Annotated in this window: 46 protein-coding genes (1 of these 46 only partly in view); 17 read left to right on the top strand and 29 right to left on the bottom strand. The window is 65.9% G+C overall.

The genetic code is table 11. The features are described 5' to 3' along the window. Positions 1–142: 142 nt before the first annotated feature. On the bottom strand, positions 143–463 hold the full coding sequence (locus P2G62_RS04350) for a hypothetical protein (protein ID WP_275733643.1): 321 nt from the start codon (positions 461–463) through the stop codon (positions 143–145). A gap of 394 nt (positions 464–857) precedes the next feature. Here P2G62_RS04350 and P2G62_RS04345 point away from each other — a divergent pair, with 394 nt between their 5' ends. Together P2G62_RS04345 and P2G62_RS04340 are read left to right on the top strand one after the other, a co-directional pair. Next, entirely contained in the window at positions 858–1,964 is a 1,107-nt protein-coding gene (locus P2G62_RS04345) for an efflux RND transporter periplasmic adaptor subunit (RefSeq protein WP_275733642.1), read from the top strand. A gap of 10 nt (positions 1,965–1,974) precedes the next feature. Then, positions 1,975–5,043 (top strand): efflux RND transporter permease subunit, encoded by a 3,069-nt coding sequence (locus tag P2G62_RS04340; RefSeq protein WP_275733641.1) that lies wholly within the window; start codon positions 1,975–1,977, stop codon positions 5,041–5,043. Between the two features lie 180 nt (positions 5,044–5,223). Here P2G62_RS04340 and P2G62_RS04335 read toward each other — a convergent pair whose 3' ends face one another. Next, a complete protein-coding gene (locus tag P2G62_RS04335; RefSeq protein WP_275733640.1) occupies positions 5,224–6,819 on the bottom strand; it encodes a GMC family oxidoreductase N-terminal domain-containing protein in 1,596 nt (531 codons plus the stop codon). A gap of 209 nt (positions 6,820–7,028) precedes the next feature. Here P2G62_RS04335 and P2G62_RS04330 point away from each other — a divergent pair, with 209 nt between their 5' ends. The 4 genes from P2G62_RS04330 to P2G62_RS04315 all read left to right on the top strand — a co-directional run bounded on the left by P2G62_RS04330 (position 7,029) and on the right by P2G62_RS04315 (position 9,799). Beyond that, complete coding sequence (locus tag P2G62_RS04330) at positions 7,029–8,003, top strand: threonine dehydratase (RefSeq protein ID WP_275733639.1); 975 nt, start codon at positions 7,029–7,031, stop codon at positions 8,001–8,003. Positions 8,004–8,103: 100 nt separating this feature from the next. Beyond that, complete coding sequence (locus tag P2G62_RS04325) at positions 8,104–8,559, top strand: NUDIX hydrolase (RefSeq protein WP_275733638.1); 456 nt, start codon at positions 8,104–8,106, stop codon at positions 8,557–8,559. A 76-nt stretch (positions 8,560–8,635) separates the two neighbouring features. Further along, positions 8,636–9,085, top strand: a complete 450-nt coding sequence (locus P2G62_RS04320) for a DUF1178 family protein (RefSeq protein ID WP_275733637.1) — start codon at positions 8,636–8,638, stop codon at positions 9,083–9,085. A 69-nt stretch (positions 9,086–9,154) separates the two neighbouring features. Beyond that, positions 9,155–9,799 (top strand): SDR family NAD(P)-dependent oxidoreductase, encoded by a 645-nt coding sequence (locus P2G62_RS04315; protein ID WP_275733636.1) that lies wholly within the window; start codon positions 9,155–9,157, stop codon positions 9,797–9,799. A gap of 87 nt (positions 9,800–9,886) precedes the next feature. Here the strand turns inward: P2G62_RS04315 and P2G62_RS04310 are convergent, their stop codons facing one another. Then, the gene (locus P2G62_RS04310) at positions 9,887–11,410 is read right to left on the bottom strand and encodes a pyruvate kinase (RefSeq protein WP_275733635.1); all 1,524 of its coding nucleotides are present in this window, start codon (positions 11,408–11,410) and stop codon (positions 9,887–9,889) included. A gap of 191 nt (positions 11,411–11,601) precedes the next feature. Between P2G62_RS04310 and P2G62_RS04305 the strand changes: the two genes are divergently transcribed. Then, positions 11,602–12,864 carry an aspartate kinase gene (locus P2G62_RS04305; protein WP_275733634.1) on the top strand — a complete coding sequence of 421 codons (1,263 nt, stop codon included), beginning with the start codon at positions 11,602–11,604 and terminating at the stop codon, positions 12,862–12,864. A 42-nt stretch (positions 12,865–12,906) separates the two neighbouring features. Then, positions 12,907–15,147: a phosphoenolpyruvate--protein phosphotransferase gene (gene ptsP / locus P2G62_RS04300; RefSeq protein WP_275733633.1), complete on the top strand. Its 2,241-nt coding sequence runs from the start codon at positions 12,907–12,909 to the stop codon at positions 15,145–15,147. Here ptsP and P2G62_RS04295 read toward each other — a convergent pair whose 3' ends face one another. Further along, complete coding sequence (locus P2G62_RS04295; protein WP_275733632.1) at positions 15,148–16,173, bottom strand: putative sulfate exporter family transporter; 1,026 nt, start codon at positions 16,171–16,173, stop codon at positions 15,148–15,150. 90 nt (positions 16,174–16,263) lie between these two features. On the opposite strand from P2G62_RS04295, the gene P2G62_RS04290 reads away from it, so the two are divergent. Further along, a complete protein-coding gene (locus P2G62_RS04290) occupies positions 16,264–17,157 on the top strand; it encodes a LysR family transcriptional regulator (protein ID WP_275733631.1) in 894 nt (297 codons plus the stop codon). Here the strand turns inward: P2G62_RS04290 and P2G62_RS04285 are convergent. The 10 genes from P2G62_RS04285 to P2G62_RS04240 all read right to left on the bottom strand — a co-directional run bounded on the left by P2G62_RS04285 (position 17,148) and on the right by P2G62_RS04240 (position 25,331). Further along, the gene (locus tag P2G62_RS04285; RefSeq protein ID WP_275733630.1) at positions 17,148–18,206 is read right to left on the bottom strand and encodes a glycine betaine/L-proline ABC transporter ATP-binding protein; all 1,059 of its coding nucleotides are present in this window, start codon (positions 18,204–18,206) and stop codon (positions 17,148–17,150) included. The genes P2G62_RS04290 and P2G62_RS04285 overlap by 10 nt on opposite strands. After that, complete coding sequence (locus P2G62_RS04280; RefSeq protein ID WP_275733629.1) at positions 18,199–19,086, bottom strand: proline/glycine betaine ABC transporter permease; 888 nt, start codon at positions 19,084–19,086, stop codon at positions 18,199–18,201. The genes P2G62_RS04285 and P2G62_RS04280 overlap by 8 nt, the downstream gene beginning before the upstream one ends. A gap of 69 nt (positions 19,087–19,155) precedes the next feature. Continuing rightward, positions 19,156–20,166, bottom strand: coding sequence for an ABC transporter substrate-binding protein (locus P2G62_RS04275; protein WP_275733628.1), 1,011 nt, complete (start codon positions 20,164–20,166; stop codon positions 19,156–19,158). 232 nt (positions 20,167–20,398) lie between these two features. After that, positions 20,399–21,397 carry a hypothetical protein gene (locus P2G62_RS04270; RefSeq protein ID WP_275733627.1) on the bottom strand — a complete coding sequence of 333 codons (999 nt, stop codon included), beginning with the start codon at positions 21,395–21,397 and terminating at the stop codon, positions 20,399–20,401. Next, positions 21,394–22,074 carry an ABC transporter ATP-binding protein gene (locus tag P2G62_RS04265; protein WP_275733626.1) on the bottom strand — a complete coding sequence of 227 codons (681 nt, stop codon included), beginning with the start codon at positions 22,072–22,074 and terminating at the stop codon, positions 21,394–21,396. The genes P2G62_RS04270 and P2G62_RS04265 overlap by 4 nt, the downstream gene beginning before the upstream one ends. Positions 22,075–22,086: 12 nt before the next feature. Continuing rightward, positions 22,087–23,229: an ABC transporter permease gene (locus P2G62_RS04260; RefSeq protein WP_275733625.1), complete on the bottom strand. Its 1,143-nt coding sequence runs from the start codon at positions 23,227–23,229 to the stop codon at positions 22,087–22,089. Beyond that, entirely contained in the window at positions 23,226–23,570 is a 345-nt protein-coding gene (locus P2G62_RS04255) for a hypothetical protein (protein ID WP_275733624.1), read from the bottom strand. Before P2G62_RS04255 ends, P2G62_RS04260 begins: the two co-directional genes overlap by 4 nt. Then, positions 23,567–24,121 (bottom strand): nitrous oxide reductase accessory protein NosL, encoded by a 555-nt coding sequence (locus tag P2G62_RS04250; RefSeq protein WP_275733623.1) that lies wholly within the window; start codon positions 24,119–24,121, stop codon positions 23,567–23,569. The genes P2G62_RS04255 and P2G62_RS04250 overlap by 4 nt, the downstream gene beginning before the upstream one ends. A gap of 65 nt (positions 24,122–24,186) precedes the next feature. Further along, positions 24,187–24,786 carry a nitrous oxide reductase accessory protein NosL gene (locus P2G62_RS04245; protein WP_275733622.1) on the bottom strand — a complete coding sequence of 200 codons (600 nt, stop codon included), beginning with the start codon at positions 24,784–24,786 and terminating at the stop codon, positions 24,187–24,189. A gap of 116 nt (positions 24,787–24,902) precedes the next feature. Continuing rightward, positions 24,903–25,331: a hypothetical protein gene (locus P2G62_RS04240; protein ID WP_275733621.1), complete on the bottom strand. Its 429-nt coding sequence runs from the start codon at positions 25,329–25,331 to the stop codon at positions 24,903–24,905. A 257-nt stretch (positions 25,332–25,588) separates the two neighbouring features. Here P2G62_RS04240 and P2G62_RS04235 point away from each other — a divergent pair, with 257 nt between their 5' ends. After that, positions 25,589–26,536, top strand: coding sequence for a 1-phosphofructokinase family hexose kinase (locus P2G62_RS04235; protein ID WP_275733620.1), 948 nt, complete (start codon positions 25,589–25,591; stop codon positions 26,534–26,536). A 27-nt stretch (positions 26,537–26,563) separates the two neighbouring features. Here the strand turns inward: P2G62_RS04235 and P2G62_RS04230 are convergent, their stop codons facing one another. Then, positions 26,564–28,222, bottom strand: coding sequence for an NAD+ synthase (locus P2G62_RS04230; protein WP_275733619.1), 1,659 nt, complete (start codon positions 28,220–28,222; stop codon positions 26,564–26,566). Between the two features lie 276 nt (positions 28,223–28,498). Here P2G62_RS04230 and P2G62_RS04225 point away from each other — a divergent pair, with 276 nt between their 5' ends. Continuing rightward, positions 28,499–29,926, top strand: a complete 1,428-nt coding sequence (locus tag P2G62_RS04225) for a 2-isopropylmalate synthase (protein WP_275733658.1) — start codon at positions 28,499–28,501, stop codon at positions 29,924–29,926. A gap of 28 nt (positions 29,927–29,954) precedes the next feature. On the opposite strand, the gene P2G62_RS04220 is transcribed toward P2G62_RS04225, so the two are convergent. After that, entirely contained in the window at positions 29,955–30,716 is a 762-nt protein-coding gene (locus P2G62_RS04220; protein WP_275733618.1) for an EcsC family protein, read from the bottom strand. Positions 30,717–30,769: 53 nt separating this feature from the next. Next, positions 30,770–31,267 (bottom strand): N-acetyltransferase, encoded by a 498-nt coding sequence (locus P2G62_RS04215; RefSeq protein WP_275733617.1) that lies wholly within the window; start codon positions 31,265–31,267, stop codon positions 30,770–30,772. A 78-nt stretch (positions 31,268–31,345) separates the two neighbouring features. Here P2G62_RS04215 and P2G62_RS04210 point away from each other — a divergent pair, with 78 nt between their 5' ends. Further along, positions 31,346–31,945: a flavin reductase family protein gene (locus P2G62_RS04210; RefSeq protein ID WP_275733616.1), complete on the top strand. Its 600-nt coding sequence runs from the start codon at positions 31,346–31,348 to the stop codon at positions 31,943–31,945. A 131-nt stretch (positions 31,946–32,076) separates the two neighbouring features. Here the strand turns inward: P2G62_RS04210 and P2G62_RS04205 are convergent, their stop codons facing one another. Beyond that, positions 32,077–32,931 carry a DMT family transporter gene (locus P2G62_RS04205; RefSeq protein WP_275733615.1) on the bottom strand — a complete coding sequence of 285 codons (855 nt, stop codon included), beginning with the start codon at positions 32,929–32,931 and terminating at the stop codon, positions 32,077–32,079. A gap of 119 nt (positions 32,932–33,050) precedes the next feature. On the opposite strand from P2G62_RS04205, the gene P2G62_RS04200 reads away from it, so the two are divergent. Next, entirely contained in the window at positions 33,051–33,923 is an 873-nt protein-coding gene (locus P2G62_RS04200) for an S-methyl-5'-thioadenosine phosphorylase (RefSeq protein WP_275733614.1), read from the top strand. Continuing rightward, entirely contained in the window at positions 33,920–34,459 is a 540-nt protein-coding gene (locus P2G62_RS04195; RefSeq protein WP_275733657.1) for an adenine phosphoribosyltransferase, read from the top strand. Before P2G62_RS04200 ends, P2G62_RS04195 begins: the two co-directional genes overlap by 4 nt. 124 nt (positions 34,460–34,583) lie before the next feature. Here P2G62_RS04195 and P2G62_RS04190 read toward each other — a convergent pair whose 3' ends face one another. From P2G62_RS04190 to coxB, 10 genes are all read right to left on the bottom strand, one after another. After that, entirely contained in the window at positions 34,584–35,981 is a 1,398-nt protein-coding gene (locus P2G62_RS04190) for an FAD-binding oxidoreductase (RefSeq protein ID WP_275733613.1), read from the bottom strand. A 72-nt stretch (positions 35,982–36,053) separates the two neighbouring features. Further along, positions 36,054–36,638, bottom strand: a complete 585-nt coding sequence (locus P2G62_RS04185) for a GNAT family protein (protein WP_275733612.1) — start codon at positions 36,636–36,638, stop codon at positions 36,054–36,056. After that, a complete protein-coding gene (locus tag P2G62_RS04180; RefSeq protein ID WP_275733611.1) occupies positions 36,638–37,897 on the bottom strand; it encodes a pitrilysin family protein in 1,260 nt (419 codons plus the stop codon). The genes P2G62_RS04185 and P2G62_RS04180 overlap by 1 nt, the downstream gene beginning before the upstream one ends. Continuing rightward, positions 37,894–39,285 carry a threonine synthase gene (thrC, locus tag P2G62_RS04175; RefSeq protein WP_275733610.1) on the bottom strand — a complete coding sequence of 464 codons (1,392 nt, stop codon included), beginning with the start codon at positions 39,283–39,285 and terminating at the stop codon, positions 37,894–37,896. The genes P2G62_RS04180 and thrC overlap by 4 nt, the downstream gene beginning before the upstream one ends. A gap of 9 nt (positions 39,286–39,294) precedes the next feature. Continuing rightward, positions 39,295–39,972 (bottom strand): SURF1 family protein, encoded by a 678-nt coding sequence (locus P2G62_RS04170; protein ID WP_275733609.1) that lies wholly within the window; start codon positions 39,970–39,972, stop codon positions 39,295–39,297. Between the two features lie 71 nt (positions 39,973–40,043). Next, positions 40,044–40,847 carry a cytochrome c oxidase subunit 3 gene (locus P2G62_RS04165; protein ID WP_275733608.1) on the bottom strand — a complete coding sequence of 268 codons (804 nt, stop codon included), beginning with the start codon at positions 40,845–40,847 and terminating at the stop codon, positions 40,044–40,046. A 19-nt stretch (positions 40,848–40,866) separates the two neighbouring features. Then, positions 40,867–41,448, bottom strand: a complete 582-nt coding sequence (locus P2G62_RS04160) for a cytochrome c oxidase assembly protein (RefSeq protein ID WP_275733607.1) — start codon at positions 41,446–41,448, stop codon at positions 40,867–40,869. Continuing rightward, entirely contained in the window at positions 41,445–41,690 is a 246-nt protein-coding gene (locus P2G62_RS04155; RefSeq protein ID WP_275733606.1) for a hypothetical protein, read from the bottom strand. The genes P2G62_RS04160 and P2G62_RS04155 overlap by 4 nt, the downstream gene beginning before the upstream one ends. Then, positions 41,690–42,622, bottom strand: a complete 933-nt coding sequence (gene cyoE / locus P2G62_RS04150) for a heme o synthase (RefSeq protein WP_275733605.1) — start codon at positions 42,620–42,622, stop codon at positions 41,690–41,692. The genes P2G62_RS04155 and cyoE overlap by 1 nt, the downstream gene beginning before the upstream one ends. A gap of 22 nt (positions 42,623–42,644) precedes the next feature. Then, positions 42,645–43,430 carry a cytochrome c oxidase subunit II gene (gene coxB, locus P2G62_RS04145; protein WP_275733656.1) on the bottom strand — a complete coding sequence of 262 codons (786 nt, stop codon included), beginning with the start codon at positions 43,428–43,430 and terminating at the stop codon, positions 42,645–42,647. 252 nt (positions 43,431–43,682) lie between these two features. Between coxB and tldD the strand changes: the two genes are divergently transcribed. After that, positions 43,683–45,104, top strand: coding sequence for a metalloprotease TldD (gene tldD, locus P2G62_RS04140; protein WP_275733604.1), 1,422 nt, complete (start codon positions 43,683–43,685; stop codon positions 45,102–45,104). Between the two features lie 166 nt (positions 45,105–45,270). Then, a complete protein-coding gene (gene dprA / locus P2G62_RS04135; protein WP_275733603.1) occupies positions 45,271–46,413 on the top strand; it encodes a DNA-processing protein DprA in 1,143 nt (380 codons plus the stop codon). A gap of 3 nt (positions 46,414–46,416) precedes the next feature. Here dprA and P2G62_RS04130 read toward each other — a convergent pair whose 3' ends face one another. Next, positions 46,417–46,866 carry a hypothetical protein gene (locus tag P2G62_RS04130; RefSeq protein WP_275733602.1) on the bottom strand — a complete coding sequence of 150 codons (450 nt, stop codon included), beginning with the start codon at positions 46,864–46,866 and terminating at the stop codon, positions 46,417–46,419. 145 nt (positions 46,867–47,011) lie between these two features. Here P2G62_RS04130 and topA point away from each other — a divergent pair, with 145 nt between their 5' ends. Beyond that, positions 47,012–49,393: the 5' portion of a type I DNA topoisomerase gene (gene topA / locus P2G62_RS04125; RefSeq protein ID WP_275733601.1), read on the top strand. 237 nt of this gene lie beyond the right edge of the window; the window shows 2,382 of its 2,619 coding nt (coding positions 1–2,382); its start codon is at positions 47,012–47,014; its stop codon lies off the right edge, out of view.

The raw sequence follows: 49,393 nt of genomic DNA, 5'->3' as shown, positions 1-49,393 counted from the left end.
TGCAAGCCCGCACCCTCTGGGTGATCCATGAAACGCGCCCCTCGCAGCCTTCAACACCATGTTTTATATAGGAAATATAATGGTCAGGACAGCGAAATCAGCGCCTTACTTGGGAAATGTGGGTAAGAATGTGCTAACGTGATTACCACAACAACGGATGCTTGGCCGGGCCCATCTTCGACAGACGTTCGACATTGTTTGCCGTGTGGCGCCCGATTTCGCGCATGCCTGCGTGCATCACCTTGTCGGCGCTATGGCCCGACAACACCGCATGGGCCGCAGCCTGAATGGCCTGGGCAACGGCTTGCGGTTTTTCCGACACCATGCGCGTCATTTCCTCGGGCGAGGTATCCCACAGCCCCGCCATGCCAGCGACCCGCAGCGCGATCACTGCCTGCGCCTCCATCCCGATACGCGTTGCTTCAAGCGACAAAAGCCACGGGGCGAGGGGATTCATGAACATCGAAGACCTTTCCGGCCGTGTCTTCCAGAGCCCGGGCACGGTGCCCGGACCAGACATCCAGCTTATACTGCAATATGTTAATGGGCGCTTATGCGCGCAATCCTCGCCAGGCGAAACCCCCGCCAATGCATAGCTCCCTTGCGTCCACATGCGCGAAATGCGCAAGGACACGCATATCTTTGCCGCTCTATGCACATGCGCACAGATCGGAACGCCGGAATTGCTTGTTATCACCGTTTCGTGCCCCACATCCTCACAGCGAGGTGATTGACTTCCCGCCCGCCCTTTGAACTATTCGGTTCAGGAGGGGGCCAGTGGGCGCGATGCGTCACGCTGGCTTTGCCATTTGAACAAACCGCCGCCCAAAACGTCGCGTGACAGACCCGGAGATACCATGATCAAGCGCTTCATCATTGCCATTCTGCTGCTGGGCCTCATCGGCGGCGGCATTGTCGGCTTCAATCTGTTCCGCGCGAAGATGATCGGCCAGTTCTTCGCCACGATGAAGCCCGCCCCGGTGCCGGTTTCGGTGTCCGAAGTCACGCCGCAGCTCTGGGCGCCCGGGCTCGAGGCGATCGGCACCGCCGCCGCCGCGCAGGGCGTGGATCTGGCCACCGAGGCGGCCGGGATCGTCCGTGAAATCCGCTTCAAGGCGAACGACCGGATCGAGAAAGGCCAGCTTCTGGTGCAGATCGACGACCGCACCGAGCGCGCCGATCTGGCCGCGGCCGAAGCCGCCCTCGATCTGGCCGAAACCTCGCTGACGCGTGCGCGCGAGCTGCGCGAACGCGGCGTGTCGGCCACCACCACGCTCGATCAGGCCGAGGCGACCGCGGTCGAGGCCCGCTCGACCGTGGCCAAACTCAAGGCCGTGCTGGAAACCAAGCAACTGACCGCGCCCTTCGGCGGCACGATCGGCATTCCGCAGATCGAACTGGGCCAGTTCGTCACCGCAGGCACCCCCTATGCCACGCTGCAGGACCGCAGCCAGATGCGCGTCGACTTTACCCTGTCCGAACAACAGGCCGGTGTGGTGGCCCCCGGTCAGAAGGTGACCGTGACGTCGGAAGTGGGCGATCTGTCGCTGGCGGGCGAAGTCACCGGCATCGAACCCAAGATCGACGCCAATTCGCGTCTGGTAACGATCCGTGCCAGCGTGCCCAATGCCGAGGATCGGTTGACCCCCGGCCAGTTCCTGCGCGTGCGCGTGTCGCTGCCCGAAGAAGAGGGCATCATCGCACTTCCGCAGACGGTGGTCAGTTCCAACCTCTACGGCGACTCGGTCTTCGTGGTCCGCGAAGAGACCCCGGAAGGCGGCGAGCCCACGCTGATCGCCAAGCAGGTCTTCGTCAAACTCGGGCGCCGCTCGGATACTCTGGTCGAGATCACCGAGGGGCTGAAAGCGGGCGACAAGGTGGTGAACGCGGGCCAGAACCGGCTGAGTTCGGGCGCCACGGTCACCATCGACAACAGCCTCGCGCCCGTCGCGGCGACGAACTGAGGGACGGACGATGCATTTCACCGAACTCTTCATCCGCCGCCCGGTGCTGTCCACCGTGCTGGGCGCCTTCATGCTGCTTTTGGGCATTCAGGCCTTCTTCAACCTGCCGGTGCGGCAATATCCCAAGGTGGATGAAACGGTGGTCACGATCACCACCACCTATCCGGGGGCCGCGCCCGAACTGATCCAGGGCTTCATCACCGCGCCGATCTCGGCCGCGGTGGCCACCACGGAAAACATCGACTACGTCACCTCGTCCTCGCGGCCCTCGGCCTCGGTCGTGTCGGTGAACATGAAACTGGGCGCCGATCCCGATGTGGCGCTGACCGAGGTGCTGGCCAAGGTGCAGCAGGTGCGCGGCGATCTGCCCGATGACGCCAACGATCCGATCATCGTCAAGGGCACGGGACAAACCTTCGCGCTGATGTATCTGGCGGCGATCAACCCGAACATGACGCCCGAACAGCTGACCGAATACCTGGAACGCGTGATCCGGCCGCGGATGTCGACCATCCCGGGTGTCGCCCAGATCGAGGTGATCGGCGCATCGAACTATGCGATGCGGGTCTGGCTCGATCCGAACAAACTGGCCGCGCGGGGCGTGACCGCTTCCGAAGTGCTGGCGGCGATCCGCGCCTCGAACTTCCTGTCGGCGCCGGGCAAGACCGAAAATGAGTTCTTCGCCCAGTCGATCACCCTGAAATCGACGCTGCAAACCCCCGAAGCCTTCGGCGCCCTGCCGCTGCGGGCCTCGGGCGATGCGGTGGTGCGGCTGCGCGATGTGGCCGATGTCGCGCTGGCTTCGGACGAATCCGGCGAGATCGTGACCTTCAACGGTCAGCCCGGCACTTTCATCGCGGTCTACCCGACCCCGGCGGCCAACCCGCTTGATACCGCCGCGGCCGTGGTCGAGGAACTGCCCGCGATCAACGCCGCCCTGCCCGAAGGCATGGGGATCGAACTGGTCTATGACTCGACCGACACGATTTCCGCCTCGATCGACGAGGTGTTCAAGACCATCGCCGAAGCGGTGGCGATCGTGGTCGTGGTGATCTTGCTGTTCCTCGGCTCGATCCGATCGGTGCTGATGCCGATCGTCACGATCCCGCTGTCGCTGATCGGGGTGATGGCGGTGCTGCTGGCACTTGGCTATTCGATCAACCTGCTGACGCTGCTGGCGATGGTTCTGGCCATCGGTCTGGTGGTCGATGACGCCATCGTTGTTGTGGAAAACATCCACCGCCACATGGAAGACGGGATGAAGCCGATCCCGGCCGCGGTGCAGGGCATGCGCGAAATCACCGGCCCGGTGATCGCGATGACCATCACCCTGGCCGCAGTGCTCTCGCCACTGGCCTTCACCGGCGGTCTAACCGGGGCGCTGTTCTCGGAATTCGCCTTCACGCTGGCCGGGGCCGTGATCCTGTCGGGGATCATCGCGCTGACGATCACGCCGATGATGTCGGGGCGTATTCTGAAGGAAGGCCATGCCTCGGGCTTCCAGGCCTGGGTCGACCGCACCTTCGATCGCTTTGCCGGCTGGTATGAACGCCGCGTGGCTTCGTCGCTCGACTATCGCCCGGTGACCACGCTGATGGTTCTGGTTCTGGCGGGCGTTACCGGGTTCATGTTCCTCAACACCTCGACCGAGCTGGCCCCGGATGAAGACCAGGGCGCCCTGTTCGCCATTCTGAACGGCCCGCGCTATGCGACCTCGGACTATACCCAGATGTATATCGACGATCTGGGCCGCGCGACCGCGGACATCCCCGAAGTGCGCACCGATTTCTCGATCGCGGGCTTTGGCGGATCGGACAGCCAGGGGATCTATATCTGGGCGCTGAAAGACTGGGCCGATCGCTCGCGGTCGCAGGCGGAAATCCAGACCGAGATTCAGGGCGCGCTGGACAAATCGACCGGGTTGAAAGGCTTCGCCTTCGCGCCGCCGACCCTGCCGGGCACCGGTGGCGGGCTGCCGATTGCCGTGGTGATCCAGTCGATCCACAGCCCCGAACGCGTGGCCGAAGTCTCGGAAGAAATCCGCCTCAAGGCACAGCAATCGGGCAAGTTCATCGTCGTGCAGAACTCGCTCGCCTTCGACGCGCCCGAAGTGCGCGTGACGATCGACCGCGACCGCGCTGCGACGCTGAATGTGCCGGTGTCGGACATCGGGTCGACGCTGGGGCTGCTGGTGGGCGGCGGGGCCGTCGCGCAATTCGACCGCGACAGCAACAGCTACGACATCATCACCCAGGTGCCGCAGGATTTCCGGGCGAACCCCGAACAGCTGGGCAGCTATTTCGTGCGCGCCGCGACCGGCGACATGGTGCCGCTGTCCTCGGTGGTGAAGATCGACACCGGCGTTGCCGCCGCCTCGGTCGAACAGTTCAACCAGCTGAACTCTGCCACCATCTCGGCACTGCCGCTGCCCGGTCAGTCGACCGGCGACGGCCTCGCCGAAATCGTGCGGATCGCCAATGAAACCATGCCCGAAGGCTTCTTCATCGACTATTCGGGTCAGTCGCGGCTTGAGGTGAAGCAGGGCAACACGATCCTGATCGCCTTCGGCGCGGCGGTTCTGGTGATCTATCTGGTGCTGGCCGCCCAGTTCGAAAGCCTGCGCGACCCGTTCATCATCCTGATGTCGGTGCCGCTGACGATCTTCGGCGCGGTGCTGCCGCTCAACCTTGGGCTCGGCACGCTGAACATCTACAGCCAGGTCGGGCTGATCACGCTGGTCGGGCTGATTACCAAGCACGGCATCCTGATGGTGGAATTCGCCAATCAGCAGCGCCAGGACCACGGGCTGACCCGGCGCGAGGCGATCGTGGCCGCGGCAAAGACCCGGCTGCGCCCGATCCTGATGACCACCGCCGCGATGGCGCTGGCCGTGGTGCCGCTGGTGCTGGCCGAAGGGGCGGGCGCCGCCGCGCGCGAGGCGATGGGGATCGTGATGTTCTCGGGGCTGATGATCGGCACGCTGTTCACGCTGTTCGTGGTGCCGATGTTCTACACCTTCATCTCGCCCTCGGACAAAGCCTGGCGCGAGGCGAACGAACGCCGCATCGCCGCGGGCTGACACCTGCAAACGGCACGGATCAGACCGGGGGGCCCTGCGCCCCCCGTTTTGCATTCTGGCCGATGGTGAGCCTCCGGCGGGGATATTTGGGCCAGAAAGAAATCAGCGGCTTCTTTCTGGTTCAAATATCCCGGGGGAGGCTGCGGCACGCAGCCGGGGGCAGCGCCCCCTGCCCGGCCGTCAGCCGCGAGCGTCTTCCAGAATCATCGCGGCGGCCTTTTCCGCGATCAGCATCGTCGGGGCGTTGGTATTGCCGCTGGTGATCGTGGGCATCACCGAAGCATCCGCGATCCGCAGCCCGGCAAGCCCGCGCAACCGCAGCCGCGGATCGACGACCGAGCCCGGATCGGCCCCCATCCGGCAGGTGCCGACGGGATGGAAGATCGTGGTGCCGATCTCGCCCGCGGCACGCACCAGATCGGCCTCGGACTCGTAGCTTGGCCCCGGTTTGAATTCTTCGGGGCGGAAGCGCGCAAAGGCGGGCTGCGCGGCGATCTGCCGGGTCAGCCGGATCGACTGTGCCGCGACGCGCCGGTCGCCTTCGGTCGACAGGTAATTCGGCGCGATCACCGGATGGGCGCGGCAATCGGGGCCGTTCAGATGCACCGATCCGCGGCTTTCCGGGCGCAGGTTGCACACGCTCGCCGTCATCGCCGGGAACGGGTGCACCGCGTCACCGAACTTGTCGAGGCTGACCGGCTGGATGTGATATTCCAGATCCGCAGTTTCCTTTTCCGGGAAGGAGCGCGTGAAAATTCCCGCCTGGCTGGGCGACATCGACATCGGCCCGCTGCGGAAGGCCGCATATTCAAGGCCGATCTTGGCCTTGCCCCACAGCGAATTGGCCATCGTATTCAGCGTCCTGACGCCCTGCACCTTGTAGATCAGACGCAGTTGCAGATGGTCTTGCAGGTTCTCGCCCACGCCGGGCGTCTCCAGGACCTGCGCAATGCCATTGGCGGCCAGAACGGCGCCCTGGCCGATGCCCGACAGTTCCAGAATATGGGGGCTGCCCACCGCGCCCGCGGCCAGCACGACCTCGCCTGCCGCCGCCTCGAAGGGGGCGTTGTCTTGCAGATAGCGCAGGCCGGTGACCCGCCCCTCGGCGATCAGCAGGCGTTCGACCTGCGCCCCGGTGACGACCCGCAGATTGGGGCGCTTTAGAACGGGCTTCAGAAACGCGGTGGCCGCCGACCAGCGCCAGCCATTCTTTTGCGTCACATGGAAATACCCGCCGCCTTCGTTGTCGCCGCGGTTGAAATCGTCACTGCGCGGAATGCCCGCCTGTTCGGCGGCGTCCAGAAACGCATCCAGCACGTCCCAGCGGACCCGCGCCTGTTCGACCCGCAATTCGCCGCCCGCCCCGTGCAGATCGTCCGCACCGCGGAAGAAATCCTCCTGACGGCGGAACAGCGGCAGCACATCGTCCCAGCCCCAGCCGGTGCAGCCCGCCTGGCGCCACATGTCGTAATCGCGCGCCTGCCCGCGCATGTAGATCATGCCGTTGATCGCGCTGCAGCCGCCCAGGATACGGCCGCGCGGATAGGTCAGCGAGCGCCCGTTCAGCCCCGCATCCGGCGCAGTCTTGAACCCCCAGTCCGTGCGCGGATTGCCGATGCAGTAAAGATAGCCCACCGGAATATGCACCCAGTGGTAATTGTCGCGCCCCCCCGCCTCGAGCAACAGCACCCGGTTTTTCGGATCGGCCGACAGCCGGTTGGCCAGCACACAGCCCGCGCTGCCCGCGCCGACCACGATATAATCGTAACGATCCATTCCGTCCCCCCGTGCATCCGGCACTGCGGGCTCCCCCCCGCAGCTTTGGCGTTCTAAAGGTGTAACCCGCCACACTGCCCACGCGACACAGGCAATCTTGCAAAGCCCTTTTTGCGAAACCGGGCGAATGCAGGTGCAGAAAAGCCCTGCGCCCTTGCATCCCGCGGGGGGCAAGGCTTTGATGGCCCCGCCCAAAACGGAGATCCCCGATGCAGTTCACCCTTGCCGAACTGGAAGCCGCCGCCGATCTGGTCCACCGCGCCCACCCGGCCACGCCGCAATATGCCTGGCCGCAGCTGTCGGCGGCCCTGGGCGCCGAGGTCTGGGTCAAACATGAAAACCACGGGCCAACCGGGGCGTTCAAGGCGCGCGGCGGGATCACCTTCATCGACTGGCTGACCCGCACCCATCCCGACTGCCCCGGCATCATCACCGCCACGCGCGGCAATCACGGCCAGTCGCAGGCGCGGGCCGCCACCGCCGCCGGGCTGCGCGCGGTGGTCTATGTGCCGCAGGGCAATTCGCCCGAGAAGAATGCCGCGATGCGCGCCTTCGGGGCCGAGCTGCGCGAGCATGGCACCGATTTCGACACGGCCCGCGAAGAGGCGATGCGCATGGCCGAGACCGAGGGGCTGATGCCGGTGCCGCCGTTCCATCGTGAACTGGTGCGCGGGGTGGCAAGCTACGGGCTTGAATTCTTCCGCGCGGCGCCGCCGCTGGATGTGGTCTATGTGCCGATCGGCTGCGGCTCGGGGATCTGCGGGACGATTGCCGCGCGCGATGCCCTGGGGCTCGACACGCAGATCGTGGGTGTCGTGGCGACCGGCGCCCCCACTGCAAAACTGTCGTTCGAGGCGGGGCGCCCGGTGCCCAGCGATGCGGCCACCACCTTTGCCGACGGTCTGGCGGTGCGGGTGCCGGTGCCCGAGGCGTTGGCGATCTATTCCAGGGGCGCGGCGCGGATCGCCGCGGTCAGCGATGACGAGATCGCGCAGGCCGCGCGGCTTTACTTCACGGCCACCCATAACGTGGCCGAAGGCGCCGGGGCCGCCGCACTTGCCGCCGCCCTGCAAGACGCCGCCCGCATCAAGGGGCGCCGCGTGGGCGTGATCCTGTCGGGGGGCAATCTGGATGCGGGGGCTTTTGCGCAGATCCTGCGCGGGGATACGCCAAATCCGGGATAAACGTCACAAAACTGTCATGCCCGCCGCGTAGACCGCTGCGTCATCGCCCCCTATCCTCGAAGGCCCGCCTGCCGTCCCAGACCCCAATCGAAAGCCCCGCATGAAGATGGAGACCAAGCTTGCCCTGCTGAAAGCGGCCGAGGGGGTAACCCCGGCACAATTCGCGGCCCTGTGCACCCGTCACAAGGCAGGGCGGATCGAGGTCTTGCTGATCACCTCGCGCGACACCCGACGCTGGGTGCTGCCCAAGGGCTGGCCGATGCCCGGGCGCAGCGGTGCCGAAACCGCCGTGATGGAGGCCTGGGAAGAGGCAGGCGTGGTCGGCGCAATCACCGGGCCTGCCGTTGGCAGCTATATCTACAACAAGGTTCTGGCCCCCGGACGCGCCCTGCCCTGCCGGGTCGAGGTGCATCCGATGAAGGTCGAACGTCTGGCCCAGCACTTCCCCGAAAAGGGCCAGCGGCAGCGCAAGTGGATGACCGCGAAAAAGGCCGCCAAGGCCGTGGCCGAGCCCGAACTTGCGGCATTGCTGCGCGGGCTCAGAAACCACTCCTGATCCCGGAACGCGTGCTGCACGCTTGCATTCGCTGCCGCTTGGCTTATCTGATGCTGCAGTCCCATGGGTGCCCGCGATGATCCGCTACACGTTGAAATGCGATCGTGACCACAGCTTCGAAAGCTGGTTCCACTCGGCCGAAAGCTTTGACAAGCTGCGCGCCGCCGGGATGATTTCCTGCACCCATTGCGGATCGACTGTGGTCGACAAGGCGCTGATGACACCCTCGGTGCAACCGGCGCGCGCGACTGAAAACGCCCCGGGCCAGGCGGACGAAGCGGGGCATCCGCTGTCGGCCCCGCAAAACGAGGCCGAGGCGGCACTGGCCACGATGCGCCGGTATATCGAAGAGAACTCGGATTACGTCGGCGCGGATTTCGCCACCGAAGCGCGCGCGATGCATGAGGGCAACGCCCCCGAACGCGCGATCCACGGCGAGGCGCGGCTGGACGAGGCGCGCGCCCTGCTGGAAGATGGCATCCCGGTCGCTCCCCTGCCGTTCAAGCCCTCGCGGAAGATCAATTAACGCTTGCCTCCGGGGCCTGCAGCGGCATGTTAGCCGCACGACATGCAGTGACGACGGACGGAGGCCCCCATGACCATTCTCATCACCGGCGCGAACCGCGGGATCGGCGCGGCCCTTCTGGCCCAGTATCGCGCAACGGGCACGGTGGCCTTCGGCACGGCACGCCGCCCTGCGGGCGATCTGCTGCCCCTCGATGTGACCGATACCGACAGCCAGCACGCGCTGGCACGGCGGCTGAACGGGCTGCCGATCAGCCTGCTGGTGTGCAATGCCGGGATCTATCCCGACAAGGGCCAGACACTGGAGGCGGGCTATGGCCCCGCGCTGTGGGCCCAGGGGTTTGCCACCAATGTCACCGGGGTCTTCCTGACGATCCAGACCCTGCTGCCGAATCTGCGTGCCGCCCATGGCAAGATCGCGATCATCGCCTCGGCGATGGGGTCGGACGCACGGGCGCCGGGCGGCAGCTATATCTACCGCGCCAGCAAGGCCGCCGCGCTGAACCTTGGCCGCAACCTGGCCGCAGACCTGCGCGGCGAAGGAATTGCCGTCGGCATCTACCACCCCGGCTGGGTAAAAACCGAAATGGGCGGTCCGGCAGCCGAGATCAGCACCGCGCAATCGGTCGCGGGGCTGGCGCAACGCTTCGCCGCCCTCGACGTGACCACCACCGGCTGTTTCGAAAGCTACGACGGCACCGCGATCCCGTTCTGATCGGCAAGCCCGCTTCCGCCGACCCGCCCTTTCATCTTGGCCCAAATATCCCGGGGGAGCGTAGCGGGGGCAGCGCCCCCTCCTCGCTCAGAAGTCGTGCCACAGCCCCAAGGCACCCAGACGGGGCGATTTCTTGTTGGTGTGCCGGTCCATCCGCACCAGAACATCGCGCAGGAAGCTGACGCCCTCGACCAGATGCGGCCCCTTGTTCAGCATCACGCATTCGGCGCGCTGGCTCATCGCGGCATCGGTCATCTCGGCGCGGCTGGCCTGGCCTTCCTTGACCAGTCCTTCCAGAACCTGCGTGGCCCAGACCACCGGCACCTCGGCCGCCTCGCACAACCACAGGATTTCCTCCTGAATCTCGCTCAGCCGCTCGAACCCGATCTCGACCGCCAGATCGCCGCGCGCGATCATCACGCCCACGGGTATCCGCCCGCCCGCCTCGACGATCAGCGCGGGCAGGTTGCGCAGTCCCAGCGGCGTTTCGATCTTGAGCATCAGCGCGGGCCAGTCGCGCCCGCCGCTGCCCTCGGATTTCGGGGCGCGCGCCTCCATCTCGGCAAACAGGCGGCGCAGATCGGCGCCGGTCTGCACGAAGGAATAGCCGATGATGTCGGCATGGCGCATCGCGAAATCGAGGCAGGCCAGATCGTCCTCGGTCAGGGCGGGCACGCGCAGGTCGGTGCCGGGCAGGTTGACGCCCTTTTCCGGACGGACCCGTGCGCCCTTGCCGGGGGTCGAGGTGACCTCGGCCACCACCCGGCCCGGCTCCAGCTCGACCACTTTGGCGCGCAGCTTGCCGTCGTTGATCCAGATCGCGCAGCCTTCGGTCATCGCCGCCATCAGCGCCGGATGGCTGAGCGTGGCGCGCACCCGGTCGTGTTTGCGGTATTTCTTCGACGCGGGCAGCGCGTCGACAATCTCGAACAGGTCGCCGACCTGCAGCCGCTCATCCGCGCCCAGCACCTCTTCGACGCGCAGTTTCGGGCCGGGCAGGTCGATCTGGACCGGCACGCGGCGCCCCATCTCGGCGCCGATCCGGCGCGCATGGCCGATCATCGTAGCCCAGTCCTCGGGCGTGTCATGGGCGCAATTGATCCGCAGGCAATCGGCGCCCGCCGCCAGCAGCGCGGCGATCAGTTCCGGGCCCTGCGCCGCCTCGGAGGGCAGCGTGACCATGGTGCGGGTCTGCGGATTGCCACGCCGCGCGCCAAACAGCGCATCGCGCCGCGCGGCCAGCCGGGCCGGCCCCGCCGCGAAGACCTCGACCGGCGGATAGCCCGCCTCGCCCTCGCCCCCGATCAGCGCCAGCGAGGCCAGCACCGCATCGAGCGAGGCGCGCACATGCGCCTCGGCCCGGCCCAGCGAACTGAGCCCGAGCGAGGCCAGCGGCGCCTGAAACGGCACCAGATCGCCCCGCCGCAAGGCCAGATAATCGGCCAGATTGCGCGCCGATGCCATGAATTCCGGGCGCTGGATCAGGCTGTCCCAATGTTCCAGCGTCGCCTCTGCCCGGCGCGCCATATCGCCCCGCAGCACCTCGAGCGCGCGATACAACCCCCGCGCCTGTGCCCGCCGTTCGCGGGCCTCAACCTCGGCCAGACTCATGCTCTCCTCCTTCGCGCAACCACAGGGCGACCGCTATCGCCCCAGCGCAACAGTTCCGTGACAGTCAGGCGACACCGCGATTACGTTGCGGTGAGCGCGCACCGCAGCGAGCCCTTGCATGCGCGCCCCCCATCCGCTAGCAGGGGCGGGATTTATCCGGGCATTGTGTCCGGGCACATTGGGGGGGTATGATGCCGCTTCTCGTCATGAAATTCGGTGGCACTTCGGTCGCCGATCTTGCGCGGATCAAGAACGCCGCCGAGAAGGTCCGCCGCGAGGTGGAACGGGGTTACGATGTGATCGTGATCGTCTCGGCCATGTCGGGCAAGACCAACGAGCTGGTGGGCTGGGTCGAGCAGACCTCGCCGCTGTTCGACGCGCGCGAATATGATGCCGTGGTCAGCTCGGGCGAGAATGTGACGGCCGGTCTGATGGCCCTGACGCTGCAGGAAATGGGCGTGCCCGCGCGCAGCTGGCAGGGCTGGCAAGTGCCGATCAACACCACCTCGGCGCATTCGGCGGCGCGGTTCGTGTCGATCCCGCGCGACAATCTGGATGCGAAATTCGCCGAAGGCATGAAGGTCGCGGTCGTCGCGGGCTTCCAGGGCCTGTCGCCCGAAGGCCGGATCACCACGCTGGGCCGGGGCGGTTCGGACACCACGGCGGTGGCATTCGCCGCCGCCTTCGGGGCAGAACGCTGCGACATCTACACCGATGTGGACGGGGTCTATACCACCGACCCGCGGATCAGTTCGAAAGCGCGCAAGCTGAACAAAATCGCCTTCGAGGAAATGCTCGAACTGGCCTCTCTTGGTGCGAAAGTCCTGCAGACCCGTTCGGTCGAGCTGGCGATGCGTTACAATGTGCGCCTGCGGGTGCTGTCGTCCTTTGAGGACACCGACGAAACCTCTGGAACCCTTGTCTGCGGTGAGGATGAAATCATGGAATCGAAAGTCGTCTCTGGCGTTGCCTATTCGCGCGATGAAGCCAAGATCACCCTGTTCACCATCGAGGACCGCCCCGGCGTCGCCCAGGCGATCTTTGGCCCGCTGTCCGAGGCCGGCGTGAACGTCGACATGATCGTGCAGAACATCTCGGAAAAAGATTATGACGACAGCCACCCCGGCGCCGTCACCGACATGACCTTCTCCTGCCCGATCAATCAGGTCGCCCGCGCCAAGAAGGCGCTGGAAGATGCCAAGGCCGCCGGCCAGATCAAATATGACGAGCTGATCATCGACACCGAGGTGGCCAAGGTTTCCGTGGTCGGGATCGGCATGCGTTCACACGCTGGGGTTGCGGCGACCATGTTCCAGGCGCTTGCTGCCGAAAACATCAACATCAAGGTGATCTCGACCTCCGAGATCAAGATTTCGGTGCTGATCGACAGGAAATATATGGAACTGGCCGTGCAGGCCCTCCATGATGCGTTTGAACTGGAAAAAGCGGCCTGAGCGAATTCAGGCCCTTGCGGGACACGGGGGCTGACAGGGGCAATGCCGGAACGCAGTGACAGCGACAGTCGCAGTTTGCTGCGGCGTCTGCGCGATCAGCTTGCCACCCCCGGCGGCGGCCAGGATCGGCTGGATCGGATTACCCATCTGATTGCCGATTCGATGCGCACGCAGGTGTGCTCGATCTACCTGTTCCGTGATCCCGAAACCCTAGAACTTTGCGCGACCGAGGGTCTGAACCCCGAAGCCGTCCACCAGACCCGGATGCGGCTGGGCGAAGGCCTGGTCGGGCGTGTGGCGCGCACGGGCGTGCCGGTGAATACCGGCGATGCGCCTTCGGCCCCGGGCTTCCGCTACATGCCCGAGACCGGCGAAGAGATTTATTCATCCTTCCTTGGCGTGCCGATCCAGCGTGTCGGCGAAAAGCTGGGCGTGCTGGTCGTGCAGTCGCGTCAGGCCCGCGAATTCTCGGAAGACGAGGTCTATGGCCTTGAGGTCGTGGCAATGGTGCTGGCCGAGATGACCGAACTCGGCGCCTTCACCGCCGAGGGCAACGGCATCGGCTCGACCCATCGTTTCCCGGTGATGTTCCGCGGCACCTGCGGACAGGAAGGCGCCGCCGAGGGCCGTGTCTGGCTGCACGAGCCGCGCGTGGTGGTAAGCAATCCGGTCGGGGACGACCCCGAAGCCGAACTGGCACGGCTGGATACCGCCATCGAGGCGCTGCGCGCGCAGATCGACGAGATGCTCGAAGGGTCCGCCGGGATGGACAAGGACCACCGGCAGGTTCTGGAAACCTACAAGATGCTGGCGCATTCGCGCGGCTGGATGCGCCGGATGAGCGAAGACATCGGTCTGGGCCTGTCGGCCGAAGCCGCCGTCGAGAAGGAACAATCCACCGCCCGCGCGCGGCTGGAACAATCCCCCGACCCCTATCTGCGCGAGCGGCTGAACGATCTGGACGATCTGTCCAACCGCCTGCTGCGTCTGTTGACCGGCCAGGGCAGCGACACCGGCGCGGCGCTGCCGGAAAACCCGGTTCTGGTCGCGCGCAACATCGGCCCTGCGGAATTGCTGGAATACGGGCGGGCACTGAAGGGTGTGGTGCTGGAGGAAGGCTCCGTCGGCAGCCACGCCGCGATTGTCGCGCGGGCCCTGTCGATCCCGCTGGTGATCCATGCCGCACGGATCACCACCGAGGCCTTGAACGGCGACGCGATCCTGATCGACGGCGATCAGGGCATCGTCCACCTGCGCCCCGAAGACAGCGTCGCCGCCGCGTTCCGCGACAAGATCGCGATGCAGGCCGAGGCGCAGAAACGCTATGCCGATCTGCGCACCCTGCCCGCGACCGACCAGTCCGGCCAGACGATCAGCCTGGTGATGAACGCCGGCCTGATGGCGGATCTGCCCTCGCTGGTGGGGTCGGGCGCAGATGGCGTGGGCCTGTTCCGCACCGAATTGCAATTCCTGACCCGCACCCGCGTGCCGCGCCGGGGCGAACTGGCCGCGCTTTATGCCCGGGTGATGGATGCGGCGGGTGACAAGCCGGTCTATTTCCGCACGCTCGACATCGGGTCGGACAAGGTTCTGCCCTATATGAAACCGCAGGACGAGCCCAACCCCGCGATGGGCTGGCGCGCAATCCGCGTCGGGCTGGACAAGCCCGGCGTGCTGCGGATGCAGTTGCAGGCGCTGGTGCGCGCCGCCGCCGGTCGGCCGCTGTCGGTGATGTTCCCCTTCATCGCCACGCCGAACGAATTCCATGACGCGCGCGCCTCGCTGATGCATGAAATCGAACGCGAGGCGCAGATGGGTCGCCCCGTGCCCTCAAGCCTGAAGATCGGCGCGATGCTGGAAACCCCGTCGCTGGGCTTTGCGCCGGACAGTTTCTATCAGGCCTGCGATTTCATCTCGATCGGCGGCAATGACCTGAAACAGTTCTTCTTCGCCGCCGACCGCGAAAACGAACGTGTGCGCCGCCGCTACGATACGCTCGATGTCAGCTTCCTGACCTTCCTTGAAAAGCTGATCGTGCGCTGCGAAGCCAATGACGTGGCGCTGAGCTTCTGTGGCGAGGATGCGGGCCGCCCGGTCGAGGCGCTGACCTTCGCCGCGCTCGGCATCCGCACGCTCAGCATGCGTCCGGCCTCGATCGGCCCGGTCAAGCATCTGATCCGGCGCGCCAATCTGACCGAGCTGCACCGCGTCATCCACGAGGCCCGCGAGGGCGGCGCGCAATCGGTGCGCCCCGCCGTCACGCATTACCTCGCACGGCTCTGATCACACGATCTGCACCAGCCCCAGCCCCAGGGCGGAAATGAACAGCCAGGCCAGCGCGCCCAGAACCAGCGGCCGCAGCCCCCGCAGCCGCAACCGCCGCACATCGGTTTCCAGCCCCATCGCAGCCAGCGCCATGGTCAGCAGAAAGGACGTGCCCGTGGCGATGCGTGCATGCCAATCGGCCGGAAGCGCGATCGCGGAATTCAGCAAAACCACCGCAATGAAACCGAAGGCGAACCAGGGCATCGGTGCGCGCGCGCCCGTCGCATCGCCCCGCCGCGCGGCCAACGCCCCGAGCGACAGGATCAGTGGCGCCAACAGAATCACCCGGCTGAGCTTGGCAACCGTGCCTGCATGCCCCGCCGCCTCGCCCCGCGCGAAGGCCGCGGCGACGACCTGCGCCACCTCGTGAATCGTGGCCCCGGCCCACAGACCGTAGCGCGTGGCGCCAAGGTCCAGCATCCCGCCAAGTGCGGGAAACAGCAGCATCGAAAGCGAGCCGAACACCGTCACGCAGGCGATGGCATAGGCCACATCCTCGTCGCTGCCCCGCGTCACCGTGTTGCAGGCGATCTCCGCCGAGGCCCCGCAGACCGAGGTGCCCGCCGCGATCAGTTCGGCCAGGCGCCGCTCGACCCCGATCACGCGGCCCATCGCCTTGGTAAAGACGAAGGTCGCCCCCAGCGTGACCACGATCACCGCCACCCCGCGCCCGCCAACCGCCGCCAGTTGCGTCAGCGTCAGCTGAAACCCCAGCAGCACGATCGCCGCGCGCAGGATGCGTTTGAGCGTGAACTGAATTCCGGGCTGCGCGGTGAAAGGCACCCGCCCCAGATTGCGCAGTGCCATCCCGCCAACCATCGCCAGCACCAGCGGGCTCAGCCCCGCCACCCCCAGCGTGCGTTGCAGCGCCACGGCCGCCAGCGCCAGTCCGAAACTCAACGCCAGCCCCGGCAGAAGCGGGTATGCCGCCCAGGGCCGGGCCGTCGTGTCGATCATCTGGCCGCGCATCTCTGTCTCCGTCATTCTGCCTGCCGCGCCAGAATGTCGCCTCACAACCATTCAATCCAACGCATTATTCTTGTTCAATCGTTCGATTTTTGCGATTATTTATTCATGACATTGGAGCAATTGCGCATCTTTCTGGCCGTGGCCGAACGCCAGCACGTCACCCGTGCCGCGCAGGCGCTTGGGCTGACACAATCGGCGGTTTCGGCAGCGGTGGCCGCCCTGGAAGGGGCGCATGGCGTCGCGCTGTTCGACAGGATCGGGCGCGGCATCACCCTGACCGAGGCCGGCACGGCCTTTGTGCCCGCGGCGCGCGCGGTGCTGGCACAGGCCGAAACCGCCCGGCTGGTGCTGGAGGATCTGGCGCAGGAACCCCGCGGGCGGCTGCGCCTGCACGCCAGCCAGACCGTCGCGAGCTATTGGCTGCCGCCGCAACTGGTGCGGTTTCACGCCGCTTTTCCCAAGGTCGAGATCACGCTGAGCGTCGGCAACACCGCACAGGTGGCGCAGGCCGTGCAGGCGGGCGAGGCCGATCTGGGCTTTGTCGAAGGGGCCGTCGCGCAGGGTGACCTGCACCGGCAGGTGGTGGCGCGCGATCAGTTGGTGCTGATCATGGCACAGGGTCACCCCTGGGCCGGACGCACCACGATTGCGCCCGCCGATTATCCGCGCTTGCGCTGGATTCTGCGTGAGGCGGGGTCGGGCACGCGTTCGGAATTCGAGGCGCATCTGGCGGCGCAGGGCCTGATGCCGGACGATTTGCAGGTGGCGCTGGAAATGCCCTCGAACGCCGCCGTGCTGACGGCGGTTGCGGCGGGCGATTGCGTCAGCGCGCTGTCGGCGCGGGCGGTGGCCACGGCGCCCGGCGGGCTGGTCGCCCGGCCCATTGCCGGGGCCGAGCGACCCTTTGCCGTGCTCAGCCACCCCGCGCGCCATCGCACCCGTGCCGCCCGCGCGCTGCTTGCGCAGATCACGGGCGGCGGCGGTCTGGGTCAGGAATAGCGGGCGACTTCCGCAGTCTTGCGCGATTCAAGCGCACCGATCACCGCGTTCATGCTGATCGTGCCGACCGTCTTGCCGGCCTTGTCGATCACCGGGCAAACCCCGTCCGGGCTGTCATGCAGCACGCCGAGGATTTCCTCGATGGTCTGGCTGGTGCGCACCGGCGCGCCCTGCCCGCCGCCCGGCCCCGGCACCATGATCGACCGGATGCGGATCACCTTGGCACGGTTGATGTCCTTGATGAAATCCGTGATGTAGGCATCCGCCGGGTCCATGATGATCGCCTGCGGATCGCCCGCCTGCACCACCTCGCCGTCGCGCAGGATCGCGATGCTGTCGCCGATCCGCAGCGCCTCGTCCAGATCGTGCGTGATGAAGACGATGGTCTTTTGCAGCTCTGCCTGCAGGTCCAAAAGGACGGTCTGCATATCGGTGCGGATCAGCGGATCGAGGGCCGAGAACGCCTCGTCCATCAGCAGGATATCCGCATCCGTGGCCAGCGCCCGGGCCAGACCCACACGCTGCTGCATGCCGCCCGACAATTGCCCGGGGTAGTGCTGCTCAAAGCCCGCCAGACCCACGCGCTCGATCCAGCGCGCGGCACGACGCTGCGCCTCGTCATCGCTCAGGCCCTGGATATGCACGCCGTATTCGACATTCTGCTGCACCGTGCGATGCGGCAGAAGGCCGAATTTCTGGAACACCATCGACATCTTGAACCGCCGCAGATCGCGCAACGCGGTGTCATTCATCGCCATGACATCCTCGCCATCGACCAGGATTTCGCCCGCGGTGGGGTCGATCAGCCGGTTGAAATGGCGGATCAGCGTGGATTTGCCCGACCCGGACAGCCCCATGATGACCTGCAACCCATGCGCGGGTATATCGAGGTTGATGTCGCGCAGCCCCAGCACATGATTGCTGGTCTCCAGCAGCTCGGCCTTGCTGGCGCCCGCCTGCACCTGCGCCAGCGCGGCGGCCGGATCTTCGCCGAAGATCTTGTACAGGTTGCGGATACGGATTTTCGGTTCGGTCACATCGTCAGCCATGGCCCTGATCCTTGTAGCTTTGCAGGCGTTTGCCATAGGTCTGGCTGACGCGGTCGAAGATGATCGCGAGCGCGACAATCGCCAGCCCGTTCATCAGCCCAAGCGCAAGGTATTGGTTGGAAATCGCGCGCAGCACCGGCACGCCCAGCCCCTGCACCCCGATCATCGAGGCAATCACAACCATCGACAGCGCCATCATAATCGTCTGGTTCACACCGGCAAAGATGTTGGGCAGCGCCAGCGGGATCTGCACCCCCCAGAGTTTTTCACGGGTCGACGCGCCAAAGGCGGTGGCGGCTTCCAGAACCTCGGTATCGACAAGGCGGATGCCCAGATTGGTCAGCCGCACGATGGGCGGCAGCGCATAGATGCACACCGCCAGAAGGCCCGGCACCTTGCCGATGCCCAGCAGCATCACCACCGGGATCAGATAGACGAAGGACGGGATCGTCTGCATCACGTCCAGCACCGGCGTAATCAGCGTCTGCGCCCGGTTGTAGCGCGCCATCAGAATGCCGATCGGAATGCCGATGGCGATACACAGGAAGGTCGCGACCGAGATGATCGCCAGCGTCGACATGGTGTTTTCCCACATCCCGAGCCAGCCGATCGCCAGAAAGGCCGCGACCGTGCCTGCCGTGATCTTCCACGACCGCGAGCCGAGCCAGGCCAGCCCCGCCAGCACGGCGATCACGACGGGCCACGGCGCATGGATCAGCAGCCGCTCGAACCAGATCATAAAGCGCAGAAGCGGGTCGAAGAAGGCCTCGATCCCCTCGCCATAGGCGCGGGTGAAATTGCGGAAGGCGCCGTCGATAGCCTGGCGCAGCGCGCTCAGGTCACGACGGCCCAAAGAGGGAAATTCTGTCAGGAAATCCATAGCTTATCCTTTGAACAGCCACAGGCCCGCACGCATCGCGCACGGGCCTGCGAAAACCGGGTCCGGCGCTTAAAGCGCGCTTTTCACTTTGTCGGCGATCTCGGGGCTGACCCACTGCGTCCAGACATCGGCATGTTCGGCCAGGAACTCATAGGCCGCGTCCTCGCCGGTCGCCTGATTGTCGCTCATAAAGACCAGCATCGCGTTCATCACGTCGCCCGGGAACACGCGCTTCTTGAAATACTCTTGCGCGGGGCCGGCCTTTTCCATGAATTCGGCGGTCACGACGGTTTCCACCTCGGACACCGTCCACGAGGTCGGCTTCGGATCGGCGCAGTCCTGTTCGGACAGGGCAATGCAGCCATCCCAATTGTCACGCCCGCCCCATTCGGCCTCGAACGGCAGCATGACCATGTTGTATTTGCCGATGATCGCGGTGGGCGACCAGTAATAGCCGAACCACGGCTCGCCGCGTTCGACCGCATTGGCCATCGCACCGTCCAGCCCCGCGGCCGATCCCGGATCGACCAGAACCCAGCCCTTGTCTTCCATCTTGAAGGCGCGGAACAGGTTGGCATTCACCAACTGGCAGCCCCAGCCCGCCGGACAGCCGTAGAAGGCGCCCTTGGTTTCGTCTTCCTTGTAGGGGAACAGCTCGGGGTGTTCGAGGATCTTCTCGACCGTGTCCAGTTCGGGATGCGCCTCGGCAAAGGCGGGGGTGACCCACCAGCCCTCGCCCAGATCGGTGATCGGCCCGGCATTGAGCGCGACCAGCGTGCCGGCGTCTTTCGCCACTTTCAGCGGGTCACGCACCGCGTTGATCCACAGTTCGGGCGCCACGTCGGGCTGGCCCTTTTCGTTCATCGAGGCAAAGGTCGTGGTCGTGGCGCCGGGCACCAGCTCGACCTCGCAGCCATAGCCCTCTTCCAGGATGATCGCGTCGACATTGGCCATCAGCTCGGCCGAAGCCCAGTCCATCTCGGCCAGCGAGATCTGGCCGCAGCTGTCGGCCGCCATCGCAGCGCCGGTCGAAGCAATAAGTCCAGTGACGCACAGCGCGCCGATTTTACGGATAGTCATGGGAAGTCCCCCGGTTTCGTTGGTTGTTCTTGGCGCAGCCAGGTGGCCACAAGGCTCAAGTCACCACCCGATTGGGCGATTTCTCCGCCTGAACGGACCGCATCGGGCATGCCAACACGGCCCGGTAGCCCACCCGAAACGGGCACGCCTGCGGAGCACGGTCAGATTGGACCACGTTAAGTGTCGTTTTTCAACCCGAATGTCGCAAATAGGATATTCCCTTACGGCATCCTTAGCCGAACAGGATCAGCTGCGACCGGACGATCGCCCAGATCACCGCCACCCCGAACAGCGCGAATGCCCCAAGGGACAGCCAGATCTGCCGCCGGATCAGCGCAGGCAAGACGCCCGTCAGGCTCGGCACCCGGGCAAAGCCCTGCAAGACGCCCGCCGACAGCGCCAGCGCCGTGCCTGCGAACAGCGGCCCGTAAAGCGCATAGCCGTAGTAGCCGTATTCGGGTTTCAGGATGCAGAACGGGCAATGGTGGTTCGGATGTTCATAGATGTAGGACGACACGACCGAGATGATCGCCGCGATCGCCACCCCGAATAGCACCGCCCCCGCCAGCGCGAAGACCTGCGCGCCGCGCCGCCAGATCAGCGCCCCCGCCCCCGCCAACGCCACTGCCGCGCCGCTGCCGCCCAACAACCACAGCGCCGCGCCCGGGCTCAGCCCGCTCAGCTCTGCCGCGAGGTTGGGGTTCACCGGGGTGAACAGTTTCGAACAGCACGAGGTGATGACATCGGTGCGCAGGTTCAGGAAATAGGTCAGCTCCAGCCCCGCGCTCAGCACCACCAGCGGTGCAATCCCGACAAGGGCCGCATATTTCACCCGCGTCAGCGGGAAGTCGCGGCCCATCCGGTCGGCGCGGTCCAGCATCAACCAGACGGCCGCGGCGAAGAACACCGCGATCTTCGCGTAAAGCGCCGGGAAGCCGTAGGGGTTGACGTTCAGCGTGCCGACCGCGCACATCGCACCCACGAACAGGCTCGCCATCCGGTCGGCATTGAAGACGAACAGCAGCAGCGACACCAGTTCGGCCAGCATCACGAAGCGAAACAGCGTCGAGACGAGTTCGGTCAGCCGTTCCATCTGCAACTGCGCCCGACTGCCCGACGCAAGGTTCCAGCGCGCCAGCACGCGCAGCCCGAACCAGCCGCTCCAGACGGCGACGAGGCTGGCCAGCAGCGACACCAGCAGCAGGGCCAGGATCGGGGTCTGAAAGATCATGCGAAGGCCCCGCTGATCCGCCCGTCCTGCATCTCGATCACCGCGTTGACCATATCCGCCTCCCAGATGCGGGGGTCGTGGCTGGTCATGATGACCGTGCGGCCTTCGTCGCGCAGAGCGGCCACGATCTCCAGAAAACGATGCGTCAGTTCGGTGTCCAGGTTCGCCGTCGGCTCGTCCGCGATCAGGATGCGCGCATCGTTGATCAGCGCGCGGGCGATCGCGGCGCGCTGCGTTTCACCGCCCGACAGATATTCGACCTTCATATCGGCCTTGGCGCCCAGCCCCAGTTGTTCCAGCCGGTCCAGCGCGCGCCGCCTCAGCGCGGCATGGTCAGGGCCCAGCGGCACCGCGGGCAGCATCACGTTTTCCAGAACGCTCAGGCCCCGGATCAGGTTGAACCGCTGGAATACGAAGCCAAAGGTCGTGCGGCGTTGTTCGGTCAGGAACTTCTCGGGCAGGCCCGACACCATCTGCCCGTCGACAAAGACCCGCCCGGTCGAGGGCCGCGCCATGCAGCCGACGATCGACAGAAGCGTGGTCTTGCCCGACCCCGACGGCCCCTTGAACACGGTCACCGCCCGGGGCGCGATTTCAAGGTCGATGTCGCGAAGCGCCTGCACCTCGTTCGGGCGGCCTTCGTTGTAAAGCTTGCTGACGGATTGCAGAGAAATCATCAAAGGGCCCTTTCAGCGCATGATCTGGTCAGGGTCGGCAGAGGCCGCGCGCCAGATCGGCACCAATGTGGCGGCCACATAGGGCACCACGGTAATCAGGAACAACGCGGTCAGTTGCATCCCGTCGATCTGCGGTGCCAGCCGGAAATCGGGGTAGATCACCGACCACCCCTTCAGCACCGGTGCGAAAAGTGCCGCCCCCGCCCCGAACACATGCAGATAGGCCGCCACCGTGCCGATCAGGAAGGCGCCAATCGCGATCAGCGCCCCTTCCCACAGCTTCATCGCGATTACGTCCGAACTGTCCCAGCCGATCGCCTTGAGCACGCCGATCTCGCGCGCCTCTTCCGCCGACAGACCCGAGGCCTTTTCGGCGGCAAAGATCGCAAACGCCAGAATTGCCGCCCCGGCCAGCGCCACCAGCAGGCCCTCGCGCCAGGAAAACAGTTTTTGATAGGTGCGGGCAATGTCGTCGCGGGTCACGAACCGCGCGGCGGGCATGGCGCGGGTGGCTTTCTCGACAATCGTCGCGATTTCACGCGGATTGCGGATCGACACCGCAATATCGGTGTAAACCCCGGGCGGCACTTCGAAAAAACGCCGGAAATCGGACTCGGCCATCAGCACCAGATCGCTGGAGACCAGCGCGGAATCGCTGTCGAAGGTCCGCGCCACGGCGAATTTCTGCAACTCCCCCGGCCAGCGGCTCAGAAACAGCGGCGCCTGCGCAAAGGTGAAGCCGCGCGCCCGCGGGATGCCCTCGCCCACCGCCACCGTGCCCGGCTCGGGCATCATCGCCGGATCGTCAGGCACCATCACGGTATAATTGGCGCCGCTGATCCGGTCATAGAAATACCCCCACAACCGCCCCTTGGCCGCGGTCACGCCGCGAATGGCCGTCAGCTTGGCGATCTGGGTTTCCGCGATCAGATCCTGCCGCCCCAGCACCAGTTGCTGCACGATCAGTTCGGGCGCCTCGGCCAGCACCAGATCGGCCTCGCGCTGCAGGGCCGCGGAAAACAGCATCGCCGAGGCCACGACGAAGACGATGACCGAGAAGATCACCACCAGCGCCAGGTTCTTGCCACGGCGGCGGGCCAGCGCGGCAAGGGTGTAATCGGCCAGTGCGCGCTGACGGCGCAGGAAGGGGGTCATCGGCTCACCTCGTCGGCACTGAACCCCAGCGCGCTGGCAGGCAGCGCATGGGGCAGCGGCACGAAGCTGCCCGAGGGGAAATGTTCGAAAGACATCGGGTTATCCTGAAACGCGCTGTGCAGATCGGCCAGCGCGGGGTGGCGGGCATAGCGGGCCTCGGTGAACAGCGCGAGGTCGGTCAGACCCAGGCTGCGCACCAGATCGGCCGAGGCGGCGATCCGCCGTGCCTCGGCCGGGGCGCGCCAGGCGGCATGCGCGGCTTCCAGCGCCAGCATCAGCGCAAGCGCGCCGATCAGCGCGAAAACAACGCTGCTGCGCCTAAGGCCCGCCGCTGGCTTCATTCAAAATGCCCCTGATCCAGATCGGCCAAAAGCGGCAGCGCCACCTCGTCAAAGGCCAGAAGCTTGCGGCCTTTGTGATCGCGGGTGAAATCGGCGGCATCCGCGTCATTGGCCAGCGGCACCAGCTCGTGCCCCATCGGGCCCAGAACGTCCGATCCGACGCTATAAAGCGCCGCGCGCGCGTCGACCCGGGCCAGCCCGTAATATTCGGTCACACCCATGGCCGCGATCTGATCGGGGCTGCGGTCGGGGGCATATTTCGGCATGTCGCGCAGGTATTTGAAGAAATCCTTGGCACCGTCGAAATGCACCGCCGTGCCGTCGGCAAACAGGATGGTGGCGACCCATTCGGGATATTTCGCCACGAACATGCCGCAGACCGGGCAGGTATCGCGCGGGCCGGGCGGCGGCAGATCGACGGGGGGCGCGTCGGCATGGGCAGGGCGCAGCCCCGTGCCCAGCCACAGCAGTGCCGCGCCAAACGGCAGCGCGGCCAGAAGCTTTCGCCGGTCAGGGCGCGGCGCATGGGTGCAGTCGGAATGGTCGCACATCGGCTCTCTCCTATCGGTTGCGCCCGCCTCGATGCACGACCGGGGCGGGCCAAAGGCGCGTGGCCTCAGTTTCCGGCGCGCGCGCGGCGCTCGGCGCGGCGGGCGCGGATGTTGATGGTGTCTTGCGCCATGTCGGCATAGCTGCGCACCAGCGCCCCGTTGAAATCGGTCATTTCGGCGCCCGCGACCATTGCAGCCTCTGCCTTGGCCTTGTCGGCGTAGGCATATTTCGACACGGCCGCCATGGTGCCCGGCTTGGACGGGTCGATCACATAGGTCGCCTGTTCGACATCGACCAGCGGCTTGACCTCGTCCTCGGCGCCCGCGTCCCCCGCATAGATGGTCTTCGGCCCGCGATCGAGGTTCAGCGACAGGCTGATCGCCGCGCAATGCAGCGAGCAGGTGCCGTCCACAGTGTCGTCATCGTAAACGATCAGGTGGCGCGTCTGGCTGAACATCTTGCGCACCATGCCGCAATAGGGGCAGCGTGGGTATTTCTCGAACTCGTTTTCCAGCGGGTTCGGATCGACCTTCAGAAACCGGGCCAGCCCGTTCTCATCGGTCCAGTCCCAGGGCATGACCATTTTTTCCTGCGCCTGCGCAGTGCCGGCAGCGGCAAACAGCATGCCGGTCGAAGTGGTCAGAAGAAAATTACGACGTTTCATGGAGTTATCTTTCCTGAAGTGGGTCAACCGAAGCCGCGCGCGCAGCAAGGCACGGGGTCTTGGGCGACGATGTGGAAGGTTCAGGCCGGGGCTGACTGCCCATGCAGCCGGATCGTTCAGGAAAGCGGATGCGGGGGCGCGCGGATCTGGCCCAGTCCGACCAGACGCAGACTGACGGGTGCGGGCACCTCGGAGCGCCGCGCAACCGGCGCAAAAACGGCAGGCTGGAACGCCACCGCAGCACTGGCCTGCGGCATGTCGAAGCCGCAAGCGCCCGGGCTGGTGCAGATCGGACAACTGGAATGGGCACCGGTCTGTGACGCAGGCTCGGCGCCACCCACCGGCATCAGGATGATACCCTCGCCCGTGCATATCTGCAGAAATCCGCCCCGCGTTCCTTCCGGCGCATGCCCTGCCGCCGCAACCGCGCTGGCGCCGGCGTGCTCGGCATAGAGCACTACCTGCAAAAGCATCGCCACCAATGCCAGCGCCCGGGCAAAGCTCAGGGCCCGGAAGCGGTTGGAAAAGGCTCGGCGTGCGCGCATGTCTCTTGCGTGTCAGGACAGTCGATGATCGCACACTACGCTGTGATCGCGGGTCCGGGCAACCGGCCATTCGGTCGCAACCTCGCGCGCACCTGCACACGGGTCCGCCGCCTGCCTGATTATGCGTCAGTTCGCCCCCCTGCAGCGGAATTGCCTGTCTCCGCCGCGCCCGGCAGTTTGGTTGCGTGGTCCGGCCTTGGCGCCCTGTGGCGAACCTGTCATGCTGGCGTTACCGCCGCGGCGCAGAAAAGGACACCATGACCTCGATCCTGACCATCACGCTCAATCCCACCGTCGATCTGTCGATCAGCGCCGATCATGTCGCCCCCGAGCGCAAGCTGCGCTGCTCGCGCCCCGAAACCGATCCGGGCGGCGGCGGCATCAACGTCAGCCGCGCGCTTTCGGCTCTGGGCGGGCATTCGACCGCCTTCGTGGCACTTGGCGGGCCGACAGGCGACATGGTGATGCATCTGCTGGCCGAGGCGGGCATCGGCCTGGCGCCCTTCCCGGCCCCCGGCGAAACCCGCCAGAGCCTGACGGTGACCGACGACTCCACCGGCGAGCAATATCGCTTCGTCATGCCCGGCCCGGACTGGACGCCACGCGACGTGAGCAAGGCGTTGCATCGCATCGGCAAGGCCGCGCCCGAAAACGGCATCGTCGTCCTGTCCGGCAGCCAGCCGCCCGGCGTGCCCGATGACTTCCCCGCCCGGCTGGCCACCCGCATTGCCCGCACCCGTGCGCGATTCTTCCTCGATACCTCGGGCAAGGCGCTGCACAAACTGCTGGAGGCAGGCGCAAAACCCGCCGACGTGCTGCGGATGGATGATCTGGAGGCCGAGGAACTGGCAGGCCGTCCGCTGCCCACCCGCAAAGACAGTGCCGACTTCGCGCAAAGTCTGGTGCGGCGCGGTCTGGCCCATGCGGTGATCGTCGCGCGGGGGGCGGATGGCAACGTTCTGGCCACCGATCAGACCCGCTGGGTGGCACAATCCGTGCCGGACAAGGTGGTTTCCAAGGTCGGCGCCGGTGACAGTTTTGTCGCCGCCTTCGTGCTGGCGCGCGGGCGCGGCCTGCCCCTGCCCGAAGCGCTGCGCTGGGGGTCTTCGGCGGCCGCCGCAACGGTGATGACCCCGGCCACAGATCTGGGCACCGAGCGCGCCGTGAAGCACCTGCTGCGCAGCTGCACCCTGGAAGCGGTTTGAAAGGGGGCGCAGACGCCCCCTGCCCGCTCAGCTGGAATCGCGCCAGCGGTTGACCATCGGATAGCGCCGATCAAGCCAGAAGGCCCGTGTCGTCAGACGCGGCCCCGGCGCCGACTGGAAACGCTTCCATTCCGCCCTGTAGAGCAATTGCTCGACCCGCTTCACGGTGGCGCGATCGAACCCTGCGGCGACGATCTCGGCGACCGACTGATCCTCTTCCACCAGCCGCTCAAGGATCGCATCAAGCACCTCATAGGGCGGCAGGCTGTCCTGATCCTTCTGATCGGGGCGCAGTTCGGCCGAGGGCGGCTTGTCGATGATGCTGGGCGGGATCACCTCGCCCGCGGGGGCCTGCATCCAGGGGCGATGGTTGGCATTGCGCCAGCGGCAGGTTTCGAATACCCGCGTTTTATAAAGGTCTTTCAGCGGGTTATAGCCACCGGACATGTCACCGTAGATGGTGCAATACCCCACCGCCATTTCGGATTTGTTGCCCGTGGTCAGCAGCAGACCGCCGAACTTGTTAGAAATCGCCATCAGCATCACGCCGCGCAGACGCGACTGGATGTTTTCCTCGGTCACATCGGGTTTCGTGCCGCCCATCAGATGCGCCAGCGCCCCTTCGACGGCATCGCGCGCGCCTTCGATGCTGACCGTATCGAGCCGCGTTCCCAGCCGCCCGGCAATATCCGCCGCATCGTCCAGCGAACTTTGCGAGGTGTATTCCGAGGGCAGCATCACGCAATGCACGTTTTGCGGACCCAAAGCATCGGCGGCGATTACCGCCACCAGCGCCGAATCGATCCCGCCGGACAGGCCCAGAACCACCTTCGAGAACCCCGATTTCGTCAGGTAGTCATGCAGCCCCAGAACCATCGCACGATAGTCCTGTTCCCAGTCGTCAGGTTGCGCATCGCATCGCCCGGGAACCGCGCGCCAACCATCGGGGCCGCGCTCGAAATCGACATGCTCGATCTGTTCCTCGAACGCCGCCATCTGCACCGCCAGCTGACCGTGCGGATTGAGCACGAAACTGGCGCCATCGAACAGCTGGTCATCCTGCCCGCCCACCATGTTCAGATAGACCAGCGGCAGCCCGGTTTCGACAACCCGCGCCACCGTCACATTCATCCGCAGGTCGAGCTTGCGGCGCCGGTAAGGCGAACCGTTGGGCACCAGCAGGATCTCGGCGCCGGTTTCGGCCAGCGTCTCGGCCACGTCGGGGTGCCAGGCATCTTCGCAAACGGGCGTGCCGATGCGCAGCGGGCCGATCCGGTAAGGCCCTGAAATCGGGCCCGAATCGAACAGGCGCATTTCGTCGAACACATCATCATGCGGCAAGTGATGCTTCAGCAGGCGCGCCACGACCTTGCCGTCCTGCAGCACATAATAGGCGTTGTAATGCCCGGTCTCGTCCCAATAGGGCGCACCGATCCCCAACGCCGGGCCGTCGGTGATCTGCGCGGCCAGTGCCTCGACCGCGGCCATCGCCTCGCGCACGAAAGCGGGTTTGAGCACCAGATCCTGCGTCTGATAGCCGGTCAGGAACATCTCGGGCAGCGCCACCATGTCGGCCCCCGCGGCCCGGCCCTGCGCCCAGGCGGCCAGCGCCTTTTCGGCATTGGCGGCGAAGGCACCCACCGTGGCGTTCAGCTGGGCAAGGGTCAGGCGAAATCTGTCGGCCATGGCACGGTCCTTTTGTGCGGTCCCGCCCAGATTTAGCGGCTGATCGCCCCGGTTGAAAGCGCCTGCGCGCAAAAACCCGCAAGCCCGCGCCCGGCGCCCGCCGGGCGCTTGTCTCGGGGGCGTACGGGCTTTAGTCTGGCCGCGCCCGGGCCGGACCATCCCCCGGGTTCCTTCGGGACACGAGACAGGGAACATAACATGGCGCGCATTTCGGGCATGAACGGTCAACTTCGGGCGATGTCTCTGGCGGTGGTGCTGGCGGGGCTGGGGCTGGGCATGTCGGGCACGGCGGGCTTCGCGCAGGAAATCGTGACCAAGCAATACGAGGATGGCGGGCTGTACGAGGGCACCTTCAAGGACGGCAAGCAACATGGCCGCGGCACCTACAAGCTGCCTTCGGGGTATGAATACGAAGGCGACTGGGTGATGGGCCAGATCCTGGGCCAGGGCCGGGCGCGGTTTCCCAACGGCTCGGTCTACGAGGGGCAGTTCGCCAGGGGCGAGCCTAACGGCAAGGGCAAGATCGTCTTTGCCGATGGCGGCACCTACGAGGGCGACTGGGTCGCGGGCCAGATCACCGGCGAAGGCGTAGCACATTATGCCAATGGCACGACCTATACCGGCACGTTCAAGAATGCGCTCCACGACGGCAAGGGGGTGCTGACCGGCGCCGATGGCTATCGCTATGATGGCGACTGGGTCGGCGGCGTAAAACAGGGCCGCGGCAAGATCACCTATCCCGACGGCGCGGTCTACGAAGGCGACATGCTGGCCGGGTTGCGGGCCGGACAGGGCAAGCTGACCATGGCCGACGGGCTGACCTATGAAGGCGGCTGGCAGGAAGGCCAGATGAACGGCACCGGCCGGCTGCAGCAGGCCAACGGTGACATCTACGAAGGCGAGATGGTCGCGGGCAAGCGGCAGGGTCAGGGCAAGGTGACCTATGCCAACGGCGACACCTATGAAGGCGGCTTCATCCTCGACCAACGCCACGGCAAGGGCATCTTCCGCGGCACCGATGGTTACGTCTATGACGGGGACTGGTCAGGCGGGCGGATCGAGGGGATGGGCACGGTGACCTATCCTGACGGCTCGGTCTATACCGGGCAATTCGTGAACGATCTGCCCGAGGGCCGCGGCAAGATCACCTATCCCGACGGGTCGAGCTATGAGGGCGATTGGGTCGCGGGCGTGATCGAGGGCACCGGCATCGCAAAATACGCCAACGGTCTGGTTTACGAAGGGCAGTTTCTGGCGGCGCGCAACCATGGCAAGGGCCGGATGACCTACCCGGACGGCTATATCTATGACGGGGACTGGGCCGATGGCCAGCGCCACGGACAAGGCCGCGCGACCTATGCCGATGGCACCGTCTATGAAGGCACCTTCGAGGCCGGTCAGCGCGCGGGACAGGGCCACATCACCATGCCCGACGGCTTCACCTATCAGGGTGGCTGGCGCAACGGCGAGATCGACGGCCAGGGCGTGGCCACCTACGCCAATGGCGATGTCTACGAGGGCATGTTCGTGCAGGGCAAGCGGCAGGGCAAGGGCGTCATGCGCTACAAGACCGGCGAGGTCGCCTCGGGCACCTGGTCGGAAAACACCCTGACCGAAGAGGCCCCGGCAGAGGAAACCACCGACGCGCCAGCGGAAACTGTCGCCCCGGCGGGCACGGCCCCCGCCCCGGACGCGACCCAATAAGCCGACCCCGGGCCCCGCTGCGCGGGGCTCAGGCTTTCTTGACGATCCGCGCGACCAGTTCCTCGCGCAGCAGGCCTTCGTCTTGGCCACTGTCACGGGCCAGGCGTTTGAGCCCGAAATGCACACGGGCAATATCCTGGTAATAGCTGGTGAACGTGTAATTCACCGCGGCCCCTGCCACCGCGCCCAGCACGGGTGCCGCCTGCGCGGCCAGCTTCTGGCCCAGAACGGCGGCGAAACGCGGCGCGACCCGGGCGATCAACCCGTTCAGCGCCGGGCCGGTGATCGTGACCTTGGCGGTCAGAAAGCCCATGTCCGTACCATCGTCCTGCGCCAGCGGTCCGGCGCTGGCAAAAACCCGCAGACATTCGACACGCACCTCTTCCGAGCCCGGATCGAAGCCATGCTCGGCCGCAATCCCCTGGATTGCACGCAACAGCATGGTGACGGTGAAGGGCAGTTCGGTCAGCGCCCCGGGCAAACCGCCCAAGCCCCCCGCCGCGCCCATCGCCGTGGTCAGCGCGGTATTGACCCAATCGGCACGGTCCGAAACCACCCCGCGCGACCGCCCCGCCGCGCTCAGCGCGGTTTCCAGCGCGCGCGCCGTGGCACCTTCCAGCCCGTCGCGGACCCCGGATGGCAGCTTGCCCAGCAAACCCTCGGCCGACCCGCCGATGAACCCCAGCACCTGCATCCCGACACCCGAGGCCGCCCGGTGGCGTTTCGCCAGAGCGTCGAGTTCGGACAGAACCGCCGGGTCGCTGACCGGCAACAGAATTTCAGGCGTCATCGCGGGCCTCCCTTTTGTCCATCATATGGGACGGGACAGCACGTCGCACCAGATCAGCGCGCGGGTTTTTCCGGCATCTTCTCGACCGGGCCACGCACGCCGTCCCAGGCGCCGGGCTGCAATTCCAGCCCCAGAACGCGGTCGGGGTTGGTGGGCGGCGGCATGATGACATCGTCCAGCTTCTCAAAACCGAAGCGGGTGTAGTAGGGGGCATCGCCCACCAGAAGCACCCGCTCCCAGCCCAGACGCCGCGCCTCGGCCAGGCTTTCGTGCATCAGGATACCGCCCAGCCCCTCGCCCTGCCGGGTCGGGTGCACCGCGACGGGGCCCAGCAACAGCACCCGCTTGCCGCCCACCATGACCGGCCAATAGCGGATCACCGCAGCCAGAACACCATCCTCGCGCAGCGTCAGGCACAACGGATGCACCTTTTCAACGCCTTCGCGCAACCGATAGGAAGACAGCGCCGTGCGACCGGGGGCAAAGCACAGGTCATAAAGCGCCTCGACCTCCCACCAGTCGGCCTCGGACTCTTCCTCAAGCTGATACATCGGCGCCCATCCCCCGCGAATCCCTCGCAAAACGCGCCTAACACGCGTTAATGTCAGGTTCAAATCAAAGGAGCCGCGATGTTCTACCGCCCCGAAGACGGCCACGGCCTGCCGCACAATCCGTTCAATGCCATCGTGGCCCCCCGCCCGATCGCCTGGGTCTCGACCCGCGGCAGCCTGGGCGACAATCTGGCCCCCTATTCGTTCTTCAACGCGGTCGCCTATACCCCGCCGCAACTGGTCTTCGCCTCGACCTCGGCCAAGCCGGACCGGGGCGATACCAAGGACACGCTGGCGCAGATCCGCGAAACCGGGGTGTTTTGCGTGAACCTGACAAGCGAGGCGCTGATCGGGGCAATGAGCGCCACCTCGGCGCCTCTGGCCGCGGGCGAGGACGAATTCACCGCCGCCGGGATCGGGAAAGCGCAATGCGAGACCATCGACTGCCCGCGCGTGGCCGCGGCCCCGGCCAGCCTCGAATGCCGCCTGGTGCAGGTGATCCCGCTTCTGGGCGCGCATAATTTCCTGATCCATGGCGAGGTCACGGGCGTGCATATCCGCCCCGATTGCCTGAAGGACGGGCGCTATGCCCCGCCCGACCGGCTGACCCGACTGGGCTACAAGGACTATGCCACGCAACGCGACACGTTTGAGCTGGATCGTCCGCCCGGTGGATGAGGCCGGGGGCCCTGCCCCCGGACCCCCGGGATATTTCGACCAGAAAGAAAGCAAGACCCCGCCCTGCACATCTCTCTGGGGCCAATATCCCGGGGGTGAGCGGCGCAGCCGCGAGGGGGCAGCGCCCCCTATTATGTGCGTGCCCCGCGCAGCAGCGTATAGATGCCACTGGCGATGATCAGCCCGGCGCCCGCCAGCGTCGCCAGATCGGGGCGCTCGCCAAAGACCAGGACGCCCATGATCAGCGCAAAGATCAGACGGGTGTAGCGGAAGGGCGTGACCACCGAGACCTCGCCGATCCGCATGGCGGCCGTCAGGGCCCAATAGGCGCCGACGCCGAACAGGACCGCGCCGCCGATCAGCAGCAGCGTTCGGCTTTCCGGCAGGGCGGGCGTGCCGCTGAAGGCCAGAATGATCGCCCCCGTCGGGATCAGCGCGGCAAAGCCGTAGATACCCAACTGGAAATTCGACAGCACCTTGGGGGCCGCGCGGGTCGTCAGATCCCGCCCGGCAAAGCCCAGAAGTCCCAGCACCGTCCACAGCGCCGCGGGCACAAACCCCTCCATCCCCGGGCGCAGGATCACCAGAACCCCCACGAAGCCCAGTCCGATCGCGGCCCAGCGGCGCGGCCCGACCCGTTCGCGGAAGAACAGCGCCGCCCCCGCGACCACCACCAGCGGCGTCGCCTGCAAGATCGCAGAGGCGTTCGACAGGGGCGTCAGCGCGATGCCCAGCGTGTAGCCCAGCCGCCCCACCACCTCGAACCCGGCCTTCATCAGCAACAGCGGGCTGATCACAGCCGGGTGCCAGATCCGCTGCCCCGCGGCACGCGTCAGCACCATGAAACAGATCATGCCGCCCAGCCCGAACAGCATCAGCACCTCGCCCACGGCCAGGCGCGTCGTCGCACTTTTGATGAACATATCCTCGACGGCGAAGGCCGCCATGGCCAGCGTCATCAAGACCGATCCGCGAATGTTTTCCAATCTCTGCCCGCCTGTCCCGTTTTGCGGCGACTATGGGTGAAAACTGCGGCAATGAATATGCCCTTTTCACCACGCTGCGCGAGGCCTAGTCTTGCGGCGGTGCAGCGCAGGAGGACCCCATGGAGAAGATGATCGGCGTAATCGGCGGCTCGGGCGTCTACGAGATCGCCGGGCTGGAAAACGCCGCCTGGATCAGCGTCGACACGCCCTGGGGGGCGCCCTCGGATCAGGTTTTCACCGGCACGCTGAACGGGGTGAAGATGGCCTTCCTGCCGCGGCACGGGCGCGGCCATGTGCATACCCCGACCACCGTGCCCTACCGCGCCAATATCCATGCGATGAAGGCGATGGGCGTGACCGATCTGGTTGCTGTCTCGGCCGTGGGCAGCCTGAAGGAAGCATATGCCCCGGGCGATTTTCTGATTGTGGATCAATATATCGACCGCACCTTCGCGCGCGAAAAATCGTTTTTCGAACCGGGCCTCGTTGGCCATGTCTCGGTCGCGCATCCGGCTTGTGCACGACTGTCCGCCGCCTGTGCGCAGGCCGCGCGCGGCACCGGCGTTCAGGTCCACGAGGGTGGCACCTATGTCGCGATGGAGGGGCCGCAATTCTCGACCCTGGCCGAAAGCCGCCTCTATCGCAGTTGGGGCGCCGATGTGATCGGCATGACCGGCATGCCCGAGGCCAAACTCGCCCGCGAGGCCGAGATTTGCTACGCCTGCGTCGCGATGATCACCGATTACGATTGCTGGCACCCCGAACATGACGCGGTTGACGTGGCGCAGGTGGTTGCCACCGCGATGAAAAACGCCGACAAGGCGCGCGCATTGGTGGCGGCCCTGCCCGGGCTTCTGGCGGCGCCGCAAAGCGAATGTCCCTGCGGCTGCACCCGCGCGCTCGACAGTGCGATCATGACCGCGCCGGGGAAACGTGACGCCGGTGTGATGGCAAAACTCTCGGTCGTCGCCGGCCGCGTTCTGAAAGGCTGATCCCCATGAAAACCGTCAAGGATTACATCCGCACCATCGCCGATTTCCCGCATGAAGGGATCATGTTCCGCGATGTCACCTCGCTGTTTGCCGATGCGCGCGGGTTTCGCATGGCGATCGACCAGCTGCTGCACCCCTGGGCGGGCCAGCAAATCGACAAGGTGATCGGGCTGGAGGCGCGCGGCTTCATTCTGGGCGGCGCGATCGCGCATCAGTTGTCTAAAGGCTTCGTGCCGATCCGCAAGAAGGGCAAACTGCCCGGGCAGACGATCAGCCAGGCCTACAAGCTGGAATACGGCGAGGCGATCATGGAGATCCACGAAGACGCGCTGCAACCGGGCGAGAGGGTGCTGGTGGTCGACGACCTGCTGGCAACGGGCGGCACCTGCGAAGCCTCGATCAAGCTGATCGAACGGCTGGGCGCCGAGATCGTCGGCTGTTCCTTCATCGTCGATCTGCCCGAACTGGGCGGGCGCAAGCTGCTGGAAGGCCTGGGCATGCAGGTCAATGTCCTGTGCGAATTCGACGGGGCTTGAGAGGGGCGCTAACCTTTCCTCAACCGGAATCACGCTATCCCAAGCGGACCTGATGGTTCGGCTGCTTGCAAACATGTGAACCAAAAGTGTGGCGCCCTGCCTCCCCCGGCGGGGCGCCTTTCGATTAGCGCAACACCGCCCCCGGGTTCATGATGCCCAACGGATCAAGCGCCGCCTTGATCGCCCGCATCGCGGCCAGCTTGCCGGGGTCGCCATACCGCTCCAGATCCGGCACTTTCAGCCGCCCGATACCATGCTCGGCCGAAACCGAACCGCCGAAGCCATCGACGATCGCATGCACCAGGTCCTTCACCTGGCCACGCAGATTGGCATATTCCGCCCGGCTGCGCCCCGGCGCGGGAAAGACGTTGTAATGCAGATTGCCGTCGCCCACGTGGCCAAAGCAGTTGATCCGAAAATCGCCCAGCGTGCGCACCGCCGCCCCGGCCTGTGCGATGAACTGTGGCAGATCGGGCAGCGGCACCGAGATGTCATGGCTGGAGATAGAGCCGATCCGCTTGTTCGCCTCGGGCAGGGACTCGCGCAGCGTCCACATCTGCGCACGCTGGGCGCCCGATTGCGCGATCACGCCATCCTCGACCAACGCGCCCGCCGCCTCGAACAGCCCGGCCAGAGCCTCTTCGGGGTCGATCCCCTCGGGCAGGCCGACTTCCACCAGCACCATCCAGTCCGGGCGCACAGCAAAGGGCTGATGCACCGGCGGGCCGACCTCGTCCAGAAACTCCAGCCCCTGCCGCGCGATCAGCTCGAACGCGCTGACACAGCCCGGCATCCGCGCCTCGGCCAGTGCCAGCAGCTCCAGCGCGGCGGCCGGGGACGGCACCACGAACATCGCCGTGCCAAGGCTTGCAGGCTGCGGAAACAGCCGCAGGCTGGCAGCGGTAATCACCCCCAGCGTGCCCTCGGCCCCGATCAGCAGATCCTTGATGTCATAGCCGGTGTTGTCCTTGCGCAATCGCCGCAGCCCTGCGATCACCGTGCCATCGGCCAGCACCGCCTCGATGCCCAGACACAGCTCGCGCGCATTGCCATAGCGCAGCACGTTGACGCCACCCGCATTGGTCGCAAGGCACCCGCCGATCCGCGCCGTGCCCTGACTGGCCAGGGTCAGCGGAAACAGCCGCCCCTGCGCGGCGGCGGCGGCCTGCGCCTCGGCCAGTGTCGCCCCCGCCTCGATCACCAGCACATGATCGTCGAGCGCGCGCACCGCGGCCATCTTTTCCAGGCTCAGGATCACCGGCGCCGGGCCTTCGGTCTGCACCTGCCCGCCTACAAGCCCGGTCCCGCCGCCATAAGGCACGACCCCCACCCGCGCGGCATGGCAGGCGCGCAACACCCCCGCCACCTGCGCGGTATCGGCGGGCTTCGCCACCACGCCGCCCCGCCCTTCCCACAGCCCCCGCGGCTCTTCCAGATAGCGCGGCTCGGGTGCGCCCAGCGACAGCCCGGGCACCGCCTGCGCCAGATGCGCAACAAAGGCCTGATCTGCGGGGTTCAGCATTTTTGCCTCTTCTTTCTGGCCGAAATATCCCGGGGGTCCGGGGGCTGGCCCCCGGCGCGGGCCATATGCGTTTCAGCCGATATCGGTCCGCCCGCGCCGATCCGGGCGCAGGTTGGAATACAGCACATGATTGCGCCAGCGCCCGTTGATCTGCAAATAGCTCTGCGCGACGCCTTCGTATTTGAAGCCCGATTTTTCCAACGCCCCGCGCGACGCCACGTTTTCGGGCAGGCAGGCGGCCTCGATCCGGCTCAGGTCCAGCACGCTGAAGGCGTAATCCACCACCGCGCCGATCGCCTCGCGCATATATCCCTGCCGGGCGTAGCGTTGCCCCACCCAATAGCCCAGCGTCCCCGCCTGCGCCGGGCCGCGCCGGATACTGTCAAGCGTGATCGCCCCCAGCACTCGCGCATCCTGTTTGCGGATCAGGAAGAATGGCAACGCAGTGCCCGCGCCCTCGGCCCGGGCCGCCCAATAGACCCGGTCGGCAAAGGCCTTGCGGCCCAGATGGTCGGGCGCCCAGGCGGGCTCCCACGGGGTCAGGAAATCGCGGCTTTCCTCGCGCAGCAAGGCCCAGTCGCGGTAATCGGAATGCATCGGCAGGCGCAGCACCATCCGCGCCGTCTCTACCGAGGGCTTCCGACGCCGCCCGAGCATCAGCTGGCAAGCCTGTCGCGCAGGGCCTCCAGCGCGGGCGCATCGCCGACCGGGCCGTAAAGCGCCAGCGCCGAGCGCCCCGAGGCCGCCAGCCGTCCGGCATAGTCGCGCACCGCCTCGCAGCTGACCGCGTCGATCTTTTGCGACACCTCTTCCAGCCCCGGCACCCGGCCCCAGATCGACAGGTTGCGCGCCATCCGCTCGGCCCGGCTCGAGGCGCTTTCCAGCCCCATCAGCATGCCCGCCTTCATCTGAGCGCGCGCGCGCGCCACCTCGGCCTCGGACATGTCGTCGGCGGCCCGTTTCAGCTCGTCCACGGTCAGGCCGCACAGCGCGCCGATTTCTTCCTCGGAGGTGCCGGCATAAATCGTCACCATGCCGGTGTCGTCATAGGCGCCCGCCTGCGCAAAGATCGAATAGCACAGGCCGCGTTCCTCGCGGATCTTCTGGAACAGCCGGCTCGACATGCCGCCGCCCATCGCGGTGGCATAGACCTGCGCGGTGTAAAGATCGGCGTCGCGATAGGCCGGGCCCTCGAAGGCCAGCGCGAAATGGACCTGCTCCAGATCCTTGACCTCGCGCCGTTCGGACCCTTGCCACAGCGCGCCCTGCACCGGATGCGCCCCCACCGGCGACAGCCCGCCAAAGGCGGCTTCGGCCTGTTTCACGATGGCGTCGTGATCGACCGCCCCCGCCGCCGACAGGATCATCTGATCGGGGCCGTAATGTTCGGCCACAAATCCTGCCAGATCGGCGCGGCCAAAGGCCTGCACCCGTTCGGCCGGGCCCAGAATCGTGCGCCCCATCGCCTGATCGGGATAGGCGGCCTCTTGCAGCCAGTCGAAGATGATGTCGTCGGGCGTATCGAGCGCCTGACCGATTTCCTGCAAGATCACATGCCGCTCGACCTCGATCTCGCGCGGATCGAAGATCGGGTTCAGAACGATGTCGGAAATCACCTCCAGCGCCAGCGGCACGTCGCCGCCCAGCACGCGGGCGTAATAGGCCGTCATCTCGCGCGAGGTATAGGCGTTGATATAGCCGCCCACATCCTCGATCGCCTCGGCGATCTGCAGCGCGGTGCGGGTCCGGGTGCCCTTGAACGCCATGTGTTCCAGGAAATGGGCGATCCCGTTCTGTTCGGGGCGTTCGTGGCGCCCGCCCGCAGTCACCCAAATGCCCACCGTGGCCGAGGCCAGCCCCGGCATCGCTTCGGTGATGATCCGCAGACCGTTCGGCAGCGTCGTCGTCTGGATCACTTGCGCCGTCCCTCTTCGATCAGCGCTTCCAGCGCGGCCAGATCGTTGGGCACGCGCGTCACCCGCTCGGGGCGATCGAACAGATCGGCCATCCGAGGCGGCAGGCCGGGGCGAATGCCCGTCGCAGCCGCGACCGCATCGGGGAACTTGGCCGGATGCGCGGTGGCCAGCGTCACCATCGGTACCGGCGCCGCGACATGGGCCGCGCCCACGCGCACGCCCACCGCCGAATGCGGGCACAGCAATTCACCCGAACGCGCGAGTTCGTCGCGGATCGTTTCGCTGGTCTCGTCCTCGGACACCCGCCCCGAGACATAGACCTCGCGCAGCGCCTGCAGCGCGCCTTGGCTGACGCGGAAGCCGCCTTCGGTTTTCAGCTCGTCCATCAGTTGCGCCACGGCGGCGCCGTCGCGGCCATAGGCCCAGAACAGCGCCCGTTCGAAGTTCGAGGAAATCTGAATATCCATCGACGGGCTGATCGAGGGTTTCACCCCGTCCATCCGATACTCGCCCGTAGTCAGGCAGCGGTGCAGGATGTCGTTCTGGTTGGTCGCGATCACCAGCTTGTCGATCGGCAGGCCCATTTCCCGCGCGATGAAGCCCGCGAAAATGTCGCCGAAATTGCCGGTGGGCACGGTGAAGCTGATCTTGCGACCCGGCGCGCCCAGGCTGACGGCGGCGGTGAAGTAATAGACCACCTGCGCCAGAACCCGCGCCCAGTTGATGCTGTTGACACCCGCCAACCCCACCGCATCGCGGAATTCGAAATGGTTGAACATGTCCTTCAGACGGTTCTGGCAATCGTCGAAGGTGCCATCCAGCGCCAGCGCATGCACGTTGGCCTCGGGCGGGGTGGTCATCTGACGGCGCTGCACCTCGCTGACGCGGCCATGCGGGAACAGGATGAAGACATCGACGTTTTCAAGGCCCTTGAAGGCCTCGATCGCGGCCGAACCGGTATCGCCCGAGGTGGCGCCGACAATGGTGATGCGTTTGCCCTGCTTGGCCAGTTCGATCTGAAAGAGCTGGCCGATGATCTGCATGGCGAAATCTTTGAATGCCAGCGTGGGCCCATGGAACAGTTCCAGCAGGAAATGCCCCTGATCCAGCTGCACCAGCGGCGCGCGCGCGACATGGCCAAAGCCCGCATAGGCGCGCGCGATGGCGCCGCGCAGTTCGGACTCGGTGAAGGTTTCGCCCACGAAGGGGAACATCACGCGGAAGGCGACCTCTTCATAGCTTTGCCCAGCCAGCGCCGTGATGTCATCCGCGCTCATCGCGGGCACGGTTTGCGGCACATACAGCCCGCCATCGCGCGCCAGCCCCGTCAACATCGCTTCGCCGAACGTCAGCACGGGGGCCTGCCCCCGGGTCGAGATATACCGCATCAGTCACCCTCAGATCTGTTGCCGCCTGATACGCCACAACAGGAACGCTGTCATCCCCGCCCAGACGATTGCGAGCGAAAACCACGTGATTGCATAGTTTCTGTGATCATTTGGAATGCCGGTGATGGCAATCGGCTGCGGGGTCACCCCCTGCGTGTCGCCCTCGATCCGGGCGGCGACCACCAGAACCGGCTCTGTCCCCAGATGTTCGGCCATCGCGGGCACGTCGCGGGCATACCAGACCTGCGCAGCCAGATCGGGCGCGGGGGTGTAGCTGTCGGTTTCTTCGGGCCAGTGCAGATTGCCGGCCACGATCAGCGCGGTGCCCGGGCGCGGGCTACGCCGCGCCGCCTCGGGGATGAAGCCGCGATCCAACAGAACCTGCCGCCCCTCGCCGGTCTCGAAGGCCGAAATCACCTCATAGCCTGGGCCCACGCCCTTTTGCCCCGACAGCACCAGAACTTCGGCGCCGGTGGTCGCCCCTGCCATCATCACCGGCGTGTATTTCAGTGCGCGCGTATCGGTGCCTTCGGTGGGCAGATCCTGCGCGGGGCCCGCGATCTGCGCGGAAATCTCGGCCAGCATCTGTTCTTTCCAGGCCAGACGACGCAACTGCCAGAACCCGAGGTTCAGCAAGATCGCGCAGCCCACCACGCCCAGGATCAGCGGAAAGATATAGCGTTTCATCGCCCCTCCAAAGATTGCGGCGCGAAGGTTGCCCCCCGCGCCGCGCGCATGTCCCGGGCGCCAAGGGGCGCTTACGCGCTGCCCCAGATATAGATCGAAGCAAAGAGGAAGAGCCACACCACATCGACGAAGTGCCAGTACCAGGCCGCAGCCTCGAAGCCGACATGCTCGTCCGGGGTGAACTGGCCCTTCATCACCCGGATCAGACAGACCAGCAGGAAGATCGTGCCGATGATGACGTGCAGACCGTGGAACCCCGTCGCCATGAAGAAGTTAGCGCCATAGATATTGCCCGCCAGACCAAAGGCCGCGTGACTGTATTCATAGGCCTGAAAGCAGGTGAACAGCGCCCCCAGCAGAACCGTCAGGATCAGACCGTTTTTCACGTCCTTGCGGTTGTTTTCATGCACCAGCGCATGGTGCGCCCAGGTCAGCGTGACACCCGACAACAGCAAGATGACCGTGTTGATCAGCGGCAGATGCCAGGGGTCGAAGGTTTCGATGCCGGCGGGCGGCCATTGCCCGTCGACCGCCGGGCTTTCGGGCCCCATCGGATACATCGCGTGCTTGAAGAAGCTCCAGAACCAGGCGGCAAAGAACATCACCTCGGACATGATGAACAGGATGAAGCCATAGCGCAGCCCGATGCGAACCACCGGCGTGTGTTCGTGCCGCTCGCCCTCGGCCACCACGTCGGACCACCAGCCATACATGCAATACAGCACCAGCAGCAGCCCCGCGAAGAAGATGAAGGGGGTGACCTTGGTCATCCACATCACCGCCCCGAAAAGCATGACAAACGCCCCCAGCGCGCTCAGCAGCGGCCAGATCGAGGGGGGCAGGATGTGATAGTCGTGGTTCTTTGCATGCGCCATTTGGGTTGTCCTGTCGGCCTCAGTTGACGGGGATCTTCGCAACGGGCGCCAGCGCGGCCTGCTGCGAAGGCAGATCGGTTTCAAAGAAAGTATAAGACAGCGTGATATTGCGGATGCGGCCCGCATCCCGGTCGGTGACCAGCGCCGGATCGACGAAGAACGAGACCGGCATCTCGACCCGCTCGCCGGGTTGCAGCACCTGTTCGGTAAAGCAGAAGCATTCGATCTTGTCGAAGAACCCACCCGCCAGATCGGGGGCGACGTTATAGCTGGCCGTGCCCGCGACGACCCGGTCGGTGGGGTTGTAGGCCTCGAAATAGGCCAGCCCGGTTTCGCCGATGCGCAGGGTCATCTCGTTCTGCACGGGGCGGAATTTCCACGGCATGCCGCGCGCCACATTGGCGTCGAAACGCACGGTGACGGTTTCATCCAGGATCACGTCGGACCCGGCCTGCGACACCTGCGTGGTGCCGGCAAAGCCGGTGGTGCGGCAGAACCAGTCGTAGAACGGCACTGCAGCCCAGGCCCCCGCCCCCATCACCACGATGACGGCCACCAGTTGCAGCACGATACGGCGGTTGGAGCGGGCCGGGGCGGTCATTCGCTCACCTGTCCGATCGGCGCGCCGGGGGCGATTTTCGCAGGCCGCGCAGGCGCTGGGTCGGACGCAGGCAGCATGCTGACGCGCGGCTGGTGGTCATAGGCCTGCATCTTGTCGCCGCGCTGCACCTTGACGATGGTCAGCCCGAAGACCAGCACCACGAAGCCGATCAGCACCAGCCCCAGCCCGGCATTGCGGCCGAACCGGCGGCGGTGCAATTCGTGATCGCGCGTAAAAGCCATCACCAGCCCCCCATGCCGAACAGGCTCAGGCCTTTTTCGGCCAGCAGCGCCAGAAAATGCCCGAACAGATAGAGCAGCGAGAAATAGAAAAACCGCTTTTCGGTGGCGTATTTCTCGGCCAGGGCGGCGGCCTCGTCGCGCCGCCACAGCCGGACCGCACCCCGAATGAACAGCGCATTCAGCACCAGAGCCACGGCCAGATAGACCGGCCCGCCGATGCTGGTGAACGCAGTGCCCACCGCCACAGGCGCAAGGATCAGCGTATAGAGCAGGATCTGCCCGCGCGTCACCCGGCGGCCATGCGTCACCGTCAGCATCGGCACACCCGCATTGGAATAGTCATCCTTCATAAACAGCGCCAGCGACCAAAAATGCGGCGGGGTCCACAGGAAGATGATCGCGAACATCGCCAGCGATTCCATGCTGATGCCGCCCGTGGCCACCGCCCAGCCGATCATCGGCGGGAACGCCCCGGCGGCGCCGCCGATCACGATGTTCTGCGGCGTCGCGCGTTTCAGCCAGATAGTGTAGACGACAACATAGAAGAAGATCGTGAAGGCCAGAAACAGCCCGGCAAAGATATTGGCCGCCAGCGCCAGCATCACGCAGGAAATCCCCGCCAGCGCCAGCCCGAAGCCCAGCGCCTCGCCCTCGGTCACCCGACCTGCGGGGATCGGGCGGCTTTGGGTGCGGCGCATCAGCCGGTCGATGTCGGCATCATACCACATGTTCAGCGCGCCCGAGGCCCCGCCCCCCAACGCGATGAACAGCACCGCGACGAAACCCACGAAGGGATGCACCCCCACGGGCGCCACGACCAGACCGACGAAGGCGGTGAACACCACCAGTGACATGACCCGCGGCTTCAGCAGGGCGATGTAATCGCCGAACTGGCCTTCGGTGTCGCGCTCGAGAATGCCGATATCGCTCATCGCTGCCCTCCCCGGCACGCCGTCAGTTCGACGCGACTTTCACCGGCGCGGGCGTGTCCAGCGCGGCAAAGCCGTTCTTGGCGCGGTCGAGCCACTGGGCATAGACCTCGTCCGAGACGACCTTGACCACGATCGGCATATAGGCATGCGCCTGCCCGCACAGTTCGGAACACTGGCCGAAATAGACGCCTTCCTTGTCGGCATTGAACCACAGCTGCGCGATCCGCCCCGGCACGCCGTCCTGCTTGACCGCGAACGCCGGCAGCGCCCAGGAATGGATCACATCCGCGCCGGTCACCTGCATCACGATGGTCTTGCCCACCGGCACCACCACGGCATTGTCGGTCGCCAGCAGATATTCGTCGGGGGCATAGCCATGCTCGGCCAGGTCTTCCTTGGCCAGCATCAGCGCATCGAAGCTGACGCCTTCATCCGGGTATTCATAACCCCAATACCACTGATAGCCGGTGACCTTGATGACGATATCGCCCTTGGGAATTTCCTGCTGCTTCCACAGCGTGGGCAGCGAAAACGCCCCCACAACCACCAGGATCAGGATCGGCACGATGGTCCAGGCGATTTCCAGCGGCGTGTTGTGGGTGAACCGCGACGGCGTCGGATTGGCCCGGCTGTTGTAGCGCACGATCACATAGATCAGCAGCGCCACCACGAACAACGTAATTACCGTGATGATCGTCAGCAGCATATGGTCCAGCCATTGCTGGTCATGCGCCAGTTCCGACGAGGCGGGCTGAAAGCCCACGCCCTGCGCATGCGGTTTGCCGATCACCGGCAAACCCTTGATCATGTCCTGGGCGTGAACCTGACCGGCAACGAATGCCGACGTGAAAGCGGCCGCGAAACCGCAGCGGATAGACGCAAAGCGCATTCGAATTCTCTCTCCCTGATGCGGCTCTCCCTGCCGCCAGCGCAAAGCGGTGCTTCCCTTCACCTCTTGGCGCTGTATGTATTCCTATGGAAAACATATTCATTTGGGTCCGACAAGCAAAAGCTGCGACACTCTGTCGCTTTTTGGGACGCCGCCGGAGAAGGAAGTGCCATGAGCCAGGATCATTTCGCGCCATTCGAACAGCAATTGGACGAGGCCCGCGCGTTGCAGGTTCTGCGCGAGGCCACTGCGGGCGCCGAGGATGGCGAGCTGTTTCTGGAGCGTCGCCGCTCCGAGGCGCTGGTGTTCGATGATGGCCGGATCAAGACCGCGTCTTACGACGCCTCCGAAGGGTTCGGGCTGCGCGCCGTCAAGGGCGAGGTCGCGGGCTACGCCCATTCGACCGAGATTTCCGAAAGCGCGCTGAAACGTGCGGCGGAAACCGCGCGGCTGGCGGTGGGCGATGGCGGCGGCGTGATGGCCCCGCCCCCCGCGGGCACCAACCGGCGGCTTTATGGCGATGCCGACCCGATGGCCGATGCGACCTTCGGGGCGAAAATCGACATCCTGCGCGAGATCGACGCCTTCACCCGGGGTCTTGACCCGCGTGTCGTGCAGGTGTCCGCCAGCATGGCGGCCAGCCTGCAAGAGGTCTTCATCCTGCGTCCCGAAGGCGGGCTGGTCAGCGACATCCGCCCGATGGCACGGCTGAACGTTTCGGTCATCGTCGAGGAAAACGGGCGGCGCGAAAGCGGCGGGCATGGTGGCGGCGGGCGCTTTGGCCTGTCGGGGCTGATCGAGCCCGCGCATTGGCAGCCGGTCGCGCGCGAGGCGCTGCGCATCGCGCTGGTCAATCTGGTGGCCGAACCCGCACCCGCCGGACAGTTCGACGTGGTCCTGGGGCCGGGCTGGCCCGGCGTGCTGCTGCACGAAGCCGTGGGGCACGGGCTGGAAGGCGATTTCAACCGCAAGAAATCCTCGGCCTTCGCCGGGCTGATGGGCCAGCAGGTCGCGGCCAAAGGCGTCACCGTGCTGGATGACGGCACGATCCCGGACCGGCGCGGCTCTATCTCGGTTGACGACGAGGGCACGCCCTCGGGGCGCAATGTGCTGATCGAGGATGGCATTCTGGTGGGCTACATGCAGGACCGGCAGAATGCGCGGCTGATGGGCGTGGCCCCCACCGGCAACGGGCGGCGCGAAAGCTTTGCCCATGCGCCGATGCCGCGGATGACCAACACCTACATGCTGGGCGGCGACGCCGACCCCGCCGCGATCCTGGCCGATCTGAAAGACGGGATCTACGCGGTGGGCTTCGGTGGCGGGCAGGTCGATATCACCAACGGCAAGTTCGTGTTTTCCTGCACCGAGGCCTACCGGGTGAAGAACGGCATCATCGGCGCGCCGGTCAAGGGCGCCACGCTGATCGGCGACGGGCCGACCGCGATGCGCCAGATCCGCGCGATCGGCAACGACATGGCGCTGGACCCCGGCATCGGCAATTGCGGAAAGGCCGGACAATGGGTGCCGGTGGGCGTGGGCCAGCCGACGCTGATGATCGGCGGGCTGACGGTCGGCGGTTCCGCCGCCTGAGATCGGGCGCGGCCTTAACCAGACCGACCGGGGCGTGGCGAAGCCCCGACCGGCCGTGCCCCCTGACTGAAATATATTTCCGAAAACCCGCACGAATCATATGCGCGGTAACCAATTATTAACGTTAAGGTTGCAAAAAGAGGGGGCGAATGAGGCGGAGGATCGGATGAAAACGCGTTTGTTTTCTTACCCCACCCCCTTCACCCCACCCACCACGGAAGAAGATGAACTTTCGGTTCTTCGCCTTATTCGCTCTCGTCGCGTGGGCCCCAGCACGTTTCACCGTTTGATGGCCGAACATGGCACGGCGCAAGCCGCGCTTGACGCCTTGCCGGAAGTCGCCCGGGCCGCAGGTGCGCAGGATTATCAGATCTGCCCTGAAGGCGTCGCGCTGGCGGAATTGAAGGCCGGGCAACGCGCGGGCGCGCGGCTGATCTGTGCCGGTTCGCCCGACTACCCCGCCGATCTGGCCGAAATTGCCGATGCGCCCGCCGTGCTTTGGGCCCTGGGCGATCTGGCGTTGCTGGCGCGCCCGCGCGTGGCACTGGTGGGGGCGCGCAATGCCTCGTCACTGGGGCTGCGGATGGCGCGCCGCCTGGCCGAGGGCCTGGGCGCGGCGGGGGTCACCGTGGTGTCGGGCCTGGCGCGCGGGATCGACGCCGAAGCGCATCGCGCGGCCCTGACCAGCGGCACAATCGGCGTGCAGGCGGGCGGTATCGACGTGATCTATCCGCTGGAAAACGCCGACCTGGCGCGCCAGATCGCAGAGCGCGGCCTGCGCCTGTCCGAACAGCCCCCCGGCATGGCCCCCAAGGCGCAGCATTTCCCGCAGCGCAACCGCATCATCTCGGGGCTGTCGCGCGCCGTGGTCGTGGTCGAAGCCGCCGCCCGCTCGGGCAGCCTGCTGACCGCGAAAGACGCACTCGATCAGGGGCGCGAGGTGATGGCGGTGCCGGGTCATCCGATGGACGGGCGCGCCTGGGGGTGCAACATGCTGATCCGCGACGGCGCGGTCCTGGTGCGCGGCGCCGAGGATGTTCTGGAAACGCTGGGTCTGGCGCCCGCGCCCCGGGCGCAGGCTGTCACGGCCACCGATCCGCCCGCCCCCGCCGCGCCGCGCCAGAACGCGATGCCCCACGATATCGCCCAGCAGGTTCTCAACGCGCTTGGGCCCAGCCCGACGCCAGAGGATCAGATCATCCGCGATCTGGGGCTGGATGCCGCGGCACTGGCCGGTCCCCTGCTGGATCTGGAGATGGAGGGCAAAGTGCAGCGCCACGCCGGCGGATTGCTCAGCCGCATCGCCTGAGGCTCAACGATAAAGCCCGGCGCAAACCTCGGGGATCAGCCCGCCATATTCGGCACAGATCGGTTCATACTGATACCAGACATCGGTCGCGCCGATGGCCCAATGCACCGCCGCCCACATCCGCCCGGATTTGCGCCAGAACACCTCTATATGCGGGGTGTCGATCAGTTCGGGGTCGAAGGTGCCGCGCTGCACCATCGGCGTTGCCCACATTTTGATGGGCTGCCCGCCCGGGCGCTGCGCCTCGAGCATGGCAAAGGCGCGATCGCCCGCCACCCGCAGATCGTGGATCACGAACTCGACGGGCGCACCCAGTTCCCATTCCACCATCGGGCGCAGCGCATCCATCAGATCGGCCCGCAACGCACTGCCGCGTTCGGGCGTGAACCAGCCCTGCGCCCCGGCCATCACCGGAAACAAGACCATCAGCCCCGCAAGGATCAACCGCCGCATTCCATCCCCCCTTTTTCGCTTTGCCTCATCATGGCCGCACCAACGCCCTGTGGCAATCGGGGGCATGCGCGGCGCATTGACAAGCGGGGACTTGCCCCACATGTTGCCCGGCCAAAGCATTAGCGCGTGAAGTGAAGAGGAAGTCATGGCCGTTGTCGTTGTCGAATCTCCCGCCAAGGCCAAGACAATCAACAAATATCTGGGTTCGGATTACACGGTTCTGGCGTCCTTCGGACATGTCCGCGACCTGCCGCCCAAGGATGGCTCGGTCGACCCTGAAACCGATTTCGCGATGAAATGGGAAGTCGCGAGCGATTCCAAGAAACATATCAAGGCGATCACCGACGCGCTGGCGCATGATGACGAACTGATCCTCGCAACCGACCCCGATCGCGAGGGAGAGGCGATTTCCTGGCACCTGGAACAGGCGCTGGAGAAGAAGCTGAAGGGCAAGAAGGTCAGCCGCGTGACCTTCAACGCGATCACCAAACCGGCGATCACCGAGGCGATGAAACACCCCCGTCAGGTCGACACCGCGCTGGTCGAGGCTTACCTCGCGCGCCGCGCGCTGGATTATCTGGTGGGGTTCAACCTGTCGCCGGTGCTGTGGCGCAAGCTGCCCGGTGCGAAATCGGCCGGGCGCGTGCAATCGGTCTGCCTGCGCCTGATCGTCGAGCGCGAGATGGAGATCGAGGCCTTCAAGGCCCGTGAATACTGGACCGTCACCGCCGAGCTGACCACACCGCGCGGCCAGACATTCACCGCCCGGCTGACGGTTCTGGGCGGCAAGAAGCTCGACAAGTTCGATCTGAAGACCGCGACCGATGCCGAACTGGCGGTGCAGGCGGTGACCTCGCGCGATCTGGTGGTGAAATCGGTCGAGGCCAAGCCCGCGACCCGCAACCCCTACCCGCCCTTCATGACCTCGACCCTGCAACAGGAAGCCAGCCGCAAATTCGGCATGGGCGCCAAGGCGTGCATGTCGGCGGCGCAGCGTCTGTATGAGGCCGGGCACATCACCTATATGCGGACCGACGGCATCGACATGGCCCCCGAGGCGGTAAGCGCCGCACGCGCCGAGATCGCGTCCCGCTTCGGTGCGAAATATGTCCCCGAAACGCCGCGGATCTATAAAAACAAGGCCAAGAACGCGCAGGAAGCCCACGAATGCATCCGCCCCACCGACATGGCGGCGGGCCCCGAGGCGCTGAAACTCGCTGACGATCAGGCGAAATTGTACGATCTGATCTGGAAGCGCACCCTGGCCAGCCAGATGGCGGGGGCGGTGATGGAACGCACCACGGTCGACGTGGGCTCGACCGACGGCGAAGTGGAACTGCGCGCGACCGGCCAGGTCGTGACCTTCGACGGCTTCCTCAAGATCTACGATCAGGGCCGCGACGATGACGAGGGCGAAGACGGCGCCCGCCTGCCGCAGATCATGCAGGGAGAGCCCGCGAAGAAGGGCCAGATCACCCCCGAGCAGCATTTCACCCAGCCGCCGCCGCGCTATACCGAGGCGACACTGGTGAAACGGATGGAAGAGCTGGGCATCGGCCGGCCCTCGACCTATGCCTCGATCGTGACCACGATTCAGGACCGCGGCTATGTCCGCAAGGACAAGAACCGCCTGATCCCCGAAGACACCGGGCGGCTGGTGACGGCGTTCCTGAGCAATTATTTCCGCCGCTATGTCGAATATGATTTCACCGCCGATCTGGAAGATCAGCTCGATGACATCTCGGCCGGGTCGCGTGATTACAAGGATGTGCTGGCACGGTTCTGGCGCGATTTCTCGGCCGCCCTGGGCGAGACCGCCGATCTGCGCATCGGCGAGGTGCTGGACAAGATCGACGAGGTTCTGGCCCCGCATCTTTACCCGCCGCGCCCCGATGGCAGCGACCCGCGCGCCTGCCCGACCTGTGGCACCGGGCGTCTGCATCTAAAAACCGCGCGCTCGGGCGGGGCGTTCATCGGCTGCGGCAATTACCCCGAATGCCGCTATACCCGCCCGCTCTCGGCACCGGGCGACGATGACACCGCCGGGCTCGACGGCAAGATCCTGGGCGAGGACGCGGGCGATCTGATCACGCTACGCATCGGCCGTTTCGGCCCCTATGTGCAGCGCGGCGAGCCCACCGAGGAACAGCCCAAGCCGCCGCGCGCCAGCCTGCCCAAGGGCTGGGCGCCCGACACGCTGGATCTGGAGCGCGCGCTGCAACTGCTGTCGCTGCCGCGGCAACTGGGTGCCCACCCCGAAGACGGCGCACCGGTCGAAACCAATCTCGGGCGCTTCGGCCCCTATGTGAAATGGAACAAGACCTACGCCAACCTGCCCGATGCCGAAGAGGTCTTCACCATCGGCATGAACCGCGCGGTCGAGGTTCTGGCGCAAAAGATCGCCCGCGGCCCGGGCCGGGGCGCAGCGGCGGCCCCGCTGAAAGAGCTGGGCGAGCATCCCGATGGCGGCCCGGTGCAGGTGATGCCCGGCCGCTACGGCCCCTATGTGAAATGGGGCAAGGTCAAT

It is taken from the genome of Paenirhodobacter sp. CAU 1674, from assembly GCF_029222945.1.
Lineage (GTDB): Bacteria > Pseudomonadota > Alphaproteobacteria > Rhodobacterales > Rhodobacteraceae > Rhodobacter.
This window is presented reverse-complemented; position numbering and strand designations above follow the sequence as displayed.

Coding starts and splice junctions, on each gene's coding strand:
- coxB (WP_275733656.1), bottom strand. CDS start 43,430: ATGATCAAGGGTTTGCCGGTGATCGGCAAACCGCATGCGCAGGGCGTG.
- P2G62_RS04160 (WP_275733607.1), bottom strand. CDS start 41,448: ATGACCGCCCCGGCCCGCTCCAACCGCCGTATCGTGCTGCAACTGGTG.
- P2G62_RS04335 (WP_275733640.1), bottom strand. CDS start 6,819: ATGGATCGTTACGATTATATCGTGGTCGGCGCGGGCAGCGCGGGCTGT.
- thrC (WP_275733610.1), bottom strand. CDS start 39,285: ATGCGGTATATCTCGACCCGGGGGCAGGCCCCCGTGCTGACGTTCGGC.
- P2G62_RS04255 (WP_275733624.1), bottom strand. CDS start 23,570: ATGAAGCCAGCGGCGGGCCTTAGGCGCAGCAGCGTTGTTTTCGCGCTG.
- P2G62_RS04130 (WP_275733602.1), bottom strand. CDS start 46,866: ATGCGGCGGTTGATCCTTGCGGGGCTGATGGTCTTGTTTCCGGTGATG.
- P2G62_RS04215 (WP_275733617.1), bottom strand. CDS start 31,267: ATGTATCAGCTTGAGGAAGAGTCCGAGGCCGACTGGTGGGAGGTCGAG.
- P2G62_RS04185 (WP_275733612.1), bottom strand. CDS start 36,638: ATGCTCGGGCGGCGTCGGAAGCCCTCGGTAGAGACGGCGCGGATGGTG.
- P2G62_RS04210 (WP_275733616.1), top strand. CDS start 31,346: ATGTTCTACCGCCCCGAAGACGGCCACGGCCTGCCGCACAATCCGTTC.
- P2G62_RS04245 (WP_275733622.1), bottom strand. CDS start 24,786: ATGAAACGTCGTAATTTTCTTCTGACCACTTCGACCGGCATGCTGTTT.
- P2G62_RS04275 (WP_275733628.1), bottom strand. CDS start 20,166: ATGACTATCCGTAAAATCGGCGCGCTGTGCGTCACTGGACTTATTGCT.
- P2G62_RS04345 (WP_275733642.1), top strand. CDS start 858: ATGATCAAGCGCTTCATCATTGCCATTCTGCTGCTGGGCCTCATCGGC.
- P2G62_RS04235 (WP_275733620.1), top strand. CDS start 25,589: ATGACCTCGATCCTGACCATCACGCTCAATCCCACCGTCGATCTGTCG.
- cyoE (WP_275733605.1), bottom strand. CDS start 42,622: ATGAGCGATATCGGCATTCTCGAGCGCGACACCGAAGGCCAGTTCGGC.
- P2G62_RS04165 (WP_275733608.1), bottom strand. CDS start 40,847: ATGGCGCATGCAAAGAACCACGACTATCACATCCTGCCCCCCTCGATC.
- P2G62_RS04320 (WP_275733637.1), top strand. CDS start 8,636: ATGATCCGCTACACGTTGAAATGCGATCGTGACCACAGCTTCGAAAGC.
- P2G62_RS04315 (WP_275733636.1), top strand. CDS start 9,155: ATGACCATTCTCATCACCGGCGCGAACCGCGGGATCGGCGCGGCCCTT.
- P2G62_RS04240 (WP_275733621.1), bottom strand. CDS start 25,331: ATGCGCGCACGCCGAGCCTTTTCCAACCGCTTCCGGGCCCTGAGCTTT.
- P2G62_RS04220 (WP_275733618.1), bottom strand. CDS start 30,716: ATGACGCCTGAAATTCTGTTGCCGGTCAGCGACCCGGCGGTTCTGTCC.
- tldD (WP_275733604.1), top strand. CDS start 43,683: ATGAGCCAGGATCATTTCGCGCCATTCGAACAGCAATTGGACGAGGCC.
- P2G62_RS04280 (WP_275733629.1), bottom strand. CDS start 19,086: ATGGATTTCCTGACAGAATTTCCCTCTTTGGGCCGTCGTGACCTGAGC.
- P2G62_RS04200 (WP_275733614.1), top strand. CDS start 33,051: ATGGAGAAGATGATCGGCGTAATCGGCGGCTCGGGCGTCTACGAGATC.
- P2G62_RS04260 (WP_275733625.1), bottom strand. CDS start 23,229: ATGACCCCCTTCCTGCGCCGTCAGCGCGCACTGGCCGATTACACCCTT.
- dprA (WP_275733603.1), top strand. CDS start 45,271: ATGAAAACGCGTTTGTTTTCTTACCCCACCCCCTTCACCCCACCCACC.
- P2G62_RS04190 (WP_275733613.1), bottom strand. CDS start 35,981: ATGCTGAACCCCGCAGATCAGGCCTTTGTTGCGCATCTGGCGCAGGCG.
- P2G62_RS04340 (WP_275733641.1), top strand. CDS start 1,975: ATGCATTTCACCGAACTCTTCATCCGCCGCCCGGTGCTGTCCACCGTG.
- P2G62_RS04265 (WP_275733626.1), bottom strand. CDS start 22,074: ATGATTTCTCTGCAATCCGTCAGCAAGCTTTACAACGAAGGCCGCCCG.
- P2G62_RS04250 (WP_275733623.1), bottom strand. CDS start 24,121: ATGTGCGACCATTCCGACTGCACCCATGCGCCGCGCCCTGACCGGCGA.
- P2G62_RS04305 (WP_275733634.1), top strand. CDS start 11,602: ATGCCGCTTCTCGTCATGAAATTCGGTGGCACTTCGGTCGCCGATCTT.
- P2G62_RS04285 (WP_275733630.1), bottom strand. CDS start 18,206: ATGGCTGACGATGTGACCGAACCGAAAATCCGTATCCGCAACCTGTAC.
- P2G62_RS04230 (WP_275733619.1), bottom strand. CDS start 28,222: ATGGCCGACAGATTTCGCCTGACCCTTGCCCAGCTGAACGCCACGGTG.
- P2G62_RS04330 (WP_275733639.1), top strand. CDS start 7,029: ATGCAGTTCACCCTTGCCGAACTGGAAGCCGCCGCCGATCTGGTCCAC.
- P2G62_RS04295 (WP_275733632.1), bottom strand. CDS start 16,173: ATGACGGAGACAGAGATGCGCGGCCAGATGATCGACACGACGGCCCGG.
- P2G62_RS04270 (WP_275733627.1), bottom strand. CDS start 21,397: ATGATCTTTCAGACCCCGATCCTGGCCCTGCTGCTGGTGTCGCTGCTG.
- ptsP (WP_275733633.1), top strand. CDS start 12,907: ATGCCGGAACGCAGTGACAGCGACAGTCGCAGTTTGCTGCGGCGTCTG.
- P2G62_RS04325 (WP_275733638.1), top strand. CDS start 8,104: ATGAAGATGGAGACCAAGCTTGCCCTGCTGAAAGCGGCCGAGGGGGTA.
- P2G62_RS04155 (WP_275733606.1), bottom strand. CDS start 41,690: ATGGCTTTTACGCGCGATCACGAATTGCACCGCCGCCGGTTCGGCCGC.
- P2G62_RS04310 (WP_275733635.1), bottom strand. CDS start 11,410: ATGAGTCTGGCCGAGGTTGAGGCCCGCGAACGGCGGGCACAGGCGCGG.
- P2G62_RS04170 (WP_275733609.1), bottom strand. CDS start 39,972: ATGAAACGCTATATCTTTCCGCTGATCCTGGGCGTGGTGGGCTGCGCG.
- P2G62_RS04290 (WP_275733631.1), top strand. CDS start 16,264: ATGACATTGGAGCAATTGCGCATCTTTCTGGCCGTGGCCGAACGCCAG.
- P2G62_RS04225 (WP_275733658.1), top strand. CDS start 28,499: ATGTCGGGCACGGCGGGCTTCGCGCAGGAAATCGTGACCAAGCAATAC.
- P2G62_RS04350 (WP_275733643.1), bottom strand. CDS start 463: ATGTTCATGAATCCCCTCGCCCCGTGGCTTTTGTCGCTTGAAGCAACG.